34 protein-coding genes are annotated in these 54,745 nt (G+C 35.1%); 19 read left to right on the forward strand and 15 right to left on the reverse strand.

Annotated elements, in window-relative coordinates; translation table 11 throughout:
* Nucleotides 1-103 precede the first annotated feature (103 nt).
* From Q8L85_09600 to Q8L85_09610, 3 genes are all read left to right on the forward strand, one after another.
* Nucleotides 104-481, forward strand: coding sequence for a cell division protein ZapA (locus Q8L85_09600; protein ID MDP1724939.1), 378 nt, complete (start codon nucleotides 104-106; stop codon nucleotides 479-481).
* A 313-nt stretch (nucleotides 482-794) separates the two neighbouring features.
* Complete coding sequence (locus Q8L85_09605) at nucleotides 795-1,385, forward strand: 5-formyltetrahydrofolate cyclo-ligase (GenBank protein ID MDP1724940.1); 591 nt, start codon at nucleotides 795-797, stop codon at nucleotides 1,383-1,385.
* Nucleotides 1,363-2,175 carry a TIGR00282 family metallophosphoesterase gene (locus Q8L85_09610; protein MDP1724941.1) on the forward strand — a complete coding sequence of 271 codons (813 nt, stop codon included), beginning with the start codon at nucleotides 1,363-1,365 and terminating at the stop codon, nucleotides 2,173-2,175. Before Q8L85_09605 ends, Q8L85_09610 begins: the two co-directional genes overlap by 23 nt.
* A 214-nt stretch (nucleotides 2,176-2,389) precedes the next feature.
* Here the strand turns inward: Q8L85_09610 and Q8L85_09615 are convergent, their stop codons facing one another.
* From Q8L85_09615 to trkA, 3 genes are all read right to left on the reverse strand, one after another.
* Nucleotides 2,390-5,080 (reverse strand): hypothetical protein, encoded by a 2,691-nt coding sequence (locus tag Q8L85_09615; GenBank protein MDP1724942.1) that lies wholly within the window; start codon nucleotides 5,078-5,080, stop codon nucleotides 2,390-2,392.
* 119 nt (nucleotides 5,081-5,199) lie between these two features.
* Nucleotides 5,200-6,075: a D-amino-acid transaminase gene (locus tag Q8L85_09620; protein MDP1724943.1), complete on the reverse strand. Its 876-nt coding sequence runs from the start codon at nucleotides 6,073-6,075 to the stop codon at nucleotides 5,200-5,202.
* Nucleotides 6,076-6,231: 156 nt separating this feature from the next.
* Complete coding sequence (gene trkA / locus Q8L85_09625) at nucleotides 6,232-7,608, reverse strand: Trk system potassium transporter TrkA (GenBank protein ID MDP1724944.1); 1,377 nt, start codon at nucleotides 7,606-7,608, stop codon at nucleotides 6,232-6,234.
* Nucleotides 7,609-8,029: 421 nt separating this feature from the next.
* Between trkA and Q8L85_09630 the strand changes: the two genes are divergently transcribed.
* From Q8L85_09630 to lpdA, 6 genes are all read left to right on the forward strand, one after another.
* Nucleotides 8,030-8,158 (forward strand): hypothetical protein, encoded by a 129-nt coding sequence (locus tag Q8L85_09630; protein ID MDP1724945.1) that lies wholly within the window; start codon nucleotides 8,030-8,032, stop codon nucleotides 8,156-8,158.
* Nucleotides 8,159-8,163: 5 nt separating this feature from the next.
* Nucleotides 8,164-9,618 carry a hypothetical protein gene (locus Q8L85_09635; GenBank protein ID MDP1724946.1) on the forward strand — a complete coding sequence of 485 codons (1,455 nt, stop codon included), beginning with the start codon at nucleotides 8,164-8,166 and terminating at the stop codon, nucleotides 9,616-9,618.
* Between the two features lie 152 nt (nucleotides 9,619-9,770).
* Entirely contained in the window at nucleotides 9,771-10,727 is a 957-nt protein-coding gene (locus Q8L85_09640; GenBank protein ID MDP1724947.1) for a hypothetical protein, read from the forward strand.
* A 313-nt stretch (nucleotides 10,728-11,040) separates the two neighbouring features.
* Nucleotides 11,041-13,914 (forward strand): 2-oxoglutarate dehydrogenase E1 component, encoded by a 2,874-nt coding sequence (locus tag Q8L85_09645; protein MDP1724948.1) that lies wholly within the window; start codon nucleotides 11,041-11,043, stop codon nucleotides 13,912-13,914.
* A 1-nt stretch (nucleotide 13,915) separates the two neighbouring features.
* The gene (gene odhB / locus Q8L85_09650) at nucleotides 13,916-15,175 is read left to right on the forward strand and encodes a 2-oxoglutarate dehydrogenase complex dihydrolipoyllysine-residue succinyltransferase (protein ID MDP1724949.1); all 1,260 of its coding nucleotides are present in this window, start codon (nucleotides 13,916-13,918) and stop codon (nucleotides 15,173-15,175) included.
* Nucleotides 15,176-15,466: 291 nt separating this feature from the next.
* On the forward strand, nucleotides 15,467-16,864 hold the full coding sequence (gene lpdA, locus Q8L85_09655) for a dihydrolipoyl dehydrogenase (GenBank protein MDP1724950.1): 1,398 nt from the start codon (nucleotides 15,467-15,469) through the stop codon (nucleotides 16,862-16,864).
* A gap of 21 nt (nucleotides 16,865-16,885) precedes the next feature.
* On the opposite strand, the gene Q8L85_09660 is transcribed toward lpdA, so the two are convergent.
* From Q8L85_09660 to Q8L85_09680, 5 genes are all read right to left on the reverse strand, one after another.
* Entirely contained in the window at nucleotides 16,886-17,359 is a 474-nt protein-coding gene (locus tag Q8L85_09660) for a hypothetical protein (GenBank protein MDP1724951.1), read from the reverse strand.
* Between the two features lie 140 nt (nucleotides 17,360-17,499).
* The gene (locus Q8L85_09665) at nucleotides 17,500-20,154 is read right to left on the reverse strand and encodes a hypothetical protein (protein MDP1724952.1); all 2,655 of its coding nucleotides are present in this window, start codon (nucleotides 20,152-20,154) and stop codon (nucleotides 17,500-17,502) included.
* Between the two features lie 215 nt (nucleotides 20,155-20,369).
* Nucleotides 20,370-21,182, reverse strand: coding sequence for a hypothetical protein (locus Q8L85_09670; GenBank protein MDP1724953.1), 813 nt, complete (start codon nucleotides 21,180-21,182; stop codon nucleotides 20,370-20,372).
* A gap of 57 nt (nucleotides 21,183-21,239) precedes the next feature.
* Nucleotides 21,240-24,755: a DNA polymerase III subunit alpha gene (gene dnaE / locus Q8L85_09675; GenBank protein ID MDP1724954.1), complete on the reverse strand. Its 3,516-nt coding sequence runs from the start codon at nucleotides 24,753-24,755 to the stop codon at nucleotides 21,240-21,242.
* A gap of 259 nt (nucleotides 24,756-25,014) precedes the next feature.
* Nucleotides 25,015-27,579 carry a type II toxin-antitoxin system YoeB family toxin gene (locus tag Q8L85_09680; protein ID MDP1724955.1) on the reverse strand — a complete coding sequence of 855 codons (2,565 nt, stop codon included), beginning with the start codon at nucleotides 27,577-27,579 and terminating at the stop codon, nucleotides 25,015-25,017.
* Between the two features lie 396 nt (nucleotides 27,580-27,975).
* Between Q8L85_09680 and Q8L85_09685 the strand changes: the two genes are divergently transcribed.
* Nucleotides 27,976-29,808, forward strand: a complete 1,833-nt coding sequence (locus Q8L85_09685; protein MDP1724956.1) for a helicase-related protein — start codon at nucleotides 27,976-27,978, stop codon at nucleotides 29,806-29,808.
* Nucleotides 29,809-30,060: 252 nt separating this feature from the next.
* Here Q8L85_09685 and Q8L85_09690 read toward each other — a convergent pair whose 3' ends face one another.
* Nucleotides 30,061-32,472: a type II toxin-antitoxin system YoeB family toxin gene (locus Q8L85_09690; protein ID MDP1724957.1), complete on the reverse strand. Its 2,412-nt coding sequence runs from the start codon at nucleotides 32,470-32,472 to the stop codon at nucleotides 30,061-30,063.
* Between the two features lie 349 nt (nucleotides 32,473-32,821).
* Here Q8L85_09690 and Q8L85_09695 point away from each other — a divergent pair, with 349 nt between their 5' ends.
* From Q8L85_09695 to nagZ, 4 genes are all read left to right on the forward strand, one after another.
* On the forward strand, nucleotides 32,822-34,024 hold the full coding sequence (locus Q8L85_09695; protein ID MDP1724958.1) for a deoxyguanosinetriphosphate triphosphohydrolase: 1,203 nt from the start codon (nucleotides 32,822-32,824) through the stop codon (nucleotides 34,022-34,024).
* A gap of 288 nt (nucleotides 34,025-34,312) precedes the next feature.
* Nucleotides 34,313-34,969: a hypothetical protein gene (locus tag Q8L85_09700; GenBank protein MDP1724959.1), complete on the forward strand. Its 657-nt coding sequence runs from the start codon at nucleotides 34,313-34,315 to the stop codon at nucleotides 34,967-34,969.
* A complete protein-coding gene (locus Q8L85_09705; GenBank protein MDP1724960.1) occupies nucleotides 34,966-35,952 on the forward strand; it encodes an SPOR domain-containing protein in 987 nt (328 codons plus the stop codon). Before Q8L85_09700 ends, Q8L85_09705 begins: the two co-directional genes overlap by 4 nt.
* Nucleotides 35,949-36,860 (forward strand): beta-N-acetylhexosaminidase, encoded by a 912-nt coding sequence (gene nagZ, locus Q8L85_09710; protein MDP1724961.1) that lies wholly within the window; start codon nucleotides 35,949-35,951, stop codon nucleotides 36,858-36,860. The genes Q8L85_09705 and nagZ overlap by 4 nt, the downstream gene beginning before the upstream one ends.
* Before the next feature lie 57 nt (nucleotides 36,861-36,917).
* On the opposite strand, the gene Q8L85_09715 is transcribed toward nagZ, so the two are convergent.
* Entirely contained in the window at nucleotides 36,918-38,504 is a 1,587-nt protein-coding gene (locus tag Q8L85_09715; protein ID MDP1724962.1) for a peptide ABC transporter substrate-binding protein, read from the reverse strand.
* Between the two features lie 135 nt (nucleotides 38,505-38,639).
* Between Q8L85_09715 and dnaK the strand changes: the two genes are divergently transcribed.
* Both dnaK and dnaJ read left to right on the forward strand, forming a co-directional pair.
* A complete protein-coding gene (dnaK, locus tag Q8L85_09720; GenBank protein ID MDP1724963.1) occupies nucleotides 38,640-40,568 on the forward strand; it encodes a molecular chaperone DnaK in 1,929 nt (642 codons plus the stop codon).
* 151 nt (nucleotides 40,569-40,719) lie between these two features.
* Nucleotides 40,720-41,868: a molecular chaperone DnaJ gene (gene dnaJ, locus Q8L85_09725; GenBank protein MDP1724964.1), complete on the forward strand. Its 1,149-nt coding sequence runs from the start codon at nucleotides 40,720-40,722 to the stop codon at nucleotides 41,866-41,868.
* 532 nt (nucleotides 41,869-42,400) lie between these two features.
* Here the strand turns inward: dnaJ and Q8L85_09730 are convergent.
* From Q8L85_09730 to Q8L85_09745, 4 genes are all read right to left on the reverse strand, one after another.
* Nucleotides 42,401-44,659, reverse strand: coding sequence for an EAL domain-containing protein (locus tag Q8L85_09730; GenBank protein ID MDP1724965.1), 2,259 nt, complete (start codon nucleotides 44,657-44,659; stop codon nucleotides 42,401-42,403).
* The gene (locus Q8L85_09735) at nucleotides 44,652-47,069 is read right to left on the reverse strand and encodes an ATP-binding protein (protein ID MDP1724966.1); all 2,418 of its coding nucleotides are present in this window, start codon (nucleotides 47,067-47,069) and stop codon (nucleotides 44,652-44,654) included. Before Q8L85_09735 ends, Q8L85_09730 begins: the two co-directional genes overlap by 8 nt.
* Before the next feature lie 3 nt (nucleotides 47,070-47,072).
* Nucleotides 47,073-47,636: a heme NO-binding domain-containing protein gene (locus tag Q8L85_09740; protein ID MDP1724967.1), complete on the reverse strand. Its 564-nt coding sequence runs from the start codon at nucleotides 47,634-47,636 to the stop codon at nucleotides 47,073-47,075.
* 565 nt (nucleotides 47,637-48,201) lie between these two features.
* Nucleotides 48,202-49,971: a C25 family cysteine peptidase gene (locus Q8L85_09745; protein MDP1724968.1), complete on the reverse strand. Its 1,770-nt coding sequence runs from the start codon at nucleotides 49,969-49,971 to the stop codon at nucleotides 48,202-48,204.
* Nucleotides 49,972-50,299: 328 nt separating this feature from the next.
* Between Q8L85_09745 and Q8L85_09750 the strand changes: the two genes are divergently transcribed.
* Genes Q8L85_09750 through Q8L85_09760 form a run of 3 tightly spaced genes read left to right on the forward strand, consistent with a single transcriptional unit; the run spans nucleotide 50,300 to nucleotide 53,255 of the window.
* The gene (locus Q8L85_09750; GenBank protein MDP1724969.1) at nucleotides 50,300-51,319 is read left to right on the forward strand and encodes an efflux RND transporter periplasmic adaptor subunit; all 1,020 of its coding nucleotides are present in this window, start codon (nucleotides 50,300-50,302) and stop codon (nucleotides 51,317-51,319) included.
* On the forward strand, nucleotides 51,316-52,566 hold the full coding sequence (locus Q8L85_09755) for an ABC transporter permease (GenBank protein MDP1724970.1): 1,251 nt from the start codon (nucleotides 51,316-51,318) through the stop codon (nucleotides 52,564-52,566). The genes Q8L85_09750 and Q8L85_09755 overlap by 4 nt, the downstream gene beginning before the upstream one ends.
* A complete protein-coding gene (locus tag Q8L85_09760; GenBank protein MDP1724971.1) occupies nucleotides 52,566-53,255 on the forward strand; it encodes an ABC transporter ATP-binding protein in 690 nt (229 codons plus the stop codon). Before Q8L85_09755 ends, Q8L85_09760 begins: the two co-directional genes overlap by 1 nt.
* Nucleotides 53,256-53,514: 259 nt before the next feature.
* Here Q8L85_09760 and Q8L85_09765 read toward each other — a convergent pair whose 3' ends face one another.
* Nucleotides 53,515-54,408, reverse strand: a complete 894-nt coding sequence (locus Q8L85_09765; protein MDP1724972.1) for a hypothetical protein — start codon at nucleotides 54,406-54,408, stop codon at nucleotides 53,515-53,517.
* Between the last annotated feature and the right edge of the window lie 337 nt (nucleotides 54,409-54,745).

Below are 54,745 nucleotides of genomic sequence, written 5' to 3' on the forward strand. Positions count from 1 at the left end.
TAGCTGAGGCTCAAAATCGTAGCTTTTATGAAAAGATCAGCTATACTGACGCAAAATTAGCAAGTTTACAGCTTAAGCTTGAGCAAATGATAGAAGGATTGACATGAGCGGCAGAGTAACAATTACCATCAATGGTCGTAGCTTCCCCATTCATTGTAATGTTGGTGAGGAAGATAGAATTAAAGAGCTCGCTTTTTATGTTGATGAAAAAGCAAAAGAATTAACGAAGAATTTTTCAGGCAAGATCAACGATCTTCATTTAATGGTGATGGTTTCACTTTTAATTGCCGATGAATTGCGTGACACGTTAAACGAAAATGAAAATTTGGAACAAAAATTACAAGAAAAACAAGTGCATATACAGCCTTCAATGGATGAAAAGCCAACAGATCCGCGTCTTACTGATCCCAATTTTTTAAAAGCAGTCGAAATGTTAGCATCACGCATGGAAAACATTGCGGAAAACATCCAACAGCGCTAAGATAGTAATGGTGGCTGCTGTGTTGTTCGATAGGCGGTTATTATCCCAGGGGCGATACTCTAGCTTTGGGCGCTGTCCCTGTCAGTATTTTGGTATTGATATATGGCACCCTTTTTAACCTTGGCCGCATGAGGATTTTCTTACCAACGGCAAAAACGGGGCCACCAAAATGTACCCTTCCTGTTTCAAACTGTGGAGGGCGTCAGATTTCGGGATTCGTCATGCTCATGTATGAAGGGATACACTCTGCGTGCCTCACCACTCATCTTTCTACCCACATTATGAAACCGATTGAGTACAAGGAGTTTGTTCTATATTAAAGAGATCAAAGCTTGCTCTACGTGAAAAATTAAAAATCAAACGTGAAATTGCGTCAAAACAAATAGGTGAAACGGCACCTTTTAAAATCCGTGATTTATTTCTAGATTATTTTAAATTTAAAACGCCTCAGGTAATTGCAGCCTATTGGCCAATCAATAGCGAATTAAATGTATTGCCTTTGGCAGAAGCCTTGCGACAGCAAAATCATATTTTGTGTTTACCGCGTATTATTACGCCGAATGGTGCACTTGAATTTGGTGTTTGGTCAGAATCTTCTCATCTTGTTAAAGGCACCTTTGGTACAATGACGATTCCGCCCGATGCGCCAAAAGTTAATCCGACAATTTGGCTCGTGCCGTTACTCGGTTTTGATCGACAAGGGCATCGTTTGGGTTATGGGAAAGGTCATTATGACAGAACACTTGAAAAATGTCGTAAAATAGAAGATATTCTAGCCATAGGTATTGGTTTTGCAGCCCAAGAAGTTCCATCCGTTTTTCATGAAACGCATGACGAAAGATTGGATTTTATGGTGACTGAAAAGGAAGTGATAAAATTTAATGAGAATTCTTTTTTGCGGTGATATTGTTGGTCGTTCAGGACGTCAGGCTGTTTCAAAACATCTTTCCAGTTTAAAACAAAAACATAAAATCGATGTCGTCATCGCTAATGGTGAAAATGCTGCTCATGGTTTTGGTTTGACGCCTAAAATTACCGATGAAATTTTTAGTTTTGGTGTGCATGTTATAACATCAGGCAATCATATGTGGGATAAATCAGAAATCATTCCTTATATGGATAAAGTACCAAACCTTATTCGTCCTATTAATTATCCTAAAGCTGTCCCAGGTAAGGGCTTTATTGAGTATAAATTACCTGATGGTCGCAAAATTCTTGTGATTAACGCGATGTGCCGTCTTTTTATGGATGCACTTGATGATCCATTTGAACGCACAATGACATTGCTTGAAAAATACCGTTTAGGATCCTCCATCAATGCTATTTTTGTGGATCTTCATGGCGAAGCATCATCAGAAAAAATGGCTTTTGGCTATTATTTAGACGGTCGCGTTTCGGCCGTCATTGGTACGCATACACATGTACCGACTGCAGATCATCGTATACTGCCAAAAGGTACAGCTTATCAAACAGATGCTGGTATGTGTGGTGATTACGATTCCGTGGTCGGTATGGGTAAAGCGGAAGCGATTATGCGTTTCACCAAAAAAATGAGATTAGGTGCGCTTCAGCCTTGTGAAGGTGAGGGGACGCTTTCAGGCGTGATGATTGATACCAATGATCAAACAGGCCTTGCAACCTCTATTACACCCATTAGACTTGGTGGGATATTAAGCCAAACAAGTATGAAATAATAACTTATAATATGCCAATATCACCCATTGTTAAAATGCGTCAAAAGCAAATAGAAGAATGGGTCGAGCGTTAATATATTAGGTTCTATTTGGGTTAATAGAGCGTCAAACACCTTTCATGTAGGAAAAGACTATCCTTCGTTCCTCATGCCTGCTCTTAACCTAAAGCGAAAACACTATACTTTATTAGGAGGATTTTTTAAAATACTTCTATTCAATGAATCTGTACAGGCAAACGATCCGAACCAAAATAACGAATATTAGGCAATGGATACTCATCTTCTCTAGATGGAAGCGTATCTTTATACATTTGGGCTATTTTTTCTTTGTTTTGAAGTATTTCTTCTTTAGATTGATTTGTAAAAATATCCATTGATTTTATTTTAGGATCAAAAGCTGCTTTAAAAGGATTTCCAGAAAAATTATAAAAGATTGCTATTGAAGGTAAATTTTTAAAATCCTTTTCACGAATGCTAAATTCTTTATAAAACATTTCAAAACGATTATCAAAAGCAGTGTTTTTACTTAATAATGGACGAATAACATGTTCATAATAATCGGTATAATAAATAGACGGATTATAATAAAAACATCCCTCTACCCCTTTTGATTGTCCAACTGAAAAAAATAAATACTCCTTTTCAAAAAAGGATTGTCTTTTTTCCCACAAAACAGGATTATGTGTTTGTAAATATAAATGAAATTCTTTATAAAAATTATCAACTAAAAGATCATATGTTGACCAATTATTTGATTTTATATCTTCCAAAATTTTTGCAGGCAAAAGAGATCCATAATAATCTAAAGAAGAATAAATTTCTTTGTTTCTTATCTTAGTGCTCAAAAGAAAGGACGGATTGAAAATACTATGAAATTTACTTGTTATACTAACATTATTTTCATGAAAAATTAAAAAACTAAAAAACCCATACATCTGTTTTATATCGATATCATTTGCTGGATTTAACATGAAATCAACTAAAAATTGTTGAGATAATTCTAATACATCAAAAAGCAATGAAACGCGATCTTTTTGTGCATCTTCAATAATTTTACATGAAAAATCATTTAAATATTCTGGATAAATAGTTTTTGGTAAGCACTTATTGGTGGATTGTAAAGCTTGTCTTATAGAAGCTAAATGCAGAATATCATGATAGAAAAAAAGATGCGGGTTCATGTTAAATTCATCTGCGGTAACTGGTTTATGCGCAAAACCTGCAAACCAAACATGCTTATTTTTACCAGGAAAATTTAAAAATATATCCACATCCGTTAAATCAAAAGGAAAAGGGATGATAACGATTTCTGGAAAAAGCGCTGCCATCGCATTCAATGATCCTAATTCATGCGTGACAGGTGATCCCGTTTTATCCACACAATCAAAATAAGTTTGTGGATCATAGTTAGAATCAACATATGAATTCATTAAAAATTGCTGATAGGAATATACATTATCTGTATCTTTAATATAAGCACTATCTTTATAACCTATCGTCATAATCGCTGCGCAAAGGCCTGAAAATTTTAAAAACCAACGATATGTTATTAAATTATTTTTAAATGACTCTTCTAAAAATTTTTCTGCTTTTTGAAGCGCAAAATATTTATTATCCATTAAATCAACAGATTTAGTATCATTTGAAATTCTATTTAAAAATAGACGAGCCAAATCATAAAATTCAGAAAGGGGTATATCCCAAGGTTTTTCATGATCTGTTAAATATTGAAAAGAATCTGATATATTATTATAAATTCTAAATATCTCATCTTTTGGAACAGAGGTTTTTAAAAACCCACTTTCATCCGTTTTTTCAGCTTCTTGAATAAGAGTAGAAAGTTTAAAGATATGTTTGTTATTATAGATTTCAATTTGATTAATTGTATCGTCTGCGTAAGGCTCATCGTCTGTTAAAGATGAAAGCGTTTCTTGAGCAGGTTCATTCAAAACATCTAATGTTGCAATTTTTAGTAATTGTTCGTAAAAAATTTGATCAGGTTGTTTTAAGCTATTTTCAATAAAAATTTTTGTTTTAGGAAAAAGAATAGGATGGATAGTATCAATGCGTTTTTCTAAGGGTGTTACCCAATTAAAAGGATTGGGTAAAATAATGATGTCAGGGAAACGTTTTATTAAATAATTTAAGGACCCGATCATGGCATAAGGGTTAGCTTCATGAGATTCAATTTCTAGGACGTATTTAAGGGGATCAAATGAAAGGGATACGTATTTTTGATATAATCCTTCTGGGCTAGATGCTAAATTTGAAATTTTGCTTGAATTTTGTGGATACCAAGAAGTAGAAACAGCGCAAAGTGACATAAATTTCAAAAACCATGCATAGGATGTTATGTTTTGATTTTTTGAATTATTTAAAAATTCATTCATTTTATGCTGAAAAACAAATGAACAATCTTGCTCAAAAGCTTTGTAAAGGTGTGCTGCTAAATCGCCAAAAGCAGGGAGAGGGATATCCCATGGATCTTTTTCATTTTTTAAATGATTGAGCGTATTTGAAATATCTGTATAAATTTGCTTTATTTTTTCTTGAGTGCATAAAGGTTTTAAGTATATATCATTATATTTTTTTTCGGATTCTTTAATAGAATAACCAAGTTCTAAAATAGCTTTATATTCAGAAATTGTAGAAGTTTCAAGAATAGGTGATGAAAGAGAATTTTCAAGTAAAGGTTTAAAATAAGGCACAGTTTGTTTAGAAAATGGGACGTCAGTATCAATTTGATGAAATGCATTTTTCTGGGAATAAGTATTACAAGATAGAGGAAGATCAATATAATTTGATGTTACGTTTGTATTCGAAAGAATTGTTGCATAAATTTGTTGATTAGGCTTCATAAATTGAAAAGAAAAAATAAATATAATACTAAAGGCAACTTTTTTCATAACACACCATAATCAACAGAAAATTTCATATTGGTTTATAATTCATTCTAAAAATAAAGTCAATCTTATTAAAAATATAAAAAAATTATAATATATTGTATATCTTGAAAAGAAGAATCTTAAGAAATTTTCTTTTGAGTACTTTTAGAAACAACATAATTCAAATAAGCATGCCGCAATTGAAGCGTAATTTGTCCTGCAATACCTTTACCTATTGGTTTTTTGTTAATTATTGTGACAGGCATCACATAATTTGTAGCACTGGTAATAAATGCTTCTTGGGCATGTTCTGCGTCATGAGTGTTGAATGGTTTTTCAACAAAAGGAATGCCAAGATCCTTTGCCATATCGATAATTGTTTTACGTGTTATGCCGCTTAATATGTTTTCATTTGTTGGTCTTGTCTGAATATAACCTTTTTCATTTACAATCCAGGCGTTGGTGGCCGTCCCTTCCGTTACAAATCCTTCTGCGTCTAAAAACCATGATTCATAGGCTCCTTTGTCAATCGCTTCTTGTTTGGCAAGAATATTAGGGAGTAATGAAATCGATTTTATATCGCATCGTGGCCAACGCATTTCAGGTATTGTGATGACTGAAACACCTTTTTGCACAACAGCATCATTAGGAAGCTTCATATGCTTGGCCGTTATAATCAGTGAAGAGGGAACAGGCGGATCAGGAAAAGGATGAAAACGAGTTGCAACACCACGCGTTATTTGTAAATAAATCAGACCTGTTTGAAGCAAATTACGTCTTTGTATTTCGCGAATCAATAAACGTAAAACAGGAAGCGTTACAGGGGGAGTAATGCGTAATGCATTTAATGAACGTTCTAAACGCTCAAGATGGCCGATTTCATCTAGAATAATGCCCTTATAAAGTGCTACGACTTCATAAACACCATCGGCGAATTGATAGCCACGATCTTCTATATGTACGCTCGCATGTGCATGCGGAAGATAGTGACCGTTAACATAAGCAATACGCGACATATAATTTCTCCTTGAGTTGTATTTTGGTTTTTTCTCTAACTGTCTAGATTATGAGGTAAAGTCTAGAAAGAACGAGAACCAGAACGGAGTGTACTTCTTTGTACATGAGTACCGGAAGCGCAGTTCTGACGACGAATTTGCCCATAATCTGGACAGTTAAAAATAGTCCAGACCAACGGTAAAAAGTTTCTCCGCTTTTTTAATTTGTGCCTTTTCTGCAATAACAATTAGATAATCGTTTGATTCTAAAATAGTGCGATCATTAGGGAAAATAACCTTATTTTCTCGAATGATGCAGGCGATCATAATGCCCTTTGGTAATTGAATCTCACTAAAAGGAGGGCCGATAAGTCTAGAGGTTTCAAGTAAATGGGCTTCGATAATTTCTCCAAATTCTTCACGCAAACTATGAACAGCTTGAATTTTACCACGTCTTACATGTTTTAAAATTGATGAAATGGTTACCAAATTAGGCTGCACAACAGCATCAATGGAAAGCGGCCTAATAATAGGGTCATAATTTTGCGAGGTAACAAGGCTTATGGTTCTTTTGCACCCATGATATTTGGCAAGAGATGACGCTAATATGTTGGTTTCATTGCTATTTGTTAAGGCCATAAAGGTCTCATCTCCATCGAGATTGAGTTCTTTAAAGAAATCAGGTTCTAAAATATCACCGAAAAGAACAATTTTATCCTGCAATTCTTCAACGATTTGTAAAGCAATTTCTCTTTTCTTTTCAACCATTGTAAACGACAATTTGGGTAAATCTTGCTTTAATTGTTTTGCAAGGCTTAGTCCAATTTTGCCACCGCCTGAAATGATGAGTCTTTTGCTGTGTGTTTCCTCATATCCAAAAGCGGACAAAGCGCGTTGTACTTTATCGGTTTCAACTAAAAAATATACTTTATCGTCAGGTAATAATTGGTCTTTACCTTTGGGAATAAAGGCTTCTTTGTCTCGAAAAATAGCTATAATATTAAAATTAAGGTAAGGAAAAAGTTCACCTAATTGTCTTAAAGGGGTATGAATAATCGGTGTATCATCCGTGCAAATCACGCCTAATAATTTAACTTTAGGTTCCGTAATAGGAATATAATCAAAAATCCCTGAAATTTGGCTTAATTGTAAAAGAATATTGGCAATTTCAGCTTCAGGTGAAATTACTTTATCCACTGTTAAATAATGTTGTTCAAAAAGTTCTGCCCATTTGGGGGATCTATAATTTTGATCGCGTATGCGCGCAATTTTCGTAGGGATACCAAAGAGCGTCCCACCAATTTGGCAAGCAATAAGATTTACTTCATCAAATTGCGTCACAGCAATTAAAATGTCGGCATCTTTAGCGCCAGCTTCTTCCAAGATATTGGGAAGTGCCGCATTGCCTACAATGCCTTTAACATCAAGTCGGTCTGTTGCGCGTTTAATTTGAGTTGCGTCGGTATCTATTAAAACGATATCAGCATCACCAGAGGCGAGGTAACGAACAATACCATATCCAACCTGTCCACCACCGCAGACAATAATTTTCATTGAACCCTCTGAAAAATAATCAATGACTAATTATATCATATACCCAAATAATCCGAAACTACCGTTTTTAGCCGATGATCTTTGGTCGCTTTTTGAACCAAAAATTTCTAAGGTAAAACAATTATCTGTTAAAATTTTCAGCATCAAAAATCACCTCAAATCTCAGACTCAAAAATCGGCATTTCCAAATCATTTGGGTATAGGAAAAATATATCGCAAAGATGTTGGAATTTGCTCGCTCACAACATTTTATGAAATATATGTTGACATATTGTGTTGCGTTAATGTATACTTTTATTATATTGACGAACAAAGATGTTGATTTAAGATTAAATCCAAATATTTCTTGGAGGTTTTTGAGTTATCATCCTTAAATTTATGAATACTATTTTATTAAAGTTTATTTTTATGGAGTTTCAAAATGAAAAAACTATCACTCTCTTTTATGCTTCTTTTAGCAAGTCCAACTTTTACAGCAAATGCAGGTTTATCAGATTGGTATAATAGTGCAACTAGCTATGCTAATACTGCTGCTATGCTGGTCAATTAGCAGGCATGGCAAAAGATGTTGCTCAAACAACATATAATGCAGCCTATCAAGCATATGAAAGTAGCCATATTTCGGAATACGCTACAAGCACTTATAATACAGTTTATAATTGGGCAAGCGAAAATATTAGCCATCTTTCAACTGCGACTAAAGACAAAGCAAGATCTTATCTTCAATCAAAAGCCGTTGATTTAATGGGCAAATACACTGTGAAGCTTGTCGACAAAAAAGTTGACAGATTGCTTTATGATCTTGTCTACAAGCAAAATGGTGTTCATGTTGAAGATGCTGAAGGTAATGTCATCGGCCATATCTATAATGATAATGCAAACTTTTTACGTAATTTTGCCGCTAAATTTGGCGTCGATTTAAATACATTGGTACCATATATACCTGGTCAAAAAGCATTATGGAATTTCCTTGAAAATCGTTTTTTCAAACTAACTTTATTGAATAAAACAATTGCAAGCCAAACTGTACAATATGCATTAGGTAAAAAAATTAAAGCTGCAACCCTTAAGGCTGTTGGGGCTGCTATGGGACTTGCAGAATCAAAAATTTTAGATCTTATTACAAGCAATAACATGGTTGTTACACCGGAAGAAGAAGCTCAAATCACACAATTAATGAATGTTAAGAATTCAACTGATGCGACTTCAGTAGAAATTGACGGTACAACTATTGCTGTTGATTCTTCCTCTGAAGATCTAGGTATGTTAGAGCAAGCCGTAAACCATTACGTTTCTTTATTTAAAGTAAACTTTAACGAAACAGTTGAAAAAATTGTTGGTACAGTTGCTAACCTTGCCGCAGCAGAGCTTGCTGAAAAAGCTTTAAATATTGCTGAAACAGCAACTCAAACTGCAGTAGGATTTGGTGCAACATTACTTAATCCATCTTATGGTGTGATCGCTTTGTTAAGCTTAAAAGCTGACAATGAACTTAATTCTGATGACACATATTCAAAAAGTATCGTTCAGTGGTTAGTTGGTTATGATGCACGTAAAGCAGATCTAGAAAATAGATCTTCAAATTTTGCGTCACAAATGTTGCAAAAAATACTTCCTAATTTTTTACAAGCAACATCTACAGACTATGACAATGCCTATGGCAAACTCGTCACAAGTACAGATGGTGAATGGGAAATTATTGGCCGTGACGCTTCTACAATTGTTTCAATGAGCAAAGTTGTTGAAGGTATTCAATCGTCCTTTGGGAATATCGCATCAGGTTTCGGTGAATCTGTTAAAAACATTTTTGGTAATGCTGTCAAAAATTTAGAAAAAGTTGTTGAAACAGGTAAAGACATTGTTTCAACTGTTGCTGAAGTAGCAGAGAATCTTGTCGAAGATCTTCCTACATTTGGCCATAATATTTATGATGCAGAGCCTGGTTATGATGAAGAGGTAGAGCCGAATTTCACTGATAAAATTATCGCTTGGTGGTACGGATCTAAGTAAATTCGATTCTTCGTGTTGAAACAAAAAGAGGCCTTCAGTTAACCTGGAGGCTTTTTTTTTGACATATTAAATTATAAGTAGTACGTTAACTTTTTATTAATTGATTTTGACTAAAATTAAATTACAAACAAAATATTTATTGGAGTTTTATAATGAGAAAATTTTTATTAACCCTCGTTTCTTTTTTAGCTTTGTCTGCAAGCGCGCAGGCACTTGATGTTCTTGTGCAAAACGAATCAGATCATCCTATAAAATTATATGTAAGTCATACATGGTATATGCTATCTTTTATCTCTGAAGATAAAAAATGGTATTATGTTGATCCGCACCAATCTATAAAAGTTAAAGTGCATGATGAGAGTCCAACACGTGTTTACATGTATCGCTTGAATCTTAAAGCAGCTTTTAATAATGCGAAGTATTTAGGGGGCGTTTACGCAGGATCTTCAGCTTTAAGTTTAAGTAATGCACTTTTTTGGATACCTGCTGCAGCAATTGCTGCAAAGACGACTTGGGATGGATTTCCTATTACAAAGCAAACAATAGATCCAAAAATACCAACTGAAGAAAATCGAGTCAAAGCTATTTTAATTGAAAATTATACGAAAAATAAAGATACCATTCAATCTGTTCAGGCGAATGCAGATTTAAAACATTTTATTAAATTAATGGTAACCAATATAGGTCCAATGGTAAGTGATCATATTGAATTTACAGAAAGATATGGTCAATTGGCAGATCTTCTGACGCATAGTGATAATCTTTGGGCAATATATGATATTGCGTCCCAATTAGAATTAGATTTAAATGAAGCAATTGGGTTAAAAATAAAGGCTGCACAAAAGAAATCAATAGCACAAACAATTGAAGATCTTAGATCAATCATTGATGAGATTCCAACATTAAAGAATGAATATAACGATCTTCAGCAGCTTCAAGGTATTGATTTCTACATTGCTGCCGTCAAATTTATGCAAAAGGCAAAGAATATGGGCGCAGGCGCTTTGGCAGACCTTGCGCCACCAGAAGAAGATGATGATATTGGTGATGTTTCATCTTCTCAGCAATCAGATGAAGAAGAATTTCCTGTCCCGCCTGAGCTTGATTAGAGCTTTATCTAACGTTATAGTCAAATAACTTCAAATTGATGCATCGTCATTCCTTGCTCATGTAGGAAGAGACTACACATCACGCGTCATTCCTTGTCTGAATTTAAAATTATTTGACTATAGTACAATCGCCCTTTTGAAAAAGAGGGCGATTTTCTTTTTTTAACTCTCTTTGACTCACAGCAATCCTTCATAAATAAAATTAAATTTTTTATGTCATATGGGGTGAATTTTTTATAAAAAAATGTTAGACTTCATACAAAACATATAGCATTTTTCAAAAATTCAGACCAATGAGAAAAGCAGGGACCAAATGACAAGTTTTTTGGATGAAACATCTTTTTTATATAATCAAAATGCTGATTTTATAAGTGATCTATATCTTAAATATTTGCAGAATCCTAATAATGTGGATTCAAGTTGGCGCATATATTTTGATCATCTAAAAGATGATTCTCAATCCATTGAAAAAGAGCTTAAAGGCGCAAGCTGGGGTGAAAAATTACCTTTTATAAGCGATATTGAAAAACCGATTCAACGTCCTGAAAAAGGGGCAAAACCATCCAAATCAGAAGATCTAACACCATATCAAACACAAAATCTTATTCGTCTTCTGACACTTATCAGATCTTATCGGGTGCGTGGTCATTTAAATGCAGATTTAGACCCACTTAAACAAGAAAAAATAAATCATCATCCGGATCTAGATCCTGTAGCTTATGGGTTTACACCAGAAGATATGGGTAAATCCATTTATGTTGCAGGCCTTTTAGGCTTTGAACAAGCAAGTCCCAACGATATTTTAGAACGCCTTAATGCCATTTATGCCAGTAATATTGGTTTTGAATTTATGCATATTCAAGATTTGGATAAACGCAATTGGCTTCAAACCGAAATTGAATCAGGTCGTTTTCAAGCAAAACTTCCCAATGATGATAAATTAAAGATTTATAAGGAACTTTTGGAAGCCGAAAGTTTTGAGCGTTTTTTACATGTTAAATATGTCGGCACCAAACGTTTTGGGCTTGAAGGAGGGGAAGCTATGATTCCTGCCCTTGAAGAAACAATTGCCTATGCAAGTCGTATCGGTATTGAAGAAATTGTGATTGGAATGGCGCATCGCGGCCGTTTAAATGTTCTTACCAATACAATACGTAAATCTTACACATCGTTGTTTTCACAATTCCAGGGAGGATCCGTTAATCCCAATGATGTTCAAGGGTCAGGTGATGTTAAATATCATTTGGGTGCTAGTGCTGATCGCGTGATAAACGGTAATAAGGTGCATCTATCTTTAACACCTAATCCGTCGCATTTAGAGGCCGTTGATCCGGTGGTGGTTGGAAAAGTACGTGCAATCCAGCAAGATTATCCACAAGAAACCAATAAAGCATTAGGGATTCTTCTTCATGGAGATGCGGCTTTTGCAGGCCAAGGCATTGTTTCAGAAACACTTTGTTTGTCTGAACTTGAAGGGTATAAAACAGACGGCACACTTCATTTTATTATCAATAATCAAATTGGTTTTACAACAAAACCAAAATTTTCGCGTTCAACACCTTATCCATCGGATGTTGCAAAAGGAGCCCAAGCACCTATCATTCATGTGAATGGTGACGACCCTGAAATGGTTTTCAAAGCAACACGTTTGGCTCTTGAATATCGTCAAAAATTTAAATCTGACATTATTTTGGATATGTTCTGCTACAGGCGTTATGGACATAATGAAAGCGATGAGCCAGCTTTCACGCAACCTTTAATGTATGCCATTATTCGTAAGCAGCCTTCTGTTAAAGCTATCTATGAAGATAGGTTGAAAGCAGAATTTGTTTTGTCTGATGAATTGGTTCAAGAAAAAACACAAGAGTTTTTAGCTAAGCTTGAAGCTGATTATCAGGCGGCTCAAAATTATGCACCCGACAAAGCTGAATGGTTGCAAGGACAATGGTCTCATTTAACAGCTGCTAATGGTCAGAAAGATGACACCATCACAGGCGTCAATCTTAATACACTCAAAGAAATTGGTACAAAATTAGCTTTTGTCCCCGACGATTTTAACATCAATCCTAAATTGACGCGTTTGATGCAAGCTAAAAAAGCTATGATGGAAACAGGCGCGCATATTGATTGGGCAATGGGCGAAGCGCTTGCTTTTGGAAGCTTGCTATTAGAAGGTCACATTATTCGTTTAAGTGGTCAGGATTCAGGACGCGGTACTTTTTCACATCGTCATGCTATTCTTTATGATCAAGAAAATGAGAAAAAATATATCCCGCTCAATAATATAAATGAAAAGCAATCACGTTTTGAAGTCTATGATAGCCCCCTTTCAGAATTTGCGGTACTCGGTTTTGAATATGGATATTCTATAACGCAACCTGATCATCTTGTTTTATGGGAAGGCCAGTTTGGTGATTTTGCCAATGGAGCGCAGGTTATTATTGATCAATTTATTTCCTCGGCCGAAAGCAAATGGTTACGTATGTCAGGGCTTGTGATGTTGTTGCCGCATGGTTATGAAGGCCAAGGCCCAGAACATTCTTCAGCACGTTTAGAGCGTTATTTACAACTTTGTGCTGAAAACAATATGCAAGTTGTCAATTGCACAACGCCTGCAAGTTACTTTCACGTTTTAAGACGTCAATTAAAACGAAATTATCGTAAACCTCTTATTGTCATGACACCAAAATCTTTATTGCGATTAGATTTAGCGCAATCAACTTTAGCAGATTTGGCTGAAAAAACTTCTTTCAAGCCCGTCATTGGTGAAACAGATGACATTGATATTCCTTCAAAAGTAAATCGCATTGTTCTATGTAGTGGTAAAGTTTACTACGATTTAATTCAACAAAGACGTGCGTCAGGATTGAAAAATGTAGCAATTTTACGCCTTGAACAATTATATCCATTCCCGGAAGATCAATTAAAAGAAGCATTCAAATTATACCCCAATGCTGAAATGATTTGGTGTCAGGAAGAACCTAAAAATATGGGCGCATGGTTTTTTGTTGATAGGCGTCTGGAAGAAGTATTATCATCTATTCAGCATCAATCACTTAGACCTATTTATGTGGGTCGTGCCGAATCAGCATCGACTGCCGCAGGACGTGAAAAAATACATATCGAGCAACAAAAACTATTGGTTAAACAAGCCCTTGGCTTAAAAGACGATGTATCAGGAAAATAAAATGAGCATAGACATTAAAATTCCATCCTTAGGCGAATCTGTTTCTGAAGCAACGATTGCCAAATGGCTTAAAAATGTTGGGGATTCCGTGAAGCAAGATGAGCCCATCGTCGAACTTGAAACCGATAAAGTAACGCTTGAAATCAATGCGCCTAAAGCAGGAGCACTCACAGAAATTATAGCAGCCGTTGGTGCAAGTGTTAAAGTGGGCGCCATTATTGGTAAAATAAATGAAGGCCAAGCTGGTAAAGAAGCATCTTCAAAAGAACGACTTGCAACAGAAATAGCGCCGAGAGAAACACCTGCTAAAGATGAAGCACCTCCCAGTTCAACGAAGCAATCTGCTTCTGCTCAAGCACAACCAGCTAAGGCGCAACAAGATTTGCCTTTATCACCTGCAACACGTAAATGGGTTGATGAAAATCAAGTGAATCCAAAAGATATTACGGGCACAGGAAAAGATGGACGTCTGACAAAAGGCGATGTGATTTCATTTTTAAATGCGAAACCTGAAATAGCAGCAACGCCTGTTGCAATGCCAGCTGTTTCGACCGCTGCTGGTCGCAGTGAAGAGCGTGTTCGTATGTCACGTTTACGTCAAAAAATTGCAGAACGTCTTAAATCAGCACAAAATACAGCAGCTATTTTAACAACGTTTAATGAAATTGATATGAGCGCTATTATGAGTTTGCGCGAATCCTATAAAGCGCCTTTTGAAAAACGTTATGGCGTGAAACTCGGATTTATGGGTTTTTTCGTGAAAGCCGCTATCCAAGCGTTAAAAGAAATTCCAGCGGTGAATGCCTCAATCGAAGGCGATGAACTTGTCTATAAAAATTACTATGATATAAGCGTTGCAGTCGGTACGGCACAAGGTCTTGTGGTCCCTGTGATTCGAAATGCGGATCAAATGAATTTGGCCGAGATTGAAAAACAAATTGGCGATTTTGGCGCACGCGCTAAAGAAGGCAAACTTAGACTTGAAGAGCTTCAAGGTGGAACGTTTACCATTTCCAATGGCGGGGTCTATGGATCCTTAATGTCGACGCCTATTTTGAATCCCCCCCAATCAGGCATTTTAGGCATGCATAAAACCGAAAAACGACCGATTGTTGTGAATGATCAAATTGTTATTCGTCCTATGATGTATATTGCATTATCTTATGATCATCGTGTGATTGATGGTAAAGAAGCGGTAACGTTTTTAGTGCGGGTGAAAGAAAATATTGAAGATCCGCAACGGATGTTATTGGGTGTTTGATCAATTGTTAACTAGACCTCTTAGAAATTAACAATGTCTTAACCCAAATTGTTTCCCTGGACCTGTTGAGCCCAAAGGGCTCGAACAGAGATCCAGGGTCCAGATAACATTTGTGATCAAAGATCACACGATATTCTAAATGAGTCATGCTCTTCGAGCATGTATTTTTGTCTGGATCCTGGATCTGTATTCGAAGCTTCGCTTCTCACCTGTCCAGGAAAACGAATTGAGACTGATAGTTTTGGAAGAATTTTAACGAATATCTTCTTGTTATAAATTAGGAAATTAGAAATGCGTTTTGATTTGGTTGTGATAGGTGCAGGTCCTGGTGGTTATGTGGCTGCGATTCGTGCGGCTCAATTAGGCATGAAGGTCGCTTGTGTTGATATGCGTGCAACATTAGGTGGTACGTGTTTAAATGTCGGCTGTATCCCATCAAAAGCACTTTTGCATTCGAGTGCGCAATATGATCAAGCTCAAAAACATATGCAAGATCATGGTATTATATGCTCTGACATTAAACTTGACCTTGATCGTTTAATGGCACGTAAAACTAAAGTTGTTGATGATCTAACAAAAGGCATCAGCTTCTTATTCAAAAAAAATAAAGTAACGTCATTTCAAGCAAAAGTTTCTTTTGAGTCTGCTACAAAGCTCAAATTGATTCATCCCGACACCAAAGAAACGCAATATATTGAAGCTGATAAAGTCCTTATTGCGACAGGATCCGAATCGATTGATTTACCTGGTATTAAAGTCGATGAAACAAAAATAATTTCGTCAACGGGCGCACTTGCATTATCAAAAATCCCCGAATCAATGGTTGTTTTAGGGGGCGGTTACATTGGTTTAGAGCTTGGCTCTGTTTGGGCGCGATTAGGCAGTAAAGTCACGATTGTTGAATTTATGGACCGCATCTGTCCCCAAATGGATCAAGAAATTAGCTTGAATTTAAAACGCTTGCTATCCAAACAAGGACTTGATTTTAAATTAAACACTAAAGTTATTTCAGCTAAAATTGATGGCAATAAAGTAGCTTATGAAATTGAATCTGAGGGTAAAACTGAAAAACTATCGACTGATGTCTTACTTGTATCGATTGGTCGTAGGCCTTATACGGATGGTTTAGGACTCGATAAAATTAGTATCCAGCTGGATAATCGTGGCCGTATCCCTGTTGATGCACAATATAGAACAAGCAATCCATCCATTTATGCTATTGGCGATGTGATTAAAGGGCCCATGCTCGCGCACAAGGCCGAGGATGAAGGCGTTGTCGTTGCAGAAATAATGGTTGGTCAAAAACCACATATTAATTATGACGCCATTCCTGGTGTTGTTTACACACATCCAGAAGTTGCAACAGTCGGCAAAACAGAAGAAGAATTAAAAGCGGATCAAATTCCTTATAAGGTTGGTAAATTTCCACTTTCTGCAAATAGTCGAGCGCGTGCAATGGGTGAATCAGATGGTTTTGTTAAAATACTTGCCCATCGCGATTCGGATCGTGTTTTAGGTGTGCATATCATAGGACCAGAAGCGGGCACCATTATCGCTGAGGCCGTTTTAGCCATAGAATATGGTGCAAGTAGCGAAGATATTGCGCGCACCTGTCACGCACATCCGACGTTGAATGAAGCTTTTAAAGAAGCAGCTTTAGCTGTTGATGGACGTGCTATTCATATTTAAGTATTCTAACTATACATTCTTTTAGTTAACAGCATAAGGTATAATTTCAATTCCTTCGTTTGATGTCGAGGGTACTTTAAGTTCTTCTTTCCAAGCCTGCATGGGTAATATAGCAAAAGCTGAAAGATCAATTTTCTTTTGTTGACTCTGTTGAGGTTGCGCTTGTGATACAGCTTTAATGGGCTTCATTTGCGGTTGTTGCGTTGCCACTTGCTGTTTGTCTTGCGTCTGTGCTGCAATTTTAACGGATTTCATTTGTGCTTGTTGCGTCTGCACTTGCGGTTTTGCTTGCGTTTGTGCTGCAACTTTAACAGGGTTTATTTGCGGTTGAACTGTTTTTTGAGCAATTTTTTGCGTTTTAACTTGCATTTGATTTTGAAGCATTAATTGTCTTTGGATGAGTTGCTGTTTTTTAATAGCAATAGGATCACTTGCATATACCAAAGGCGCTAATATAATGCCAGCAAAAGCGATAATAAGGGTACATGTTTTCATGGCTTAATCTCTCCTAATTTGTGTATAATTTTATTATAGGAAAAAAACATTAATAAAATATGAATTGCAATATATATATTAAACAAAGAATTAGGTGGAGCGTTGAGCTTAAGCTAGAAAATATGGTATCAATTAATTTATTATTCCTTCAGCAAATCTATTATTTTAATTTTTTGTCTTTCATTTAAATAAATGCAATTTCTAGAGGCATTATTAACAATATGAGACTTTATTTCAGGGCCTTTATCGATTTCTTGATTAAAAAGAGGATGATTTTCAAAATTAAATTCTATTTTATTTTTCTTTTTTAAATGAATATATCTATAAATGCATTCATTCTTCTCGGTTGTTTTTTTATAGATAAACATGTCATCAATAATATACCACATAATTTCATCATTTACCTTTATAAGAGGTACATTTATATCCACTAAAAAACCATTTTTAGTATAAACTCTAAATGCTGCACTCTCATCAATAAAAGTGGATAACTTGCTATATAGGACCAAATAATTATTATAGATCTTGCAGTCAGGAAAATTTAAACAAGATGTATCTTCTTGAATTTTTTGATTGATTTGATAATAAGATTCTTCATTTGATATATCTTCAGTGATATTTAATAAAGTTAAAAACGATTTTTTTAAATCCGCAAAATCGTGTGTTTCCTGCGTAATAAACAAAACGTCATTATTTACATTCATATGCTTTAACGAAACTGGTGGAAGGTTAATTTTTTTTGAAAATTCAATTTCACCTGTTTTTTTATTAATAATAAATAATTCAAAAGATTGATTCTTCATTAAAAGTACGTAGATATTTTTTTGATCAAAACAATATTGAAAACGTTTATAAATATCCTCTTCAGATTCGATTGAAATATCATTTGTATCGAATTTCATAAACCAATGTGCAAAACCATCTTTTAAATGACAAGCATAAAAATTAAATCTATTACCATTCAAAGCATCGAGTTCAATCCCATATAGAGCATTTGCATCAGCATCTATTTTGCAATGTTGTAGTTGATCAATGACCTGGGCATTTACGTTGTTTAGCTCCTTAGTAAGTTTTGTTGAATAGGCCTGATAAAGATTATTGGGGTTGGAATTCCATTCGGACATAATAATTAAATCAGGATATTGTTCTTGGAGTTCGATATTGTTACGAAGTGCTGAACATTTTTCAAAAGAAGATTCAGCATGATAAGCTTCATACATATTATCAGCATATGAAGTAAGTAAGGGATCAAGATGGAGATTATGTATATTTTCTATCCATGCATCCCATAATGATGTATTTTTTTGTTCTGTTAAAAAATTAATTCTTTTTTTAACGGCATTAAAGCGTTGCTTTAAAGGTATTTCTTGTGAAGAAACAAATTCGCTTTCAAGTTTATCCCACAATTGTATATTTAAAGTATAGAAGCCAGCAAAAGGAACGTCAGCTGTATCTCTAAAGAAAAGATACAAAGATTGAGGTGATAGGGTTTGTTGTTCGTATGCAGAAGAAGCAGTAAAATGCAACAGGATGTCAAAAAGTTTTTTTCTAAAATCTCGATCATTATCGTGCAGTTTTATCTTAAAAAGATCGTATGTGATCGTTGATAATTCAGTCTTAATGTGTTCAACAGAAGAGCCTGATTCTGTGGGAACAATAAAAGAAAACAACAATTCTTTAATTTTATCACAATCATTATTGTTGATCGTTTCAGGGAGGTTAATTTTTTGAATTTTTGAAAGTTTTTGAATTTCAACAAGATATATAAACCAAAAATTTTCTAAAATATTTTGTTTTTCAGAGGTTAGGTTAATTTGAAAATAATCTCGTAGCTGTTGATAAAGAAGATTTGTATTTTGATCTGCGTAAGATACGTTGGAATTATTGATCAGACCATTCCATAAATAACGTAATAACAAAGGTGTCTTGACGGCTTTAAATTTTTCATAGAAAAACTGTATGTTCTGAGGATGCTTAATCACATAATTAATAGACTCTTGTATAGGATTAAAAATATCTTTTAAAGCAGTATTGAAATCAAAATAGTCTTGTCGACGAAGAATAATTCCGTCAATAAAAGCGTTAAGAATAGGATTTTCAATGCTGTTTTTCGCTTGTTCTAACTTAAGAAGAGGCTTAACTTTCCAATATAATTCAGGTTTTTTTTCAATGAGCAAGGGAAGATACTTTATTAACATATCTATATATTGATCTTTGTTTGGAAGCACTATTTTTTCATCCGTTAATAATTCTAACAAATATTTAATAGGCTGATCGTCTTTTCTTTCGACAGCTGTTTCAATTGTCAATTTAAATAATTGCTCAATATCAAACTCTATGCTTCCTGCGAGACATATTAGATCTGGATAATCTATGAGCGTTTTTAAGTAATGAGCCAAGTGATTTTCTTTAAGATTTTCGATTGTTGTCTTAACGCTAATGTTAAGTTTTTCAAGTTGTTCGGGCTGATCCTGAAAAGCTTTTTCAAAGCAATTTTTAAAGATAATAAAAGTTTCAATATGATGTGGAATGAGATAAAAAGAATCTGTGCGTGCCCAATATGTGCATAATTTTTCTAAATAGTTTTTTAAAGCTGTATCAGGATCTTCAATAAAAAGTTTTTTAAATCTATCAATACGCCATTCATCGTGAGCACATCGATGCGTATAATTTTCTGGCCAATGAATTCGATTTTCACTGATATAGGCCTCATAATCTTTGAGGTTTAGAGGTGCTGCAACGCTATTTTTTGAAATTGAAAAAATAATAAAAAAAAGGATGCAGACTATTTTCATTGAGTTTGTGTCCAAGGCTTTGTTTATTATTAAAATCTAAACTAGAAGTTATGAAAAATATCACACACTATTTACTTGATCAAGATAATCTATAGCTATATAAAAATACGGCACAAAACTATTAATAACATCCATATCTAAATGAATGCGTTGCGCTAAATCAATCGTAATTTTTTATGCACCAACAATCATCATTAAATAATTTAGACATTTCCTTAATCATACTCTTTACGTAATTCATCTTGTAGTTCACTTTCTAATTTCCACAATCTTTCAGCTTCTTTGAAAGAAGCAGATCTATCTTTTCTGCTTAATTCAGATTTCCCCTGATAATGAAACTGTGCAAGTTGCGAAATAGCTGAAGTTTTCCATATATCAAAATCTTTATGAAGGATTATTATATTCATGAATTTTTCAGCTTCTTTATATCCCTCTATTGTGTTTTGACGACTTAATTCAGTTTCACCATTTCCTTGCATGCTAATAAGCAATCCTAAACCTGTATATTTAGAAGGTATATATTCATTTTGTTCTGCAAGAATCTTATAAATTCTTTCAGCTTCCTTTAGTCCTGCAATTTTGTCTTTTTGCCCAATTTCTGTGTGACCCATTTGATGCAACATTGCCAACTCACCCAAAGCAGTATATTTATATTCAGGATCTTTAATATTTTCCAACGCAATTTTAAAATATTTTTCAGCTTCCTTAAAGGCTGCAGCTTTATCAGTCAAGCTCAACACTGTTTTTCCATCTTTATGATATTGAGCCAATGTTATTAAAGCTAAATTTTTTTCAAATGATTGATTTGATTCAATCACTTTTTTAAGAAGATTTTCAGCTTCTTGATACGCAGCTTTTATATCTTTCTGTCCAAGTTCTGTTTGTCCATAAGCATATTTATCCGCTGAAAATACCATTTGACTTAATGGAGAGTTTAAATTTACAGAATTTTCTAGAGATTTTACCTCCTCAGCTGCACAATTAATAATATTTGAAGTGAAAAAAAAGAAAATAAAGAACAAACGCATGATTTTCTCCTCGTATAAAGCACCTATTACTAATTTTACACTAAATAAAATAGATTCTCACGCTAAAAAATACGGTGCCAAACTATTAATCACATCCATGCCTAAGTGGATACGTCGCGCTAAATCAATCGTTATTTTTTGCGTGCCCACAATTACCTGAAATTGCACTGTTAAATTACCAGGACGTGCATTTTCGATATATTGTCTTATATCTTCAAAATCATCCATATTGCGCAATAACAAAATAATCGATTTTCGTTTAGAAACAATTGCTTCATCGATAGGCTTAAATTCAAGCGCATTTAACCGTAATCGTACACGGTCTTGCTCAGGTTGCTCCTCACCTTCTGCATTCACCTTGGGTGCTTCAGATATTATATCTTTTTTGGCATTTACCGTTACGATCAATGGAATGGGTGGATTTTTATCAAAAAGTTCTCGATAGTTCGTTAATACTTCAGAAAAAACGCTGGTTTCATAGACGCCATAACGATCTGATAATTGCACAATGCCCCATTTACGACCGTCATTGGTCATACGCTCTTTATAGCCCATGATAACGCCTGCAAGCTTTAATCTACCTTCAGGAAATTGCGCTAAATCCAAACTATTGATTAACCCCTGATTGTCCAAAAGGTTTCCGTAAGTATCAAGCGGGTGTTTTGAGAAATAAAAACCAAAAGCTTGGAATTCGCGGGAGATTTTCTCCATATCCACCCATTGAGCAGTTTTGGGCAGATTTAATTTGGTCGATTCTATTTCAATTGTATCAAAAAAGCTTTTCATCCCTGTTTTTTGACTTTTTTGAACTTGTTGCGCGTATCCAATCAAATAATCAAGCGCTTGAAATAATTGTGCTCTATTGGGCAATAATGTATCAAAAGCACCACTTTGAATAAGATTAACCAATTGTCCACGATTAAGCGCGCGTGTATCAACCCGTTTCAATAAATCCTCTAAAGATTTATAAGGACCTTTGGATAAACGTTCTTCGACAAGGTTGCCTACAATTAAGGCACCCACATTTTTAAGCGCGCCCAATCCATAGCGAATAGCATAGGATTCCTCGTACGGAACGATCTTAAAATCCATTTCAGATTCATTGACATCAGGCGGCAATACTTTGACATCATGCATTTTCGTGTCTTCAAAAAAGACGCGTAATTTATCAGTATTGGTCAAATCAAATGACATGGAAGCCGCCAAAAAAGCAGCTGGATAATTCGCTTTTAAATAAGCCGTTTGATATAACATAAGCGCGTAACCCGCAGCGTGGCTTTTGTTAAAACCATAGCCTGCGAATTTCGCCATTTGTTCAAAAATAAGCGCTGCTTGTTTTGGTTTAATGCCTTTTTCAGTTGCGCCATCCACGAAAATTTTGCGCTGATCGTCCATTTCAGATTTAACTTTTTTACCCATCGCACGACGGAGTAAATCAGCACCACCGAGCGTATAACCTGCTAGATCTTGCGCGGCTTGCATGACCTGCTCTTGATAAATCATGATGCCGTAACTCTCTTTTAGTGTTTTTTCTAAAAGAGGGTGTAAATAAACGACTTTTTCGTCCCCATGCTTACAGGCAATAAATTTGGGAATATTGTCCATAGGACCAGGTCTGTAAAGCGAAATAATAGCAATCAAATCTTCAAACCTGTCAGGTTTGACACGTCTGACAACATCGCGCATGCCAGCGCCTTCAATCTGGAAAATACCGACAGTATCCCCTTGTTGAAGCATGGCATAAGTTGCAGGATCATCCAGTGGAATAGTGTCAATATCAATATCTACACCAAATTTGGACATTATTTTGACAGCTTTTTGAATCACTGAAAGCGTCTTAAGGCCCAAAAAGTCAAATTTCACAAGACCTGTTTGTTCAATATACTTCATATTGAATTGCGTTGCAGGCAATGACGCATCTGGATCTTTATAAAGCGCTACCAATTCAGTTAAAGGACGATCACCAATCACGACGCCGGCGGCATGCGTTGACGCATGCCGATAAAGACCTTCAAGCTGTGTACCAATCGCTAATAATTCAGCGACTTTTGCATCATCATCGCGCATTTCTTGTAAGGCTGATTCGCCATCAATAGCTTCTTGTAATGTCACTGGATTGGCTGGATTGTTAGGAATAAGCTTTGAGATTTTATCCACTTGCGGATAAGGCATGCCCAAGACACGACCCACATCGCGTATAACCATTCGCGCTTGCAATTTACCAAAAGTAATAATTTGGGCAACACGATCAACGCCATATTTTTGCTGCACATAGGCAATAACTTCATCACGTCGTTCTTGACAAAAATCGATATCAAAATCCGGTAGGGATACGCGTTCAGGATTTAGAAAACGCTCAAAAAGTAACCCAAAACGCAATGGATCAAGCCCTGTAATTGTTAATGCCCAGGCAACAAGTGACCCAGCGCCTGATCCCCGTCCTGGACCCACTGCAATATCTTGCAATTTCGCCCATTTAATAAAATCAGCTACAATTAAGAAATAACCAGGGAAACCAGTTTTGGTAATGACACCGAGCTCTTCTTCCATCCTCGCCCAATAGATTTGTTCAGCAATTTTGCGCTCTTCCGAACCTGGAACGCCATCCAAATACGTCAATAATTTTAAGCGTTCCTTAAGACCGTCGATCACTTGGATACGTAATTCCTCGTCATCAGGGCGTCCTGTAAAAACTGAAAAAGATGGTAAAATAGGATTACGAGATTTTAATAAAAAATGACAACGTTGTGCTACATAAAGGGTATTTTCAATAGCTTCCGGTAGATCTTCAAAAATCCTAACCATTGATTGAGAGGATTTAAAATAATGCTCAGGGCTTGGTGATTGCGGTTCATCTTCCGATTGCATTTTAGAACGTGCAATACATAACAATGCATCATGTGCTTTATAAAGATCGCGTGATGGATAATAAGCTTCATTTGTGGCCAGAAGGGGCAGATTTAAATCATACGCAAAATTGACAAAATCTTGCTCAATTTTTATTTCATCAAGAAGTTCATGACGTTGTAATTCAATGTAAAAACGATTTTGAAAGGCTTGTTGTAAAGTCGTTAAAATAGTGTGCGCTTGATCTTTATAGCCTTCCTTCAAAAGATATCCAATAGGCCCTTTAACACCACCGGACAAGCAAATAAGACCTTCATGATAGATTTGTAATTCATTAAGGGTGATAAAAGGCGAGACTAATTTATGGACTTTAGCATAGGCAGCCGAGGCTAATTTCATAAGGTTTTGATAACCCAATTCGTTTTGGGCCAAAAGAACAATTTGCGATAAGTGTCTTTCGTTAAGATCTGCAACTTTTATAAAATGCGCATCACTACGTTTAATGGGTGTTTCAAGATCCAGTGTAATGCCAAAAATTGGCTGCACACCCGCATCTTTGGCAGCATAGGCAAATTCCATCGCCCCGAATAAATTATTTCGATCCGTTAATCCCACCGCCGGCATTTCAAATTTCTGGCACAAATCAACTAGTTTAGGGATTTTAAGCGCACCTTCCAACAAAGAATAGGCTGAATGAACGCGGAGATGGATAAAAGATGAACTCATAATTTTTGCAACTTCAAGGTCTATAGGGCTTTGAACTGAGGTAGTTTAGCAACTTGAGCGTATATAAACAAGGAAAAGAGGTGTAAAATAGCCGCCATCTTATGAAAACATTTAAGCGATGGTAGTTGTATTGTATTGCCGTATTTTTTTTGAGCTACGTTAGCTCCCCTCCTATTTTTTGGAGGGGAGGTGTTATCCCCAAAAAAAGCATTTTCACTTAGTTCTAGAGAAAGGCCGTGTTGTTCAGGCATTCAAATATTTAATCATCGTAATGCTCCCAACATTGTAAGATCTCAATGTCTCCATTTCCTAAAAGTTGATAGACTAGCCTGTGTTCTTGCGTGATCCTTCTAGAAATAAAGTCGCAATTTTTTAATTTTTTTGGTTTTCCTGATCGTTGATCTCCATTTTGAATATTACTAATTTGACGTTGTACTAATTTTTTTTCGTCATTGTTCAATGATTTCCACTGATCAATAGCTTTTTTATTCCATTGGATTTTTATTGTTTTTGCCAGTGTTATTTCCATTTTGGGAATAAGTGAGGCGCCTTCTTTTTTAGATAATTTTCCTTGAAGTAATTTTTTAAAATGACGATTGGCTTCATTTTTAACACGGTCGCGTTTTTTTAAAGCTTTAAGATTTTGTTTGTCTTCCCATGATAATTCAGGACAAGAATCATTTTCATCCGTTGAATTGTCCGAAGAAGATTCATCATCCATGACTTCATCCTGGCTTTGAGTTGGTTTTAAACTTGATTCTTGATTTTCATTTTTTGTTTCAATAGGATTCTCAATATGTAAAATGGGTTGCGTTCCTTTTTCTTCATCAATTTTTTGGTGAAGTATTGTATAAAACAAATCTGCTTGAGAATTTCCTGCCAATCTTGCTTCATCAAGTAGATTTAAAGCTTGTATCATCGTTTCAATAGGTTGTTCCGATGAAGATTGAAGCTTGATAATGGCTAAAGCAATTTTTGATTCAGGAAAATTGGCTTGCGTATAAAGATCTGTTATTATCTGCTCTTTTTGTTCTTCCGATTCAATAGCCTTGCCTTCATAATCTTGCGCAATAAGATTTTCTTGAATGAGGTGCGCCACAAAATGAAAAGAGCGTTGTGTTTTGGATTTGCTGTAAAGGGCAGCAGCAATATTGTATCTTTCAGATTCGGAGAACATATTGCCATCAAAATCGACTGAAATCTCCATTTGCTCAATGAGAAAAGCATAATTTGTCATTGCATCCGGAATTCCAGATTGCCTATATAAATTGGCAGTAGTTTTTTTATTATTAGAAATTTCTTTATTATCCAGATCCTGTGAAATTAAGTTTAAACTTATTAAGCGTCCTAAATTGTAAAGAGCCGAAGGTGTTCGTGATTTTCTGTGTAGATCAGCCTCTACAAAATGTTTTTGATCCTCGGTAAATGGATTGCCATCAAGATCCTTTGTGACATGGCCTTCGCTGATAAGATGCGCAAGCAAATCACATGCATCCGGTGTTTTAATTATTCTGCAAATTTCGGCTGCTTTTTCATAGCGTTCTTCACGTGAAAATGGTTTGTTGTGAAGATCATTTGTAATTTTACCGTCTATAATGAGTTTGGCTATGTTTTCAATGGATTGAGGAATATTGGCTTTTCTAAAAAATTCTACTGCCATAAAGGTTTTGTTTTCTTTTGGGATAATCTTTTTGTTCGCATCTTTTAGTTTGTCTGCATGTAGAATAAGGCAGCCTAGATAATTGAGGTAGGTGGGGGAGGGGTCTGGTTGTTTCCAGATTAAATCGGCGATAATCTGGTTTTTTTGTGATGGATCAAGTGGTTTTCCGTGCGCGTCAAAGGCGATTTTTCCAGATATTAGTCTATCAATGAGTTTTTCAATGAGTTTTGGATCTTGGGTTTTCCATAAAAGTACGGATCCAATTTTGGCACGATCTTTTTCCTCAAATTTAGTGTTGTTTTCATTGTAATCGCATTTATTATCTAGAATAAGATCACCTAAAAAGCCTAAAAGATTGTTGGTTTTAAAGAGTTGCATACAATAAATAGCTTCAACATTTGCGTCTAAATTGAAAAATGAATTTGTAATTGTTGCTGCACATCCAGCAGCTTCTTCTGCTAATCGCGGAAAAAGCTGTTTATCCAGAAGCCAAGCATTTACGCCAACTGAAAAAGCGCTTAGTTTTTTATCATGTGGAAAATACTTCTGGTGCGCAATAACGATTGTTCTTAAAATAGCTTGCATGAAAAGAGGGTGAGAAGGAAGTATATGAGCTGGCATCCTGCTCATTTGCTCTTTAATGGCTTTATAATAAGCTTTTCTTTTTTCACAAACAGAATCTGTTTTTACAAGTTTATCTAAATTTGCGAGAACGTTATGGCAGGTTTGAATTCCTTTTGGACCTGAATCGCTTTTAATCATTTGGGTAAAAAAAGAAAGCATGTACCAGGAAAAGGCCTGCGTATATTTTTTGTTTTGCTCATCAATGAAGCCTAACCAATACATAGATACGGGGCATCCATTTTGAGCACCTTCTTTAAAAAGTTGAGTGGCTTCGTCATTTTGTTTGTTAAGACGTTTAGCGATAGCTGCTTTTATGCGGTTTTCATTTTGAGAATCTATTTGTTTACGTTTTTTAGGTTTTGCATTCCACCATGTTTTAAGATTTTCAAGGCCAAATACTGTTGTGTCGAAAAGCGGCATATTGTCGGAAGGGGTTGAAATATCCTGTGTATCTTCATCGTCATAAAGTCCTGCAAAAACTTGAAATGCGTTGAATGAAAGAAAGTGAAGTGAAAGAACAAAAAGAAGTTTTTTAATCATTTATTAATCCTTTTTAATTTAAATTAAAAGAATTTTATACAAATTAATAACTAAAAGCAATATTTTTATTACTGTATTGGAATTTTAAGAGCGCCATCTAATAAAGAACAAGTTGAATGAACGCTGAAATGAAGAAAAGATGAGCTCATAATTTTTTCAACTTGAAGTTAATGGGGCTTTGAACTCAGGTGCTCTAGCAATTTGAACGAATATAAACAAGGAAAAGCGGTGTTAAATATAAATAAAAACAATGGGTAAAAGCATAATAAAGAATAATTAATAATAGTTAAATTTAATGTAAATAATATAAAAATAAAGTAATAATTATTTTTATATTGTATATACACTTAAACTATGCTAACATAATTTTATTGTTTTAATTTATGGAGTATTATTATGTATAAAAAACTTATAGCACTAGCATTATCAACTTCAATTTTATTTTCAAGTTCTTTGTTTGCGGGATATGATGATGAATATGAGCTTTCGCTTAAAGCGTCGAATGATTTTTTACAAATTCCAGCAGAATATTATGAGAACGAGAGTTCTTCATATTCACTTGATGCTGCTAGTGATTTGTTAGAAGCGCAACAGCATGATTCTAATTTTGCCCAATTTATGCTTGATTATGAACAGCAAGAATCGCCAAGTTCACAAAGCTTAGACGAACTCTTATCCTCTGGTCAAATCAAAGAAGTAGAAATTCAATCAAATTATCCTCAAAACAATATATCTACATTTTTTTTCAATATACCAGCACCCTTTTTAGCTGTACCACAATACAATTTTCATAACGTTACATTTGGCTTTCAAGCAACAACATCAGATGAAGATCTTCTTCATAAAATTTTATTCACTGATCAAATGGTGCTGGAAAATATTCAGCCTTATAGTTTTAACACTACATTATCAAATCCAGTATTACAGAACTTTTTAAAACCTAGCCTAGCAATAAAGAAAACCAAAAAAGAAAAAAAATTAGATATAAATTTAGAAGCACATTTAAAAGATGTTCTTTTAGATAGAAGCTCTTTACAAGGAAAATTAATTCAAACCCAAGAGCAAGAATATAATGATTTTTGTTCAAAATTTTCTTTTTCACTTACATCTTGTCAAGAAAATGCTATTGGCGAGATAAACCAAGAATTTGTATCAGGCAAACCTATGAATCGTGTATTGGTTGGTTCGGTTGGTTTTGGTAAAACTGAAATTGCCATAAGAACTGCTTATAAAGTTGCAAAATCAGGTCATCAGGTTGTTATTCTGGCGCCGCTTAGAACACTTGCTGAACAACATTATAAAACGTTCTCTGAACGATTCGAAGGAACCGGTATTAATGTCGCTTACATACCTAGTGGATATAAACAAAAGGGAATGCTCAATGATATTTCATCAGGAAAAGCTCAAATCATTATTGGTACGCATGCAGTTTTTTCAGATGCAATAAAATATAAAGATATTGGTTATATTATTATTGATGAAGAGCATAAATTAGGCGTAATACAAAAAGAGAAATTACGTCAGCATTTTACAAATGCGCATGTCTTGTGGATGTCTGCGACGCTTATTCCTAGAACCTTAGAATTGGTTAATAAGGGATTAATGAGCTCTTCACACCTTACAACACCGCCTGTCGGACGTTTGGCCATTGTTTCAAATTTCATGAATTTTGTTGAAGATGAAATCAGGCCTATCCTTGATTTCGAACTCAACCGTCAAGGACAAGTTTATATTATTGTGCCTAAAGTAAGTAATATTCAAGAAACGTTGGATTTAATTCAACAACTTTATGCTGATCATAGAGTTGCTATGGTTCATGGCGAAATGTCAAAAAAGGATATTTCATCAAATCTTGAAGATTTCAAAACACAAAAAATTGATATTCTAATTGCAACAACTGTTATTGAAGTTGGGATAGACGTACCAAATGCAAACACAATGATCATTTGTGATCCTAAATGTTTCGGCATGGCCCAATTATCACAATTACGTGGTCGTGTCGGACGCTCGCCTGTTCAAGCATATTGTTATGTAGGATTAAACCCTGATGATGAAATAGACAATCCCAGCACTTTAGCGCGTCTAAACGCTTTTGTAGAAAACTCAAATCTTGGGGACGACATGAAGCTTGCAGAATTGGATCTTCAATTTCGAGGTGCAGGTGATTTAACATCCGATAGACAAAAAGGTCAAGGCGGTGGTTGGAGAAATTGTAGTTTGTTTAACTAAGTTGTAAATTAATCTTTTTTAATAAAAAGCCTTTTACTTTTGTTGCAAATTAAATTGCTTCGGTTTTACCTCTCCCCTTGTGGGAGAGGTCGGCGCGCAGCGACGGGTGAGGGGTATCTAAGGCGTTTATAAAGAGCAACACCATCATGCCATAATCTAAGCATTGCCAAACAAATACGCATCGCTATCCAGAAAAAAAGAACTTTGATTTCATTCTGGACAATGGGGATGTTGTTTAGACATTTAAACTATTTAATCGTCATAATGTCCAACGCATTGAAAAATTTCGATATCTCCATTGTTTAAGGTTTTATAAATAAGTCTGTGTTCTTTGTTTATGTGTCTTGAGAGCAAATCAGTGAGTTTTAAAATTTCAGGCTTTCCACGGTTGCCACCTTCTTTAATGTCGCGAATAAGTTCGGTTATTTTTGTTTTTAAAGCTGGATCGTGCTTTTGCCAGTCTTTTTCAGCTTTTTTATCCCAAATAACTTTTGAAGTTTTTTTCATCGTTTTTTCTTGATGAATCAAAAAAGAATCAAGATCATTTTGTTTAATCTTTCCATGAAGTAGATTTTTGAATTTCTGAGCTGTTTTTTTATATTCCTTCTTTTTTTGCTCTTTTTTCAATGCTTTGATTTTTAATCGTTGCTCAAGCGACAAAGACTCTAAAGAGGATTGCCCTTTTTCTGCATCTTGGGATATTTCAGCTGCATCTTTATCGCTTAGATCTTTAGAGTTAGATTCATCTAATAATGTGTTATCTGGTCTTGTATCCTTTTCTTCAAGTTGAATTTCATTTTGAAGTAAAGCACAACATATGTCGGCTTCTTTAATGCCTTGAAGGGCAGCTATTTTCATAAGTTTATGCGCTTTACGTTTTGTCTCTATCGAAATATTTTTCTGAGAATTTAACATGATGATTGCAAGATTGAATTTTGCGCAGGGTTTATCTGAAAGCTCAAATAATTCGATCAGCGCCTTGATTTCTTGTTCGGGTGAAGTAATGAGATTTCCACTTAAATCTGTTTTTATAAGATGTTGAATAATAAGATTGGCTAGATGCTTTAAAGATTGAGAGCCTTTGGATTTTCTGAATAAATCTGCTGCAATTTCATAACGATCCTCTTCTAAAAATGAATTTCCATCCAAATCAGAATGGGTTAACTTTGTAACGATAAGTTCTCCTAGATTTTCATATGCATCATCTGTTCGTGACATTCTCATTAATTGAGCAACTTCTTCATTTTTTTGATCAGAATCTATATCTTTTCCTTCTAAATTTTTTAGAGTTAAATCTGCATAAATCATTTCTCCAAGATTACAACAGGCATCTGGCGTTTTACTTTCTCGGAAGAGTTCAGCTGCGATTTCAGCGCGACGATGTTCCTCAAATTCGTTTCCAAAAAGATCTTTGTTTGTATCGCTAAAGCGTATTAAATTGCCTAAACGCGCTTTTGCAGAAGGCGTTTGAATTTGTCTTAAGAGATTTGCGGCGTATTCGTAACGTATTGCGGAAGACATGATTTCCCCTTCCGCATTTTTTAGGTTTTCTCTATTTAAAACTATATTTGCAAGAACCAACTTCGCTGCGATATTGTCTTCATATTTCCATAATAAATCAGCTGCAATCTGGTCTTTTTCATTTAGTGCAATTTTTTGACCATTGCAATTAAAAAGAAATTTTCCATGCATAATACCGTCGGCTAAATAAATAGATATGAAGCTATCATTGGCTTTAGATAAAAGAGTGGAGGCTATTTTATTGCGATTCTTTTTTAGTATTAATTTGTTGTTCTCATCATAATTGCATTTTTTTTCAGCAATGAGATACCCTAAATAGGATAAGGCCCTATTTGATTTTGTAAGTCGAAAGCAATAAGCTGCTTCAGGATATCCTTCCAGGTCAAAAAATTTTGATCCGATAAGGCTAAGACATTCTTGTGGGACAGATTCCGTTTGATCTGTCTTTATGCTTTGAGCATTCCATTGAATCAAACTCATCACAAAAGTCGTGAGCTTTTGATCGCGCGGAAAATTTTTACAAAAATGATTGTTAAAAATAAGAGCAAAAGTATGTCTCACAAAACCATTTGAAAACGAATATTTGTTAATAGAAGATTGCAGTTGATCTGTTAGATTTAAATAAAATTTTTTCCTTGTTTGACAAAAATCGTTTTTTTCTAAAAGTTTATTGATTTTATTCAAAGCAGCTTCTGATTTCTTAAATCCAGCACCTATAATATCGCTGCGTGCTATATAGTTTAAAAATGAAAGCATATACCAAGAAAAAGCTTGATTGTCTTGTCCGCTTTCTTCGTCAATAAGGCCGAGCCAATACATGGCAGACGGACATCCCTCTGCAGCACCCTCTTTAAAAAGGTTTTCAGCTTCTTCATTTTTCTTTTGTAGACGCAATCCTAAAGCCTGTTTTATTCTTGCGGCATTTTGATCTTCAATTGTTTTAATTTTGGCTTTTGCTTTTTTGTTATTTTTTAGTTTTATAAATTCTTTTAATTTTTCAAAACCAAATGAACTTGTATCGAAAAGCACAGGGCTTTGTGAAGAGCTTCCACCATCGTTTAATTCTTGATCGTCATAAAGTGCAGAAAATGCGTTGGACGAAAATATATAGAGGGTGGTAATAAAAAGAAGTTTTTTGATCATAGATTAATCCTTTCTTAATTTAATTTTAATAAAAAATAATTAAAAAATACATAAATGTCAATAAAATTGTTTTTATTAACACTATTTTATTAATTTTTATAAGTTTGTATTTTATTTGTAATTAAATTAATATAAATTTTATTTATAAATAAAAAGCTAATTATTAGATATTTATTGTTGTAATTATTTAAATATATTAATTTTTCAAAAATATGCTTCTTGTTATGAGTGATAAGAATCCTAAAAAGCCCCTTATTGAAATTGATAATAAAATTGAAGGGCTTTCTTGCAACTTTTGGTAGAAATTCTGTATACTGAAAATTCGGCAATATATCAAAGGATGGATAAGATGACTTTATTGGCCAAAATGGAATTTCCTTCTCTTACATCTGATCACGATACAATTTTAGCGCCTTACGCCATCCATGCGATTCAAAGCCGTGGTCGCAATTATCCAGAAGCACCATGTCCTTTAAGATCACATTATCAACGTGATCGTGAACGTATTATACATTCTGTAGCATTTCGTCGTTTAAAACATAAAACACAAGTATTTGTAAGCCATGAGGGTGATCATTATCGTACAAGACTCACCCATTCATTGGAAGTTGCCCAAAACGCACGAACGCTCGCACGGCTTTTGAAGTTAAATGAGGATTTAGCAGAAGCATTAGCGCTCGCACATGATTTAGGCCATTCCCCTTTTGGTCATGCTGGCGAAGCGGCTCTACATGAAGTCTATGCACCTTTTGGCGGCTTCAATCATAATGACCAAACTTTTCGCGTCCTTACAATGCTTGAAAAACGCTATGCTGAATTTGACGGCTTAAATCTAAGTTGGGAAACTTTAGAAGGTGTCGTCAAACATAATGGTCCTATTATCGACAATATTCCAAAAACTATCGAACAATATAATAAAAATTATGATTTAGCATTGCATACTTTTCCCAGCGCTGAAGCGCAGATTGCAGCTTTAGCTGATGATATAGCCTATCATTGTCATGATATTGATGATGGTTTGAAAGCGGGTCTTTTCAGTATTGCTGATATCAAAGAAATTCCGTTGATTGGTGATATTTTTAAAGAAAAAGAACATAAATATCCCAACCTTGATACATCTCGTCTTATTTACGAATGTGTGCGTCAATTATCTCAAATTTTAATACGTGATGCTTACACAGAAACACGTCAACGGTTAACAAAATCGGGTGTACGTAATATTGACGATATACGTAATTTAGATCATCCAATTGCAGGTTTTTCAAATCACCTTGGAGATTTTGAGGTTAAAATTCGTAAATTCATGCATGAATCTATGTATAATCATTATAAAGTTCTAAGGCGTTGGGTAAAAGGTAAAGAAATATTACAAGATCTATTTAAACTTTTCCTTGAACAGCCCAAATGTTTGCCAACAGAATGGTACCACAAAACAAAAGGCCCTAAAGAGCCAGAAACAGCCCGTATTGTTGTTGATTATATTGCAGGGATGACTGATCGTTATGCGATAGAGGAGCATCAGCGTATCTATAACCTATACCACCCATCATAGTTGATAGGCTTGGATTGATACTGCGTTGCACCGCGCTCATGTATAAAGAATACACTTCGCTTGTTGCGCCTTGTCTGAATCTCAAGTCTATCAACTCTGGTCCACTATCGATGCCCGGAGATTTAAAAATACAATACCAAAAATCCGTCATTGCGAAAATGCCTAAGTGCTTGCACGAAGGCGTTTGTGGCAATCTATACTTAAGTCCTGCGATAGATAAAAATGTGGATTGCCACGCACAACCTTGCGTAAACGCTCGGTTATTCTCGCAATGACGGGCTTCTTATAATGCTTTCAAATCTATTATGTGATCTAACATCTTGTTTTGAAAAAGAAGTCACAAAAATTTTTCAACCTAAAGATCCTGTTTTAGGGGATGTTTTTATTCACTTAGCAAATATATCACCTCAGCAGCTTAAAAAATTATCATTATTATCGTGGGTCTCGTCCTATGTCTATGATGAAAAAGGATTTTTAAACATCCGTATAAAAGATGATGTTTTATTAAGTATGCTGAATGTACCTTGTATGTCTCAACCTAAAGATTATGCAGCACCTGAAATCGATGATTTTGATATTCAATATTGTTATGCACGTTGCTGCTCTATTTTTAAAGAGGCAATTTCAATTGGATATATTTCGCCTTATCAAATTTTAACATTAACAAATCTTATGCCCATTATGCGTTTTTTATTGATTCATTTATTGCTCGATCAATCGACATTACTTGAAAATCATAATGAAATTAAAAAAGCGCTTAAAAAAATTTCCTTCATATTCAACATTGCTTGGCAGCAAAATACAGGTACAAGATTGCGCTTTATCGATGAACGTGATATGACAAAAACGAATTTAAATTTAGCTATTCTGACGATCGTTAAGATAACAATCGATCATCATCTTGCAAGAATAGGCATGAAGGTATTGGACGAGTTAAATATATGACTAAAAATCGTGATCTTAATGACAATGTTCTTTTTGCTGATCTTAATTTTAGAACACCTACGTCTAAGCCCCCAAAACCAACAAAGCCGCCTAAAAAACGCAAATCACGTTTTCGTTGGTTGTTTTTAATTATCATTTGTGGCGCTCTATTTGGTGGTGCAATAACCATGGGTTGGTATTCCTACATGCGTGGTTATGACACAGCAAGTGATGAATTTGCGCCTCATATTGCAGCCGACGATGCGCCTATCAAAATGAAACCTGACGAACCAGGTGGCATGAAAATACCTCATCAAAACAGACATGTATATGATATGGTGACATCACCTGAAAATCGAGAGCGTAAAGTAGAACATTTACTTCCAGCACCTGAAGTGCCTTTATTGGCTCAATCAGTGGAAGAACCAATTGAAGATAATGCATCCCAAAATCTTGAGCAATTACGCGAAGAAGCAAATGCTGCAGAACGCAACATTGAAAGCATTGTTAAAACGCAGCCTATTCAGGAAGCATTACAACAACCTGAAATAATGCCAGACGAAAAACCCGAAATTGAAGCACCTATTATTGCTGAAAAGAAAAGTTTTGATGATAAGCTTGCTGAATTTATCCCGCAAGAAAAACCTAAAATTGCTGAACCAAAAGAAGTCATTATAGAAAAAAAAGAAATAGTGCAAGATTTACCTGTAATAGTTCCTGCTGTAAAAATAGTGCCCAAAAATACTCAAACAACTTCAGCAAATATTCGCTTACAATTAGGTGCTGTTAAAACGGCGCAAGAAGCGCAAAAAGAAATCGGACGCCTCAGAAAAGCATATCCTGACATTTTTAAAAATTGTGATCTAATTGCCAAAAATGTAGATTTAGGCCCAAAAGGAATTTTTTATCGGATTCAAACAACAGGTATGCCTCAAGCTGAAGCTGAAAAAATAAACGAGATGCTTAAAAAATTAAAGCAAGCTTGTTTTATAGTGAAGCCATGAACACGATTCGTCCTGTCATTTTTGGATGTTTAGGCACTGAATTAACGCAAGACGAATTTGTTTTTTTTAAAGAATGTAATCCCTTTGGCTTTATTTTATTTAAACGAAATTGTGAAGATCCACTTCAGCTTGCCTGCCTTATTGAGCATTTAAAAGAAACAGTCTTGCGCGATGATTTGCCTATTTTAATTGATCAAGAAGGCGGCCGCGTTGCGCGTTTAAAAGGAAAAGAATGGCCTGATTTTCCACCCCAATATCAATTTGGGCAAAAATGGGCAGAAACGCCTATAATTGCTTGCGAACAAGCATTTGAAAATGCGTATAAAATTGGCATTATGCTGAAAGAGTTAGGTATTAATGTAAATTGTTCCCCTCTTTTAGATGTTTTAACAGAATATACGCATAAAGCTATTGGGGATCGTGCTTTTTCAAGTGATCCTGAAATTGTTTTTGAATTAGGTAAAGCTTATATTGAAGGCTATTTAAAAGCAGGTATTAAACCTGTTATTAAACATTTGCCAGGGCATGGTCGCGCAACTTTTGATAGTCATGAGGATTTGCCTGTTGTTTCGGCAAGTTTAAATGACCTTAGAGCAACTGATTTTTTACCTTTCCAAAAAATTTCTAAACTTTATCCTGATATTTGGGGCATGAGCGCCCATATCGTTTATGAGGCAATCGATGCACATAATCCCGCCACCCAATCGATTGATGTAATTCAAAAAATTATCCGTGAAGAAATTGGTTTTAAAGGTCTTTTATTAACGGATGACCTTTCGATGAAAGCGCTTAAAGGTGATTTTAAAACACGTACTCAAAAAGCGTTAGAAGCCGGTTGCGATGTTATCCTACATTGCAATGGGGATATGCATGAAATGAAAGAAATAGAAAGTTTTTTTGAGAATTGACTTATTTTTTTTCTAAGAAATAAAATGAGGGCATCTAACCCTCATTTTCCGTGTTACTTATTTCTCAATCCAAATATCTTTGCCATAAATAAGTCCCATTAAATTGGGTTTATAGCCTTTTACATAAGGTTTGATAAGTTGTGGAAGTGTAAAATTATAAAGTGGCATCATTGCATGTGTATCAACCAATGTTTTTTCAGCTGCATGGTGTAAATCCATTCTTTTTTCCATATCGGGCTCATGTGCTGCCTTTTGAACCAAAGCATCATATTCAGGACAATTGAATCCTGTATCATTCATGCCAGAATCACTCAACATACATTCAGCAAAAGTATGTGGATCATTGTATAGGCCTACAAGACGAGCAAAATAAATTTGGGTCTCTTTCTTTTTGCGATTATCTAAGTAAACTTTCCATTCTGTATTGGTCATTTTTACTTTCACGCCTAATGTTTCTTCCAACATTTTAGCAATCGCCGTTACAATTTTTTTACGATTATCATCCGTATTATAGCTAATTTCAACTTCAAGAGGTTTTTCCTTAGAATAACCAGCTTCTGCATAAAGCCTACGTGCTTCTTTAATACGTTCTTCCTTCGGCATTGATTTGAAATCGAGATAATAAGGCTTGTTGTTACGTGTATGAGGATATACATAAGAATAATTAGGCTTTTCTTCTGCATTTAAGATATTTTTAGTTAATATTTCACGATCAACCGCAAGGCTAAGCGCTTGTCGTAATTTTATATTATCTTTGAAAGGTGGTTTTGTAAGGTTATATCCTAAATAAGCAATCGAAAAATAAGGAACAATGCTTAATTCTTTTGATAAAACAGGATCATTACGTACGAAAGTCATCTTTTCATCTGGCACTTTATCTGTCATGTCTAATTGACCAGCGCGATATGTGTTTAATTCTGTTTCACCTGTTAATGGATAAAAATTTTCTTGATCCAATTTAACTTTTTCATGATCCCAATAATGCTCATTTTTAACGAGGGTTACAATGGAATTAGGTATCCATTTTTCAAGTTTAAAGGCCCCATTTGATACAAGATTGCCTGGTTTTGTAAAATTCGCTTTATCAGCTTCAAGAGATTTTTGATGGAGTGGTGAAAAACACGTATGAACCATAAGTGCTAGAAAATGAGGCGTTGGCGCATTTAATGTCACTTCAAAACGATGTGCATCTAAGGCTTTAACACCTAAAGCATCTTTTTTGAGTTTGCCTGTGACGATTTCATGTGCGTTTTGGATGGCGTAAAGATGATTGCCGTAAGGCGATGCTGTTTCAGGGTCTGCAAGCCTTTGGAAAGAATAGACAAAATCTTGTGCGGTTAAGGGTTCTCCATTGGACCATTTAGCATTTTGATGTAAATGAAAAACATAGGTTTTGCCATCAGGACTTACATCCCAACTTTTAGCAGCAGCAGGGATGGGGCCGCCATCTGGACCCATAATCACAAGCGTTTCATATGTATCGCGCATAATAGCGCAAGTTGAAACATCGCATGCTTTATTGACATCTAAAGTTGCAGGTTCAACGCAATTGCCACGATTTAAAATCTTAAGATCAGCGTTCAATGTATTGGAAATGTTTAATAATGCTAGTAAAACGAGCCCTATTTTTTTGAATGGGGTCATAAATTAATCCTTCTTTTTTCTGTTTTCTCCACAAGGGTGTTGAACCCTTCTAAACTGATACCTATATAGCTTATAGCAGCGTAGAATTAAAAGTTATTTATGCATTTTTGTTGACCAAAATAAACGAGGGACACAATGAGTAAGATTATTGGAATTGACTTAGGCACGACAAATTCATGTGTTTCAGTCATGGAGGGGAAAACCCCAAAAGTTATTGAAAATAGCGAAGGTGCGCGTACAACGCCATCTATTGTTGCTTTTGCCAAAGATGGCGAGCGTCTTGTCGGCCAATCCGCTAAAAGACAAGCTGTAACCAATCCAGAAAACACAATTTTTGCAATTAAGCGCCTTATCGGTCGTTCTTACACCGATCCCTTAACGGAAAAAGATAAAGGCCTCGTTCCTTATCGTATCGTTCAAGGTGATAATGGCGATGCTTGGGTTGATGCTCAAGACAAAAAATATTCACCCAGTGAAATCAGTGCTTTTACCCTTCAAAAAATGAAGGAAACGGCTGAAAATTATTTAGGCGAAAAAGTAACGCAAGCGGTTATTACCGTGCCTGCTTATTTTAATGACGCGCAACGCCAAGCGACAAAAGATGCAGGACGCATCGCTGGTCTTGAAGTTATGCGTATTATTAACGAGCCAACAGCCGCCGCACTCGCTTATGGGTTAGAGAAAAAAGGCAATGGTCTGATCGCCGTTTATGATCTTGGTGGTGGTACATTTGACGTGTCCATTCTTGAAATTGGCGATGGTGTTTTCGAAGTTAAATCCACCAATGGTGATACATTCTTGGGTGGTGAAGATTTTGATTCGGCAATTATTGATTATCTCGCTGATGAATTCCTTAAAGAGCAAGGTGTTGACCTTCGTAAAGATCGTTTAGCATTACAACGTCTTAAAGAAGCTGCTGAAAAAGCAAAGATTGAGCTTTCAAATGCTGTTCAGACTGAAGTCAATTTACCCTTTATTACAGCAGATCAAAGTGGTCCAAAACATTTAATGATCAAATTGACACGCGCAAAATTAGAAAATCTTGTCGAAAACTTGATCCAACGTACCATTGCACCTTGTAAAGCAGCCTTGAAAGATGCTGGCGTTACAGCAAGCGAAATTGAAGAAGTGATTATGGTTGGCGGGATGACCCGTATGCCTAAAGTTCTTGAAACAGTTAAAGCATTTTTTGGTAAAGAACCGCATCGTGGTGTAAATCCTGATGAAGTTGTTGCCATGGGTGCGGCGATTCAAGCTGGTGTTCTTCAAGGTGACGTTAAAGATGTTCTATTACTCGATGTAACACCTTTATCCTTAGGGATTGAAACATTAGGCGGTGTGTTTACACGTCTTATTGACCGTAATACAACAATTCCAACGAAAAAAAGCCAAGTTTTTTCAACGGCTGATGATAATCAAACAGCTGTGACGATTCGCGTTTTCCAAGGCGAACGTCAAATGACTTCTGACAATAAATTGTTAGGTCAATTTGATTTGGTGGGTATTGCGCCAGCACCACGCGGCATGCCACAAGTTGAGGTAACGTTTGATATTGATGCCAATGGTATCGTCCATGTGTCTGCAAAAGACAAAGCAACGAATAAAGAGCATCAAATCCGTATTCAAGCATCTGGCGGTTTAACCGACGAAGATATTGATCGTATGGTTAAAGATGCTGAATCACATGCTGATGAAGATAAAAAACGTCGTGAATTGGTTGATTTACGTAATCAAGCCGATATGGTTCTTCATAGTGCTGATAAAAGCCTGAAAGAATTTGGTGAGAAAGTATCACCAGAGGAACGTCAAGCGATTGAAGCAGCTATTAACGATCTTAAAACAGCGCGTGAGTCTGAAAATCCAAGCGTGATCCAAGCTAAAACAGAAGCTTTGAATCAAGTGACGATGAAATTAGGCGAAGCGATGTATAAAGCGGGTCAAGGCGAACAACAAGGACCTGGCGGACATGCTGCTGGCGATGATCATGCACAGAAACCGGCTGATGAAGGTGTTGTTGACGCTGATTTTGAAGAAGTTAACGATAAGAATAAATCATCGAAGTAACTAAAAAACTACCCACTCTATGAGCAAATTCGTTGTCAGGCCTGCACTTCCGGTACTCATGTACAAAAAGGTACATTCCGTTCCGGTTCTCGCCCTTTCTAGACTTTGCCTCATATATTGGGTAGTTAATATTTAAAATATGGATATTGCAATGCAAGAACGTGATTATTATGAATTATTAGGTGTTTCACAAAAAGCAGGTTTAGAGGATATCAAACGTGCTTACAGGAAACTTGCAATGCAATATCACCCTGATCGTAACCAAAACGATAAAACTGCTGAAACCAAGTTTAAAGAAATAAACGAGGCCTATGAAGTTTTAAAAGACGATCAAAAACGTGCTCAATATGATCATTTTGGCCATCAAGCTTTTAAAAACGGTGGACAAAATAATGCCGGCGCTGATCAAGATGGATTTAGTTTTCATTTTGGTGGCGGCGGTTTTTCAGATATTTTCCAGGATTTTTTCTCTGAAGTGATGGGTGGCGGCAATCAACGTGGACGCTCTTCTTCGTCACAGCGTAAAGGGGCGGATCTTCGCTATGATCTTTCGATTAGCTTAGAAGAAGCTTTTAAAGGTCGTGAAGAAAATTTAACAATACCAACCAAAGTCAATTGCAAAACGTGTAAAGGTAGCGGCGCTGCAGAAGGTACAAAACCTATCACCTGCTCAATGTGTCAAGGTCATGGTAAAGTGCGCGCTCAACAAGGCTTCTTTACCATTGAAAAAACATGTCCTAGCTGCGCGGGCAGGGGGCAAACAATTGAAAAACCATGTAAACCTTGTCGCGGCAAAGGTGCAGTTAAAGAAAACAAAAACCTTAAAGTATCGATTCCTGCAGGGATTGAAGAAGGCACAAGATTACGTCTTAAAAATGAGGGCGAAGCAGGTTTGAATGGTGGTCCATCAGGCGATCTTTATGTTTTCATTTCTATTGAAACACATCCTATTTTTCAACGTAATCATGCGGATCTTTATTACAAATTACCCATTCGTATGACGCTTGCAGCTTTGGGTGGCACTATCGATGTACCTACTATTGATAGTACTATGTCAACGCTTTCGATTGAACCGGGCGCGCAATCAGGCCGTCAATATCGGCTTAAAAATAAAGGCATGCCCATATTGAACACGCAGATGCGTGGTGATTTATATGTGGATGTGATGGTTGAAACGCCTGTCAATTTAACCAAAAGACAACGCGAATTATTAGAAGAATTCAAAGAATTGGACATGGAAAAATCAACAAGTCCAGAATCAATTGGTTTTTTTGATAAATTAAAAGATTTGTTTAAGTGAGATTGATCTCACTCTAGGGGCAAGTTTATTTCCAATCAATCTACCGGACAAAAAATGAAATTAAGCTCATTTTTCAATTATCTTGCTTTTACACGCCGCAACTTATTTCTAAGAAGTGAAAACAATTTTTTATCAAAAGCCCTCCAAAAGAAGGGTATTTTTCACCTCTCCCCTTGTGGGAGAGGTCGCGACCAAAGGGAGCGGGTGAGGGGTATTTTACAATTTTGGAGAGATGCGTATTTGTTTGGCAATGCTTAGATTATGGCATGATGGTGTTGCTCTTTGTAAACGCTTTAGATACCCCTCACCCGTCGCTACGCGCCGACCTCTCCCACAAGGGGAGAGGTGAAACCGAAGTAATTTAATTTTTTGTCCCGTAGATTGTTTCTGCTCAATTGTTTCCTGGACCTATGAGCCCAAAGAGCTCGAATGCGGATCCATCCAGAAATGATCATGGCCGCTCATGACGTTATGTCGTGTCACATTTCTTCCCTTAATCAAAGCGAAAACACGGTATCTTTCTTTTTGAAAATTAGGATGCAATCTTTATTTCAATTTCTTCTTTTGAAGCGCTATTTTTTAGAAATTCAGTACAATCATTCGCATTAAGTGGTTTGCTAAAGTAATATCCTTGCACTTGATCACTATGATTCTTAAGTAAATATTTAACTTGTTCGTCTTTTTCAACGCCTTCAGCTAAAACAGTTAATCCCATTTTTTTAGACATGCTTATAATTGCTTCAACAATGCAATCATCATTTCTGCCTGATGTAATCTCATCTATAAAAACCTTATCAATTTTTACTTTATCAAAAGGGAAATATTTAAGGTAACCCAAATTTGAATACCCTGTTCCGAAATCATCAAGGGATAATTGAACCCCAAGTTTTTTTAATTCTGTCATTTTTTCAATAAACTCAGCTGTATTTGCTATGACAATACCTTCTGTTAACTCTAACTCTAAAGAACTGGGTTTAAGGCCTGTCGTCTTAAGAACATTACGAATGGTTTCCACGAAATTCTTTTGTTGGAATTGATGACCTGATATATTAACGGCAATGCGTAATTCACTTCCATATATTTCTTGCCAAATTTTATTTTGAGCGCAAGCCGTCTGCAAAACCCAATTTCCAATGGGAATGATCAGGCCGTTTTTTTCAGCAAGGGAAATAATAACACTGGGTTCAATCAATCCCAATGTCGGGTGTTCCCAGCGTATTAAGGCTTCAGCGCCAATCATTTTAGTTGTTTTTAAATCGACCAAAGGTTGATAATTTAAAAAGAGTTCATTTTTTTCCAACGCAGTATGTAGATCAGCTGCTAATTGGGCGTTTTGAATAGCATTTTCACAAAACTCAGGTTGGAAAAACTGAAAATTATTACGGCCTAATTCTTTTGAGCGGTATAATGCAATATCTGCTTGTTTGAGCAAGGTGTTATAATCTTCGCCATCTCTGGGATATACGCTTACCCCCATACTGACGGTTGCCGTTAATTCATGAGACATGATATTGTAAGGTGCTGCAAAGATAGAAAAAAGCTTTTCGACAGTTTGCTCTATATCTTCTAAATTCGGTTGGGGTGCAAAAAGAACAACGAATTCATCGCCGCCCAAACGTGTGACGGTATCGACTTTACGCACATTACTTGTTAATCTTTTCGACACTTCAATTAAAAGTGTATCCCCTACATTATGACCATAGGAATCATTGACATGTTTAAAATTATCTAGATCGAAAATAATAAAACCAACAAACATACCATATCGTTTAGCATGTTCAGTTGCTTGTTGAACGCGATCATAAAGCAATACGCGATTGGTTAGATCTGTTAGGCTGTCATGTGTTGCTTGATATAAAAGTTGCTCCTCTAGAACTTTATGACCTGTTACGTCTCTAAAACTACAAACGGTGCCAACAATTTCATTGTTTAAATATTGGGGATGTCTATAAAATTCTAATGATTTATTAGACTTAAGCATTAATTCTTTGAAATTCACAATGTCATTATGTTTACTTAATTCTGACATTGTTTGTAAAAAAATTGTTGAATCGATCATCTGTTCAGCCATTTTTTTAAAAATTAAAGCCGAATCACTTGATTCAATCATCCATTTTGGAATTGACCATAAATCTAAATATTTTTGATTATACAACACAATTTTTTGATCATGACTTACAACAAGAATGCCTTCGCTTGTTGATTCAATTGTTGCATGCACAAGTGATAATGATAATTCTAAATCTCTTGTGCGTTCTTTAACAAGGTGTTGTAAATTATCAATTTGATATTGAACTTGTTTTTTAAGATCCCATTTTTGAGTAAGAGCAGTTGCCAACTGACAAATTTCTATCACTTCAAAAGGTTTTTTTAATATTAAAAAATCTTCTGATGTCCCTAATTCATTTTGAATATCTTCCCAGGAATAATCAGAATGCGCTGAACAAATAACGATTTGAATATTACGGTCAACTTTCCACATTTCTTTAATTGTTTCAATACCGTTCCAGCCAGGAGGCATGAGAATATCAACAAAAGCAAGACTATAAGGCTCGTTTGTTTTAACAGACTTTTGAACAAGCTCAAGGGCTTCTTTTCCTTGATAGGCTGAATCAATATGATAATTTAATTTAACGCCAATATCAGATTCGGCTGTTTTGTTAAATAACAAAGCTTCATCTTCATCAAAGGCATCATTATGACCAACTGATTCTAATATTTTACGAAAATCCGTATGAATGCTAGGATTGTCATCAATAATTAAAATGCGTTTTAAATTATCATTACTCATTTTTGCGATCTTCTTTTTTTGAGGGTTGATATGGTAATGTTATTGAAAATGTTGCGCCTTTTCCTAACCCGTCACTCGTTACAGAAAGATTGCCGCCCATGTCTTGGATTGAAATAGCGCTTGAATGAAGTCCAAATCCATGACCTTCCTTTTTTGTTGTAAATCCAAAGGAAAATATTTTTTCAAGGTTTTCTTTCCCAATACCAACCCCATTGTCACACAATTGAATGTCAAAATGGGTATTGTTTTTTTCTCGGATTGATAATATTATTTCTTTATGTTCAGGGTTTTTTTCTAGAATAGATTCAATGCCATTTTTAATTAAATTTACAAGAATTTGAAGTAATTTAACGCGATCATTAACAACCTCTTTGATAGGGTTAAAATCTCGTTTAATGCTAATATTGATATTTGAGTAGATCGTTTTATTAAGAATTAAGGCGTCTTCAATTAAACTTGGTACTATTATTGCATTATTCACACCTAAAACTTTGCTGAGTGAGTTTTGTTTGTTAATAATTTCCTTGATATGTGTAATACCCTTTTGAATATTATTTATTTCGTCTGTTAGATATTCCTTATCAGTTTTCCACATTTCAGCTAATTTTGTTATATATTTGGGTATACGTTGCCCTTGAGGATCATTTGTTATAAAAGCCGCCATGTCTGATTCATGTTGCTCAAGTAATTTAGAAATTTCAATTAAATTTGATGTTTTTGAAGTTGAAATTCTTTGGCCAATAAAAGTTGTGGAAGTAGTTACACTATTGAGTGCATTACCAATATTATGTAATACGCTTGCTGCAATATCTGCCATACCAGCATGACGCGCCGCAATTACTAATTCACTGTTTAATTTTGAGTTTTTTTCTTCAAGTATTTTGCGTAATACTATTTCCTCTTCTAATTCTTTATTTGATGATTCTAAATATGATTTAGAATTTGAAAGCTCATTTATTGTTTTATTTAATTGAATGTTTAATTCTTCAATTTTTAAATAATCTTGCCTATTTCTTAATGCTGCGCCAATACGCGCTTTTAATTCTTCTGCTGAAAAAGGTTTAGATAAATAATCATCCGCACCAACTTGAAAACTATCAACAACAGCTTCTTTACCTGCTTTTGCTGTAATAAGAATAATTGGAATATTTTTAACTTTAGGATCTGATTTTATTTTAGCGGTTAATTCGAATCCATTTATTTCTGGCATCATAACATCGGATAAAATGACTTGAGGGCTGAATTTATAAATAGCTTCAAGTGCAAGTTTTCCGTTTTCAACTTCAATGATTTCGTAAGAATCCTGGATCAATGAAACTATATAAGATCTAACGTCTGGATTATCATCAGCTAAAAGAATTAAAGGTAGATCTCCTTTTATATTTAATTTTTCAATATCAGTAAATTTTATTTCACTTTTCATTTCCATTTTTGACAAGGAAACTTTGAAAGAGCTTATTTTTTCTTTATATTCTTCTTCCGGTTGATTTTTTTTGTTTTCGGGAACAGCTTTAAAGGGAATGCATATTTTAAATTTCGATCCCTTACCTTCTTCACTAGCAACTACAATTTTGCCATCCATCAATTGTGTAAATTGATTTATCATAGCAAGACCAATGCCAGTCCCTTCATGTGTACGTGTACTGGACGAATCAACTTGATAGAATCGTTCAAAAAGCTTGGAAATTTGTTCCGTAGGTATACCAATGCCCGTATCAGTCACAATAATGTCGACACAATCACAATCCCTTAAAAGCTGAACATTAATGTGTCCGCCAGCAGGTGTAAATTTTAAAGCATTACTTAAGAGGTTAAATGTGATTTTATCGATTATTTTTCGATCTAACATCATAAGGGGTAGATCAGGAAAAGGTGTGAATGTAAGGCTTAATTTTCGTTCACCAGCAAGGCCTTGAGCATCATTAACAATGTCTTTAATATGACGATTTAAATCAATGACTTCTTCGCTAAGAATATATTTTCCAGCTTCTAATTTAGTAAAATCAAGCAAATCATTTACAAGACCGTAAAGCCGATAGGCATTTCTGTGAATTCGAAAAAGATTGTCTTGATGTGCAAGTGGAATAGAATCTTTGTCAGAGATTAAACCTTCTAAAGGCCCTAAAATGAGTGTTAAAGGCGTTCTAAGCTCATGACTAACATTGGCCATAAAATCCGATTTAAGCTTATCTAATTCTGTTAATTTTGAATTTTGAATATTCATTTCTGATAAGGAACGTCGTGCTGCATCAATTGTAAAATTCATGAGCATACAAAGCTTTTGAATAATTTGATCGCTTGTTGTAACTTCGACTGAAAAATCAAAAGTACCCTTAACTGCTAAACATAATTGATCAGCGATTCTTTCTATTTCCTGACGGAAATTGTTATATTCATTGAGTTGATTCATTGTTTAAGCTGCCAAACCAGACCATTGGACATGGATTTCGCATTCATCTCCACCGGATTTCATACATTTTTTTTCTTCAATAATAGCGTCATCTTTGTAGTGATTAATTACCTCTTGTGCGAGCTTAATATATAGGCCGCAATGATTATTGGAAGATTTATAATGTGTTATTATTTTTCCTGGGAATTTTTCAACTTTAAATTTATCATTAATAGCATCACGATGTTTTTGATCTGCGACACCTGTTGCAAAGCAATTATGAATGGTTGGTTGAATGAGCAAAAATTCGTAAGAATTCTTTGACATTTGAAACCAAGTAGGGAAGCGTTCAAGCGAATCTTTTAAAAAATACTTAGCATAGGTTTCATCTGCTTGTTCATCTGTAATTTTTAATACGCTGAGCGTTGCTTTAAAAAGTTTTTGCCATTCTTCATCGGAATACACAATATTTATTTGAAATTCTCTGTCTAAAGGAATATTTGCTAATTTTTTTATTTCATTTAAAGTTTCTTCATTTGTAATATCTTTTATCATATCGACAAGAATTTTTTGAATAAGACCGACCATTTTTTTTCTCCCTTATCATAAATTCTAAGTAGTATTTCAGTAAAAAACAAGCTGTAAAGTTGAATAATATACAGCAACAATATTAAAATAATGTATTTTTATTTATAATATTTTACACTTGTTAAGTAAGAAATTAACCTATGTTAATAGGCCTCAGTCATTAACTTTATGCGTGAATAGAGAATGTAGTGCGATGGGTGTTATATAGTAATCTACGGGACAAAAATTTAATTAGGGGTCGAAACCTATCAAATACCCAGTTGTTTCCCTGAACAGGCGAGAAGCGAAGCTTCGAGTAGGATTCAGGGTCCAGTTAAAAAGCATGATCAAAGATCATGACATGTTTTTATATAATAGAGTCATGCTCTTTCGAGCATGTAGTTCTTTCTGGATCCTGGATCTACGTATGAAGCTTCGGTTCAACGTGTCCAGGAAAACAAAGGTGTATGGCACGAATTTCTATCATAAAAATAAAAATTGTCCGGTAGATTGGTTATATAGTGAAATAAGTTTAAAATGTTCTTCCTACCACTTTCAATGATAGGAAGAGCCATCTTAAGTCAAATTAATGCGGTAAAACTGCAGCGCCAGCACTTAAAGGACGGTGCGGTTTTTCTTCAGCTTTAGCACGTTGAGCAACAATTTCTGGATCAGCATTATCAGCTTTTTCTACGAAGAAATATTGCCAGGTCATATCGCTTGGCGTTGTCCAAGATTGAAGTAAGAAAGTTAGCTTATCAGCAACGGGCTTAAAATCAAGCACATGTCCTGGTTTAAGCTCACCAGCTTTTACAATCGCTGAATTTTTAGCATCAATAATTTTGTAATTGATAGGAATGGGAAGTTCTTTATTCCCATGACCAATTTTAACAATAAGATTGGTTGATAAAACATTTTTCGAAGGTGTAAATCCAGGAATGCTCATATAAGAACGCATTTCTTCCGTAAAATGCGTATTGAGAATTTCAAGACCAGTATGCTTGCTTTCTTCAGCAGTTTTTAATGGAGACAAAGAAATAACAGGGTCACCAATCAATGCATAGGCTGCATACATAGCACGTGCACCTGGCTCAACTTTCATGAGTGCCGTAAAATCTTTATCAACATCAACACCATCGATGCCATATGTTTTTTTTGAATATTCATCATGTGCAGCTTTAAAAGCATCACCCAATCTTGTTTTGCCGCCTTTATAAGCTGTTAGCAATTCAAGAAGTAGTCCGGGCATATAAAGCGCGTCTTTAATCATAACGCGACCATGTTTTTTCTCTGTTTCAAATTTAACATTTGCGAGCGCCAAACGTGTTGAACCAACATAGGCAATGGCTACATTAGACATCACAAAAGCTTCTGCAACTGAATTTTTGTTGGCAGGATCAAAAGGTAAAGCTATATTTGCATAGTCAAAACCAGCGTTAAGGCAAGATGGCGAGAAAACAACTTTAAGACGATCTGCTTCTGGTAAATCTAAAATATCTTTAACAGTCACCATACCTTCGTCGCTCATGACAATACCTTCACCCATACCATGCGTAAAGAACATCATGAATTCTGCAGGGTCTTTGACTAAAGCTTGCAAAAACTTTTCTTTCGTCAAATTGCCATCAGTTTCATTGTAATCACTAACATTACCGGTTAAAATACCAGCTTTTTGAAGTGCTAAGCGGTACATTTCACCCATAACACGATAATCATGAACAACGTTTGCACCTGCAAAAGCAAAATCTGTATTTGGTTTTTCTTTAATTTGCTCTTTGAATTTTTTCTCTTTGTTTAGGTAATGTTCTGCTTGCTCAATTGTTTCAATCGCAACGCGACCAACGGGCCAACGGTATTTAATCGTAAAATCAGGCGCACCATAATAATGGTCAGATCCAATCCATGATGTATATTCAACAACATTCGAAGGCGCTGGCAAATCTTTTTCATATTCATTATAGAAGAAGTAGGAAGGCGGAATAAGACTTGAATTACCTAAAATCATAACAGAATGAAGTTTGTTTTTATTGCCATAATCACGCAAATAATCAGCAATTTTAAGCGCTAATTCATAATTATAATTTTTAATTTCAAAACCAGTAGGCTTTGTTTTTTCAAATCCATCATGAGGTGGACGTTTGGTGCTTGTACGTGGTTTTTTATTAAGTTCGTCAACAGATACAAGAATTGAGTTTACGCCCTCTACTTCTTTATGAAAATTAACAAATTTTTGAGCAACATCCTTAAATTTGTCTGTATGTAAAATAATATTATTATATTCTTCAGCTTTCACCTGAAATGAAAAAGTTGTGATCCCTGTAAATATCAAGGCCTTAAATATCCGAAAATGTTTCACGCTGTCCTCCCAAATTTTATTGTTATTAACATCCTAGCAAGATTTTTTATAATGAGAAACCCTTATTGTAATCATCTTTGAAGAATTGCAGGGTACACAACGTTAATACTATTTTTACAATCTGTTATAGGTAGTAGTGGTTGATAAATAAAGCAGGTGCTAATGATCTGCTTGTTTATCATGAATGGGTATGCAAAAAGGTGATTTTTAGGTAAGGTAATTATAAAAATAAGCAAAATTATGGTGATAGAAAAATATATTTATGTTATCTTCAAAAAAAAATCTTAATAATTATAGACTAAACTAAATATAGGATTCAATCTAAACGATGTTTAAAAAATTTATATATATTTGTGTTTTATTAATCATTTTAGGGGGTGGATATTACATATATTTACATATAACACAACCAAAGATAGAAGTCGTTGAAACCTATAAAGGACAAGCAATTTCAGCTGTTTACGGAACAGGTGTTATTGAATCGCGTGACATGACCATTGTTAGTTCTCTTGTGCAAGGACGTATTACAAAATTTTATAAAAATGAAGGTGAAATTGTTCGTAAAGGGGATCTGTTGGTCGAACTCGATAGTGACCAAGCAAAAGCTACTTTAGAATCAATGCTCGCTCAAGAAAAGTTTTTAACCCAAGAAGTGAAACGTCAAAAGGCGTTGATAGAAAAAAAGTTTACCTCAGTTGAAAAATTTGAGGATCGACAAAGTCAATATGAAAAAATTAAAGCTGATATTAAATCCTTCAGAAAAAATATTGATGAATATACACTGAAAGCGCCTAAAGATGGTGTTGTCATTCGACGTGAACATGATATTGGCGAAGTTTTACAAACAGGAAAACCTATCTATTGGATTGGCGAACCATCTTTTTTGCGAATTAATGGTGAAATTGATGAAGAAAGTCTGCCAGAATTACAAAAAGGTCAAAAAGTATTTATTAAAGCAGATGCCTATCCTAAACAGCATTTTGAGGGCATTGTTGAAGACATAACACTTTTGGGCAATAGTCAAAATAAAAACTACCGTGTTTATATTGGTTTTTTGAAAGAAGTTCCCTTTTCATTAGGGATGACAGTCGAAATTAATATTTTAACAGAACAAAAAGATAATGTATTACTTGTTCCAAATTCCAGTTTTAAAACCCAAAAAATATGGATAGTGGATGCGAATCATCAAATTTCAAAACGTAAAATTCAATTAGGTATTCAAGGCGACGCATTAAGCGAAGTAAAAGATGGTCTTGTTTTAGGGGATAAAGTGATCTTGAAATTTCAAGATGATTTGAAAGACGAACAGAAAATTCGCCCTATTTTTGTTGAATTGCCACAAAAATGAATGTTCTTTTAAAGCTATCATTTTCACATTTAATGGGGCGTCCACGACAAACGATTGTATCGATTGCAGGCGTTGCCGTTGGTGTCGGTTTTTTTATCGCCATGGCCGCCTTAATGCAAGGTTTTCAAGCCTATTTTGTTCAGAAAATTATTGATATTACCCCCCATATTATGGTGAAAGATGAGTTTCGCACCCCTCCATTGCAACCACTTCAAACATTGTTTCCAAATGCTGCACTTGATTTAAAAGGTCTTAAACCCAAAGATGAAAAACGCGGCATTAGGAATCACGCACGTATTCATCAAAGTTTAAAAAAATTGAAAGAAGCTTCTGTGACTAAGGGATTAGAAGGTGAAGCATTTTTAAACTTTGGCAGTAAAACGATGGGCGTTGCTTTATCAGGTATTGATCCAGAAGCTGAAAAAAAAGTAAGTACACTTGATAAAGATATTTTTAAAGGAAAACTTGATAATTTATTAGTCAAGAAAAACGGTATTATTATTGGCATTGGTGTTTCTGAAAAACTCGGTCTTAAGATGAATGATACAGTAACTGTTGTGTCTTCTGAGGGTGTTATCTTGCGTATGAAGATTGTAGGTATTTTTAGCACAGGCCTTACAACACAAGATAATAGAACAACCTATGTGCAGCTTAAAAAAGCCCAAATTTTATTGAGACGTCAAAATGTTATCAACAATTTACGATTACGCATTGAAAATGTTGATGATGCTGAAATAGTTGCGCGTCAAATTGAAAATCAATTTGGCTATCGAACGGAATCTTGGCAAGAATCAAACGTGAATGTTTTAAGTATTTTTAAAGTCCAAAACTTGGTAACTTATTCAACAATTATTGCCATTTTAATTGTTTCAAGTTTGGGTATTTTTAATATTATTTCGACCATTGTTTTTGAAAAATCACGTGATATTGCGATTTTAAAATCCATTGGTTTTTTTGAGGAAGATATTAAAAAAATATTTTTAGTCGAAGGTTTTTTAGTGGGCATTATTGGCTCTATTTTAGGATGGGGCCTGGGTTATTCGCTTTGTCTTGCTTTAGAACAAGTGCCGATTAGTGTAAAAGATGGTGCTTTTATTCGGATAGAAGGATTTTATCTTTTATATACTCTTTGGCATTATAGTATTGGTGCTTTTGTTTCGATAACATCTGCCGTTCTTGCAGCTTATTTACCTGCACGAAAAGCTGCTTATTTAAAGCCAGTCGATATTATCCGGGGGGCCGCTTGATGGTTAAAAAAAACGAAGAATTGTATCGTTTGGAGAATATCACGCGCGTTATTGAAGGCGAAGTTGAAGCCATTATTCTGCGCGGCATATCGTTTAAAGTAAATACACACGAATTTATTTCGATCATTGGTCCATCAGGTTCTGGAAAATCGTCTCTCCTTTATATGCTTGGTTTATTAGATATGCCAAGTTCAGGCGATTTTTATTTCAGAGGCCAATCAATGGTAGGCCTAACACGTCTTGAACTTGCACAGATTCGCTTGGAAACCCTGGGTTTTATTTTCCAATTTCATTTTTTATTACCCGAATTACGTGGCATTGAAAATATAAGATTGCCTATGGAAAGATTAGGTAAACTCAATGTAACCCAAATGAAAGATAGAGTAGATAAGGTTTTAGAAAGTCTAGGGCTCACCAAAGATGCTTATAAATACCCACATCAATTATCAGGTGGTCAACGCCAACGTGTGGCAATCGCACGCGCTTTGATTAATGAGCCCATGGTTATTTTAGCCGATGAACCAACCGGTAGTCTCGATACTGAAAACGGAGACAAAGTCTTTAAAATATTTCAAGACCTTGTCAAAAATGAAGGCAAAACCATTATTATGGTGACGCATAACCCAGAGCTTGCCATTCAGACAGATCGTCAAATCAATATTGTTGATGGGCATATTCGAGGTGAATGAATTGTGCCGACATATTAAAAAATATAAAAAATTAGTGATTTTAAATAATAAAAAATTAGCTACCAGTCGCGTCATTGCGAGGGACCCAAATTTAAAAAGGGTCCTGTGGCAATCCAGAAAAAACATCAAACAATCAAGTGATTATACGATTAAAACTAGATTGCCACACCTCCTACGGAGGTTCGCAATGACGAATGTCAACAATCCTTATAATTGTGCTTCATTCTAATACAAAAGTATTTTTGACGAAGTTTCTATCTTAATGCCAGAAATCAACTTTTGTATTTGTGCCTGGTCGATATAAGCGATAGCCTGTTTTAATACCATCCCAAATCCAGAAAAATAACATCATATCGTCATTAGATTCAAACGCATCTAAAAAGCGAATATTAAGACCTGTCGAAGCACCTTCAAAACGTACATCTTCATCAAAAGTCAGATCTGTCATTTCATCTTTTGAATTGATATAAAATGATTTATATCTTTTTTCTCTTGAAAGATCATCTCGATTGCTTAACGTGTTAATGCTTAAGGTTAAAATTTTAGCATTATCATTAAATTGAATGGCATCTAAAACATCCATATCATCTTTCCGAACGCTGTTTTTTTCAAGCAACCCATTTTCTACAAAAGATTGAAAACTTGGCATTGTATTTTCAATGAGTTTCTTTGATGCAATAAAGTTTTTCCATGAGGGTTGACCACTAAAAGCAACATTATTTAGAAGTAGAACAGGTGGATGTGCTAAATTTCCAAAAGAAAGTTTTGATGAAGAGCTCATGGGTATTTCTTTTGGGCCTTTTTCAATACTTATTAAATTTAACAAGCCGGGATTGTTAATATTTCCCTGTGCGATAAGAGTACTAATCTGTTCGCCACGAAATAAGCTTTTGAAATTCAAAGGCATGCCTAGAGCTGCAGAAAGATCAAATTTTTGCGTCAAACTTTGCCATGATGTCCAGTTAAATCCAGATTTTCCAAAAGCCAAAACAATTTTTGCGTCATTTCCATCTTTAAGTACTTGATGCTGCTCGTAAAATGCGATGATTGCTTCTGGGTTTAATGGCGGCAGATTAGGTTTACGCATGCTATTTTGAGCACAAGCGCCCAGAAAAAAAGTTAGAAAAGTTGCAAAAAGAACTTTTGAACGCATTATATTTCCTTTCAGACAATTTTAATTATTTTTTATGTTATACCTAAATAACTCAGAAATGAAGTGCATCATTTTTTAGGTATTTTTTATTCCAGGCTTTGATTATTTGTAACTACCCAGCCTCCTTCCTACGTCCCGCGACCATATCATTACCCATAAGTGTTTCAACCTATTGATTTTTAATATAATTTTTGCAACAATGTTTTCTTTTTAGGGAGCATTATTCATGAATTGGTCTGAAAGTGAATATGGTTTGATAGATTTAGGAGATAAACGTTTAAATGGACGCGCAAAAAAATTATTAAAACAGTTTGGGGATACACCTATGGAAAGTATA

It is taken from the genome of Alphaproteobacteria bacterium, assembly GCA_030680745.1.
Lineage (GTDB): Bacteria > Pseudomonadota > Alphaproteobacteria > JAUXUR01 > JAUXUR01 > JAUXUR01.

What these genes read in the sequence shown, in the direction of transcription:
- Q8L85_09600 (MDP1724939.1), top strand. Translation starts at nt 104, where the DNA reads ATGAGCGGCAGAGTAACAATTACCATCAATGGTCGTAGCTTCCCCATT.
- Q8L85_09610 (MDP1724941.1), top strand. Translation starts at nt 1,363, where the DNA reads ATGAGAATTCTTTTTTGCGGTGATATTGTTGGTCGTTCAGGACGTCAG.
- Q8L85_09615 (MDP1724942.1), bottom strand. Translation starts at nt 5,080, where the DNA reads ATGAAAAAAGTTGCCTTTAGTATTATATTTATTTTTTCTTTTCAATTT.
- Q8L85_09620 (MDP1724943.1), bottom strand. Translation starts at nt 6,075, where the DNA reads ATGTCGCGTATTGCTTATGTTAACGGTCACTATCTTCCGCATGCACAT.
- trkA (MDP1724944.1), bottom strand. Translation starts at nt 7,608, where the DNA reads ATGAAAATTATTGTCTGCGGTGGTGGACAGGTTGGATATGGTATTGTT.
- Q8L85_09630 (MDP1724945.1), top strand. Translation starts at nt 8,030, where the DNA reads ATGAAAAAACTATCACTCTCTTTTATGCTTCTTTTAGCAAGTCCAACT.
- Q8L85_09635 (MDP1724946.1), top strand. Translation starts at nt 8,164, where the DNA reads ATGGCAAAAGATGTTGCTCAAACAACATATAATGCAGCCTATCAAGCA.
- Q8L85_09640 (MDP1724947.1), top strand. Translation starts at nt 9,771, where the DNA reads ATGAGAAAATTTTTATTAACCCTCGTTTCTTTTTTAGCTTTGTCTGCA.
- Q8L85_09645 (MDP1724948.1), top strand. Translation starts at nt 11,041, where the DNA reads ATGACAAGTTTTTTGGATGAAACATCTTTTTTATATAATCAAAATGCT.
- odhB (MDP1724949.1), top strand. Translation starts at nt 13,916, where the DNA reads ATGAGCATAGACATTAAAATTCCATCCTTAGGCGAATCTGTTTCTGAA.
- lpdA (MDP1724950.1), top strand. Translation starts at nt 15,467, where the DNA reads ATGCGTTTTGATTTGGTTGTGATAGGTGCAGGTCCTGGTGGTTATGTG.
- Q8L85_09660 (MDP1724951.1), bottom strand. Translation starts at nt 17,359, where the DNA reads ATGAAAACATGTACCCTTATTATCGCTTTTGCTGGCATTATATTAGCG.
- Q8L85_09665 (MDP1724952.1), bottom strand. Translation starts at nt 20,154, where the DNA reads ATGAAAATAGTCTGCATCCTTTTTTTTATTATTTTTTCAATTTCAAAA.
- Q8L85_09670 (MDP1724953.1), bottom strand. Translation starts at nt 21,182, where the DNA reads ATGCGTTTGTTCTTTATTTTCTTTTTTTTCACTTCAAATATTATTAAT.
- dnaE (MDP1724954.1), bottom strand. Translation starts at nt 24,755, where the DNA reads ATGAGTTCATCTTTTATCCATCTCCGCGTTCATTCAGCCTATTCTTTG.
- Q8L85_09680 (MDP1724955.1), bottom strand. Translation starts at nt 27,579, where the DNA reads ATGATTAAAAAACTTCTTTTTGTTCTTTCACTTCACTTTCTTTCATTC.
- Q8L85_09685 (MDP1724956.1), top strand. Translation starts at nt 27,976, where the DNA reads ATGTATAAAAAACTTATAGCACTAGCATTATCAACTTCAATTTTATTT.
- Q8L85_09690 (MDP1724957.1), bottom strand. Translation starts at nt 32,472, where the DNA reads ATGATCAAAAAACTTCTTTTTATTACCACCCTCTATATATTTTCGTCC.
- Q8L85_09695 (MDP1724958.1), top strand. Translation starts at nt 32,822, where the DNA reads ATGACTTTATTGGCCAAAATGGAATTTCCTTCTCTTACATCTGATCAC.
- Q8L85_09700 (MDP1724959.1), top strand. Translation starts at nt 34,313, where the DNA reads ATGCTTTCAAATCTATTATGTGATCTAACATCTTGTTTTGAAAAAGAA.
- Q8L85_09705 (MDP1724960.1), top strand. Translation starts at nt 34,966, where the DNA reads ATGACTAAAAATCGTGATCTTAATGACAATGTTCTTTTTGCTGATCTT.
- nagZ (MDP1724961.1), top strand. Translation starts at nt 35,949, where the DNA reads ATGAACACGATTCGTCCTGTCATTTTTGGATGTTTAGGCACTGAATTA.
- Q8L85_09715 (MDP1724962.1), bottom strand. Translation starts at nt 38,504, where the DNA reads ATGACCCCATTCAAAAAAATAGGGCTCGTTTTACTAGCATTATTAAAC.
- dnaK (MDP1724963.1), top strand. Translation starts at nt 38,640, where the DNA reads ATGAGTAAGATTATTGGAATTGACTTAGGCACGACAAATTCATGTGTT.
- dnaJ (MDP1724964.1), top strand. Translation starts at nt 40,720, where the DNA reads ATGCAAGAACGTGATTATTATGAATTATTAGGTGTTTCACAAAAAGCA.
- Q8L85_09730 (MDP1724965.1), bottom strand. Translation starts at nt 44,659, where the DNA reads ATGAGTAATGATAATTTAAAACGCATTTTAATTATTGATGACAATCCT.
- Q8L85_09735 (MDP1724966.1), bottom strand. Translation starts at nt 47,069, where the DNA reads ATGAATCAACTCAATGAATATAACAATTTCCGTCAGGAAATAGAAAGA.
- Q8L85_09740 (MDP1724967.1), bottom strand. Translation starts at nt 47,636, where the DNA reads ATGGTCGGTCTTATTCAAAAAATTCTTGTCGATATGATAAAAGATATT.
- Q8L85_09750 (MDP1724969.1), top strand. Translation starts at nt 50,300, where the DNA reads ATGTTTAAAAAATTTATATATATTTGTGTTTTATTAATCATTTTAGGG.
- Q8L85_09755 (MDP1724970.1), top strand. Translation starts at nt 51,316, where the DNA reads ATGAATGTTCTTTTAAAGCTATCATTTTCACATTTAATGGGGCGTCCA.
- Q8L85_09760 (MDP1724971.1), top strand. Translation starts at nt 52,566, where the DNA reads ATGGTTAAAAAAAACGAAGAATTGTATCGTTTGGAGAATATCACGCGC.
- Q8L85_09765 (MDP1724972.1), bottom strand. Translation starts at nt 54,408, where the DNA reads ATGCGTTCAAAAGTTCTTTTTGCAACTTTTCTAACTTTTTTTCTGGGC.